Origin of the sequence: Rhodococcus sp. ACPA1 (assembly GCF_002300195.1) — a bacterium.
GTDB lineage: Bacteria > Actinomycetota > Actinomycetes > Mycobacteriales > Mycobacteriaceae > Rhodococcus_F > Rhodococcus_F opacus.
In genome coordinates, this window is the sequence record NZ_NSDX01000012.1 from 57,672 (window position 1) to 113,283 (window position 55,612).

Annotated in this window: 52 protein-coding genes, 1 tRNA gene and 3 pseudogenes (2 of these 56 only partly in view); 22 read left to right on the forward strand and 34 right to left on the reverse strand. The window is 67.7% G+C overall.

The features are described 5' to 3' along the window. Positions 1–1,094, forward strand: partial view of a sulfotransferase gene (locus CJ177_RS39310; protein ID WP_095870255.1) — the 3' portion only. 64 nt of this gene lie to the left of the window's left edge; the window shows 1,094 of its 1,158 coding nt (coding positions 65–1,158); its start codon lies off the left edge, out of view; the stop codon is at positions 1,092–1,094. Here the strand turns inward: CJ177_RS39310 and CJ177_RS39315 are convergent. Beyond that, complete coding sequence (locus CJ177_RS39315) at positions 1,078–1,752, reverse strand: low molecular weight phosphatase family protein (RefSeq protein WP_095870256.1); 675 nt, start codon at positions 1,750–1,752, stop codon at positions 1,078–1,080. The genes CJ177_RS39310 and CJ177_RS39315 overlap by 17 nt on opposite strands. A gap of 303 nt (positions 1,753–2,055) precedes the next feature. Between CJ177_RS39315 and CJ177_RS39320 the strand changes: the two genes are divergently transcribed. Continuing rightward, on the forward strand, positions 2,056–2,664 hold the full coding sequence (locus tag CJ177_RS39320; protein WP_005568279.1) for a ClpP family protease: 609 nt from the start codon (positions 2,056–2,058) through the stop codon (positions 2,662–2,664). Between the two features lie 4 nt (positions 2,665–2,668). After that, positions 2,669–3,253, forward strand: coding sequence for an ATP-dependent Clp protease proteolytic subunit (locus CJ177_RS39325; RefSeq protein WP_005252895.1), 585 nt, complete (start codon positions 2,669–2,671; stop codon positions 3,251–3,253). Between the two features lie 9 nt (positions 3,254–3,262). Here the strand turns inward: CJ177_RS39325 and CJ177_RS39330 are convergent, their stop codons facing one another. Together CJ177_RS39330 and CJ177_RS39335 are read right to left on the reverse strand one after the other, a co-directional pair. Then, positions 3,263–3,610, reverse strand: a complete 348-nt coding sequence (locus CJ177_RS39330; RefSeq protein WP_005252894.1) for a helix-turn-helix domain-containing protein — start codon at positions 3,608–3,610, stop codon at positions 3,263–3,265. Positions 3,611–3,674: 64 nt separating this feature from the next. Continuing rightward, entirely contained in the window at positions 3,675–4,928 is a 1,254-nt protein-coding gene (locus tag CJ177_RS39335) for a KasA/KasB family beta-ketoacyl-ACP synthase (protein WP_061042769.1), read from the reverse strand. A gap of 40 nt (positions 4,929–4,968) precedes the next feature. Between CJ177_RS39335 and CJ177_RS39340 the strand changes: the two genes are divergently transcribed. Beyond that, on the forward strand, positions 4,969–5,532 hold the full coding sequence (locus CJ177_RS39340) for a TetR/AcrR family transcriptional regulator (protein WP_005252892.1): 564 nt from the start codon (positions 4,969–4,971) through the stop codon (positions 5,530–5,532). Here the strand turns inward: CJ177_RS39340 and CJ177_RS39345 are convergent. Further along, entirely contained in the window at positions 5,500–6,348 is an 849-nt protein-coding gene (locus tag CJ177_RS39345; protein WP_005252891.1) for an alpha/beta fold hydrolase, read from the reverse strand. The two genes, CJ177_RS39340 and CJ177_RS39345, sit on opposite strands and share 33 nt — an antisense overlap. Continuing rightward, entirely contained in the window at positions 6,345–8,132 is a 1,788-nt protein-coding gene (locus CJ177_RS39350) for an amidohydrolase family protein (protein ID WP_095870257.1), read from the reverse strand. The genes CJ177_RS39345 and CJ177_RS39350 overlap by 4 nt, the downstream gene beginning before the upstream one ends. 99 nt (positions 8,133–8,231) lie before the next feature. Here CJ177_RS39350 and CJ177_RS39355 point away from each other — a divergent pair, with 99 nt between their 5' ends. After that, on the forward strand, positions 8,232–8,840 hold the full coding sequence (locus tag CJ177_RS39355; RefSeq protein ID WP_095870258.1) for a TetR/AcrR family transcriptional regulator: 609 nt from the start codon (positions 8,232–8,234) through the stop codon (positions 8,838–8,840). Positions 8,841–8,951: 111 nt separating this feature from the next. On the opposite strand, the gene CJ177_RS39360 is transcribed toward CJ177_RS39355, so the two are convergent. Beyond that, positions 8,952–9,470, reverse strand: coding sequence for an SRPBCC domain-containing protein (locus CJ177_RS39360; RefSeq protein WP_095870259.1), 519 nt, complete (start codon positions 9,468–9,470; stop codon positions 8,952–8,954). Next, positions 9,467–9,769 carry a helix-turn-helix transcriptional regulator gene (locus CJ177_RS39365; RefSeq protein WP_095870260.1) on the reverse strand — a complete coding sequence of 101 codons (303 nt, stop codon included), beginning with the start codon at positions 9,767–9,769 and terminating at the stop codon, positions 9,467–9,469. The genes CJ177_RS39360 and CJ177_RS39365 overlap by 4 nt, the downstream gene beginning before the upstream one ends. A gap of 195 nt (positions 9,770–9,964) precedes the next feature. Between CJ177_RS39365 and CJ177_RS39370 the strand changes: the two genes are divergently transcribed. Continuing rightward, positions 9,965–11,578, forward strand: coding sequence for a class I adenylate-forming enzyme family protein (locus CJ177_RS39370; protein ID WP_095870261.1), 1,614 nt, complete (start codon positions 9,965–9,967; stop codon positions 11,576–11,578). A gap of 49 nt (positions 11,579–11,627) precedes the next feature. Continuing rightward, complete coding sequence (locus CJ177_RS39375; RefSeq protein ID WP_095870262.1) at positions 11,628–12,932, forward strand: MFS transporter; 1,305 nt, start codon at positions 11,628–11,630, stop codon at positions 12,930–12,932. A gap of 46 nt (positions 12,933–12,978) precedes the next feature. Here CJ177_RS39375 and CJ177_RS39380 read toward each other — a convergent pair. Continuing rightward, positions 12,979–13,050: transfer RNA gene (locus tag CJ177_RS39380), tRNA-Cys, on the reverse strand. 93 nt (positions 13,051–13,143) lie between these two features. On the opposite strand from CJ177_RS39380, the pseudogene CJ177_RS39385 reads away from it, so the two are divergent. Both CJ177_RS39385 and CJ177_RS39390 read left to right on the forward strand, forming a co-directional pair. After that, positions 13,144–14,393 (forward strand): annotated as a pseudogene (locus tag CJ177_RS39385) (multidrug effflux MFS transporter). Positions 14,394–14,447: 54 nt separating this feature from the next. After that, complete coding sequence (locus CJ177_RS39390; protein WP_005252880.1) at positions 14,448–14,981, forward strand: MarR family winged helix-turn-helix transcriptional regulator; 534 nt, start codon at positions 14,448–14,450, stop codon at positions 14,979–14,981. A 56-nt stretch (positions 14,982–15,037) separates the two neighbouring features. Here the strand turns inward: CJ177_RS39390 and CJ177_RS39395 are convergent, their stop codons facing one another. Genes CJ177_RS39395 through CJ177_RS39415 form a run of 5 tightly spaced genes read right to left on the reverse strand, consistent with a single transcriptional unit; the run spans position 15,038 to position 20,486 of the window. Continuing rightward, positions 15,038–15,814: an enoyl-CoA hydratase gene (locus CJ177_RS39395; protein WP_072946032.1), complete on the reverse strand. Its 777-nt coding sequence runs from the start codon at positions 15,812–15,814 to the stop codon at positions 15,038–15,040. Next, positions 15,811–16,710: a 3-hydroxyisobutyrate dehydrogenase gene (mmsB, locus tag CJ177_RS39400; protein ID WP_005252877.1), complete on the reverse strand. Its 900-nt coding sequence runs from the start codon at positions 16,708–16,710 to the stop codon at positions 15,811–15,813. The genes CJ177_RS39395 and mmsB overlap by 4 nt, the downstream gene beginning before the upstream one ends. A gap of 32 nt (positions 16,711–16,742) precedes the next feature. Continuing rightward, positions 16,743–17,813 (reverse strand): enoyl-CoA hydratase/isomerase family protein, encoded by a 1,071-nt coding sequence (locus CJ177_RS39405; protein WP_095870263.1) that lies wholly within the window; start codon positions 17,811–17,813, stop codon positions 16,743–16,745. Continuing rightward, a complete protein-coding gene (locus CJ177_RS39410) occupies positions 17,810–18,973 on the reverse strand; it encodes an isobutyryl-CoA dehydrogenase (RefSeq protein WP_095867528.1) in 1,164 nt (387 codons plus the stop codon). Before CJ177_RS39410 ends, CJ177_RS39405 begins: the two co-directional genes overlap by 4 nt. Before the next feature lie 10 nt (positions 18,974–18,983). Next, complete coding sequence (locus CJ177_RS39415; RefSeq protein WP_005564060.1) at positions 18,984–20,486, reverse strand: CoA-acylating methylmalonate-semialdehyde dehydrogenase; 1,503 nt, start codon at positions 20,484–20,486, stop codon at positions 18,984–18,986. 125 nt (positions 20,487–20,611) lie between these two features. Here CJ177_RS39415 and CJ177_RS39420 point away from each other — a divergent pair, with 125 nt between their 5' ends. Further along, positions 20,612–21,199, forward strand: a complete 588-nt coding sequence (locus CJ177_RS39420; RefSeq protein ID WP_095870264.1) for a nucleotidyltransferase family protein — start codon at positions 20,612–20,614, stop codon at positions 21,197–21,199. A 4-nt stretch (positions 21,200–21,203) separates the two neighbouring features. Here CJ177_RS39420 and CJ177_RS39425 read toward each other — a convergent pair whose 3' ends face one another. From CJ177_RS39425 to CJ177_RS39460, 8 genes are all read right to left on the reverse strand, one after another. Further along, positions 21,204–21,695, reverse strand: a complete 492-nt coding sequence (locus tag CJ177_RS39425) for a pyridoxamine 5'-phosphate oxidase family protein (RefSeq protein ID WP_005252867.1) — start codon at positions 21,693–21,695, stop codon at positions 21,204–21,206. A gap of 36 nt (positions 21,696–21,731) precedes the next feature. Then, entirely contained in the window at positions 21,732–23,054 is a 1,323-nt protein-coding gene (locus tag CJ177_RS39430; protein WP_095870265.1) for an HNH endonuclease signature motif containing protein, read from the reverse strand. A 528-nt stretch (positions 23,055–23,582) separates the two neighbouring features. Beyond that, positions 23,583–24,296, reverse strand: a complete 714-nt coding sequence (locus tag CJ177_RS39435) for a copper homeostasis protein CutC (protein WP_061044563.1) — start codon at positions 24,294–24,296, stop codon at positions 23,583–23,585. Then, a complete protein-coding gene (nagB, locus tag CJ177_RS39440; RefSeq protein WP_061044564.1) occupies positions 24,297–25,076 on the reverse strand; it encodes a glucosamine-6-phosphate deaminase in 780 nt (259 codons plus the stop codon). It lies immediately after the preceding gene. Then, positions 25,064–26,248 (reverse strand): N-acetylglucosamine-6-phosphate deacetylase, encoded by a 1,185-nt coding sequence (locus tag CJ177_RS39445; RefSeq protein WP_061044565.1) that lies wholly within the window; start codon positions 26,246–26,248, stop codon positions 25,064–25,066. The genes nagB and CJ177_RS39445 overlap by 13 nt, the downstream gene beginning before the upstream one ends. Next, positions 26,245–27,924: a phosphoenolpyruvate--protein phosphotransferase gene (gene ptsP, locus CJ177_RS39450; protein WP_095870266.1), complete on the reverse strand. Its 1,680-nt coding sequence runs from the start codon at positions 27,922–27,924 to the stop codon at positions 26,245–26,247. The genes CJ177_RS39445 and ptsP overlap by 4 nt, the downstream gene beginning before the upstream one ends. After that, positions 27,924–28,193, reverse strand: coding sequence for an HPr family phosphocarrier protein (locus tag CJ177_RS39455; RefSeq protein WP_025432990.1), 270 nt, complete (start codon positions 28,191–28,193; stop codon positions 27,924–27,926). The genes ptsP and CJ177_RS39455 overlap by 1 nt, the downstream gene beginning before the upstream one ends. Before the next feature lie 2 nt (positions 28,194–28,195). Then, complete coding sequence (locus CJ177_RS39460) at positions 28,196–29,449, reverse strand: PTS transporter subunit EIIC (protein WP_005252854.1); 1,254 nt, start codon at positions 29,447–29,449, stop codon at positions 28,196–28,198. 247 nt (positions 29,450–29,696) lie between these two features. Here CJ177_RS39460 and CJ177_RS39465 point away from each other — a divergent pair, with 247 nt between their 5' ends. Beyond that, positions 29,697–29,927 (forward strand): glucose PTS transporter subunit EIIB, encoded by a 231-nt coding sequence (locus CJ177_RS39465; RefSeq protein WP_005563039.1) that lies wholly within the window; start codon positions 29,697–29,699, stop codon positions 29,925–29,927. After that, positions 29,924–30,388 (forward strand): PTS glucose transporter subunit IIA, encoded by a 465-nt coding sequence (locus tag CJ177_RS39470; RefSeq protein ID WP_005252852.1) that lies wholly within the window; start codon positions 29,924–29,926, stop codon positions 30,386–30,388. The genes CJ177_RS39465 and CJ177_RS39470 overlap by 4 nt, the downstream gene beginning before the upstream one ends. A gap of 19 nt (positions 30,389–30,407) precedes the next feature. On the opposite strand, the gene CJ177_RS39475 is transcribed toward CJ177_RS39470, so the two are convergent. The 7 genes from CJ177_RS39475 to CJ177_RS39505 form a co-directional block, all read right to left on the reverse strand. Then, positions 30,408–31,151, reverse strand: coding sequence for a GntR family transcriptional regulator (locus CJ177_RS39475; protein WP_005265200.1), 744 nt, complete (start codon positions 31,149–31,151; stop codon positions 30,408–30,410). 113 nt (positions 31,152–31,264) lie between these two features. Beyond that, positions 31,265–31,744: a DUF1990 family protein gene (locus tag CJ177_RS39480; protein WP_095870267.1), complete on the reverse strand. Its 480-nt coding sequence runs from the start codon at positions 31,742–31,744 to the stop codon at positions 31,265–31,267. Positions 31,745–31,813: 69 nt separating this feature from the next. After that, complete coding sequence (locus CJ177_RS39485) at positions 31,814–32,245, reverse strand: YkvA family protein (protein WP_005252847.1); 432 nt, start codon at positions 32,243–32,245, stop codon at positions 31,814–31,816. A 10-nt stretch (positions 32,246–32,255) separates the two neighbouring features. Further along, entirely contained in the window at positions 32,256–33,689 is a 1,434-nt protein-coding gene (locus CJ177_RS39490; protein WP_025432994.1) for an FAD-binding oxidoreductase, read from the reverse strand. A gap of 48 nt (positions 33,690–33,737) precedes the next feature. Further along, on the reverse strand, positions 33,738–36,761 hold the full coding sequence (locus CJ177_RS39495; protein ID WP_095870268.1) for an AAA family ATPase: 3,024 nt from the start codon (positions 36,759–36,761) through the stop codon (positions 33,738–33,740). 59 nt (positions 36,762–36,820) lie between these two features. Beyond that, positions 36,821–37,594 (reverse strand): SWIM zinc finger family protein, encoded by a 774-nt coding sequence (locus tag CJ177_RS39500; RefSeq protein WP_061044568.1) that lies wholly within the window; start codon positions 37,592–37,594, stop codon positions 36,821–36,823. Beyond that, positions 37,591–40,422 (reverse strand): DEAD/DEAH box helicase, encoded by a 2,832-nt coding sequence (locus CJ177_RS39505; RefSeq protein ID WP_095870269.1) that lies wholly within the window; start codon positions 40,420–40,422, stop codon positions 37,591–37,593. Before CJ177_RS39505 ends, CJ177_RS39500 begins: the two co-directional genes overlap by 4 nt. 370 nt (positions 40,423–40,792) lie before the next feature. Here CJ177_RS39505 and CJ177_RS39510 point away from each other — a divergent pair, with 370 nt between their 5' ends. The 3 genes and pseudogenes from CJ177_RS39510 to CJ177_RS39520 form a co-directional block, all read left to right on the forward strand. Then, positions 40,793–41,695, forward strand: a complete 903-nt coding sequence (locus CJ177_RS39510; protein WP_037182765.1) for an NADP-dependent oxidoreductase — start codon at positions 40,793–40,795, stop codon at positions 41,693–41,695. Positions 41,696–41,766: 71 nt separating this feature from the next. Next, positions 41,767–42,084 (forward strand): hypothetical protein, encoded by a 318-nt coding sequence (locus CJ177_RS39515; RefSeq protein ID WP_005252838.1) that lies wholly within the window; start codon positions 41,767–41,769, stop codon positions 42,082–42,084. Positions 42,085–42,148: 64 nt separating this feature from the next. Then, positions 42,149–42,577 (forward strand): annotated as a pseudogene (locus CJ177_RS39520) (deoxyribonuclease); the annotation flags it as partial. 143 nt (positions 42,578–42,720) lie between these two features. On the opposite strand, the gene CJ177_RS39525 reads toward CJ177_RS39520, so the two are convergent. From CJ177_RS39525 to CJ177_RS39535, 3 genes are all read right to left on the reverse strand, one after another. Further along, positions 42,721–43,122 (reverse strand): DUF6262 family protein, encoded by a 402-nt coding sequence (locus CJ177_RS39525; protein WP_061042815.1) that lies wholly within the window; start codon positions 43,120–43,122, stop codon positions 42,721–42,723. A gap of 11 nt (positions 43,123–43,133) precedes the next feature. Further along, positions 43,134–45,140 (reverse strand): site-specific integrase, encoded by a 2,007-nt coding sequence (locus tag CJ177_RS39530; protein WP_197487936.1) that lies wholly within the window; start codon positions 45,138–45,140, stop codon positions 43,134–43,136. Between the two features lie 151 nt (positions 45,141–45,291). Further along, a complete protein-coding gene (locus CJ177_RS39535; RefSeq protein ID WP_061699545.1) occupies positions 45,292–46,464 on the reverse strand; it encodes a tyrosine-type recombinase/integrase in 1,173 nt (390 codons plus the stop codon). Between the two features lie 187 nt (positions 46,465–46,651). On the opposite strand from CJ177_RS39535, the pseudogene CJ177_RS39540 reads away from it, so the two are divergent. Beyond that, positions 46,652–46,933, forward strand: a pseudogene (locus tag CJ177_RS39540) (HNH endonuclease family protein); the annotation flags it as partial. Between the two features lie 20 nt (positions 46,934–46,953). Here CJ177_RS39540 and CJ177_RS39545 read toward each other — a convergent pair. Continuing rightward, positions 46,954–48,528 carry a molybdopterin-dependent oxidoreductase gene (locus CJ177_RS39545; RefSeq protein ID WP_061040704.1) on the reverse strand — a complete coding sequence of 525 codons (1,575 nt, stop codon included), beginning with the start codon at positions 48,526–48,528 and terminating at the stop codon, positions 46,954–46,956. Positions 48,529–48,613: 85 nt separating this feature from the next. Between CJ177_RS39545 and CJ177_RS39550 the strand changes: the two genes are divergently transcribed. The 3 genes from CJ177_RS39550 to uraD all read left to right on the forward strand — a co-directional run bounded on the left by CJ177_RS39550 (position 48,614) and on the right by uraD (position 50,606). Continuing rightward, the gene (locus tag CJ177_RS39550; protein ID WP_095870270.1) at positions 48,614–49,429 is read left to right on the forward strand and encodes a shikimate 5-dehydrogenase; all 816 of its coding nucleotides are present in this window, start codon (positions 48,614–48,616) and stop codon (positions 49,427–49,429) included. Between the two features lies 1 nt (position 49,430). After that, positions 49,431–49,898 (forward strand): DUF6328 family protein, encoded by a 468-nt coding sequence (locus tag CJ177_RS39555; RefSeq protein WP_061040706.1) that lies wholly within the window; start codon positions 49,431–49,433, stop codon positions 49,896–49,898. A 198-nt stretch (positions 49,899–50,096) separates the two neighbouring features. Beyond that, positions 50,097–50,606 carry a 2-oxo-4-hydroxy-4-carboxy-5-ureidoimidazoline decarboxylase gene (uraD, locus tag CJ177_RS39560; protein ID WP_025432998.1) on the forward strand — a complete coding sequence of 170 codons (510 nt, stop codon included), beginning with the start codon at positions 50,097–50,099 and terminating at the stop codon, positions 50,604–50,606. A gap of 11 nt (positions 50,607–50,617) precedes the next feature. Here uraD and CJ177_RS39565 read toward each other — a convergent pair whose 3' ends face one another. Continuing rightward, a complete protein-coding gene (locus CJ177_RS39565) occupies positions 50,618–51,868 on the reverse strand; it encodes an IS110 family transposase (protein ID WP_095868154.1) in 1,251 nt (416 codons plus the stop codon). A gap of 254 nt (positions 51,869–52,122) precedes the next feature. On the opposite strand from CJ177_RS39565, the gene uraH reads away from it, so the two are divergent. Genes uraH through CJ177_RS39580 form a run of 3 tightly spaced genes read left to right on the forward strand, consistent with a single transcriptional unit; the run spans position 52,123 to position 54,807 of the window. Next, entirely contained in the window at positions 52,123–52,467 is a 345-nt protein-coding gene (gene uraH, locus CJ177_RS39570) for a hydroxyisourate hydrolase (RefSeq protein ID WP_054248788.1), read from the forward strand. 2 nt (positions 52,468–52,469) lie between these two features. Next, positions 52,470–53,363, forward strand: a complete 894-nt coding sequence (pucL, locus tag CJ177_RS39575) for a factor-independent urate hydroxylase (protein WP_095870271.1) — start codon at positions 52,470–52,472, stop codon at positions 53,361–53,363. Between the two features lie 10 nt (positions 53,364–53,373). Beyond that, complete coding sequence (locus CJ177_RS39580; RefSeq protein WP_095870272.1) at positions 53,374–54,807, forward strand: nucleobase:cation symporter-2 family protein; 1,434 nt, start codon at positions 53,374–53,376, stop codon at positions 54,805–54,807. 45 nt (positions 54,808–54,852) lie between these two features. Here the strand turns inward: CJ177_RS39580 and CJ177_RS39585 are convergent, their stop codons facing one another. Further along, positions 54,853–55,612 carry the 3' portion of a sodium:proton antiporter gene (locus tag CJ177_RS39585; protein ID WP_005252822.1) on the reverse strand. 518 nt of this gene lie beyond the right edge of the window, so only the last 760 of its 1,278 coding nucleotides appear in the window; the start codon falls outside the window, past its right edge — the gene reads right to left on this strand; it ends in the stop codon at positions 54,853–54,855.

Consider the following 55,612-nt stretch of genomic DNA (forward strand, 5'->3'; position numbering starts at 1 on the left):
GCCTCACCGACTTCGGCGTGGACGACTACACCGAGGCCCTCGGCGTCCTGCTGGACTCGTACCACGTCGACGAGCAGCTGACCCCGCTCGGCAGCAAGGTGTCCCGGGTGTTCCTCCGCGGCGCCCTGGTGGCGCGGCTGCTGAGCGAGGCGGCGTGGAAGCAGAACCCCGAGCACGCGGACGTGCGGATCGAGCGGCCGATCTTCGTCACCGGGCTTCCCCGCACGGGGACGACGGCGCTGCACCGGCTGCTCACCGCGGACCCGTCGCATCAGGGCCTGGAGATGTGGCTGACAGAGATGCCCCAACCCCGTCCGCCGCGCGAGACCTGGGAATCGAATCCGGTGTTTCAGAAGATCGAGGAGGGTTTCAGCCGCCACCACATCGAACGCCCCGAATTCATGGGCGTGCACTACATGTCGGCGAGCGAAGTCGAGGAGTGCTGGCAGCTGCTGCGGCAGACGTTCAAGTCGATCTCCTACGAGTGCCTGGCGTCTCTCCCGACATATTCCTGCTGGCTCGAAGGCCAGGACTGGACGAACGCCTATCAGCGGCACAAGAAGAACCTGCAGCTGATCGGGCTTCCCGATCGGGACCGCCGCTGGGTGCTGAAGAACCCCAGCCACCTGTTCGCGCTCGACGAGTTGCTCGCCGTCTATCCGGACGCCCTGATCATCCAGACCCACCGGCCGCCGCGCACGATCGTCCCGTCGGTGTGCAGCCTGGCGGAACAGGCGACGGAAGGGTGGTCGGAGAAGTTCCGGGGCAGCGTCATCGGTGAGAGCCAGCTCGAGCTGTGGGCCCGGGGGCTCGAGCAGTTCACCGCCGCGCGCACCCGGCACGATCCCGCTCAGTTCATCGACGTCGACTACCACGATTTCGTGGCCGATCCCCTCGGCACCGTCGAAGGGGTCTACACGCACTTCGGGCTCGAACTCAGCGCCTCGGCCCAGTCGGCGATGGAGGCGATGCACGCCGAAAGTCGCAGCGGCGACCGCCGCCCCTCCCACAAGTACACGCTCGAGGAATTCGGGCTCACGGCCGAGCAGGTGGACGAGAGATTCGCCAACTATCAGTTCAGCGCGACCAGCTGACGGGATAGTCGAGGATCGACGACGCCGCCCGCGCCGCGATCAGCGGCCTGGGCGACAGCGGCAGGTAGACGACCGGAGACGGCCGCGGTCCGGGCTCGGGTTCGCGCTCGGGCTCCGGCTCGGGTTCCCGTTTCGTGCCGCTGCCGAGGTCGAGTGTGTCGAGCAGCGGCATCAGTTCGCCGGCGATCCGATCTCCCACCTGCGCGAACGCCGCCTCGCCGAGGCCGACGGGGTCGCTGATGTTCGCATCGTCGATCTCGCCGTACTCCCTTCGGGCGACGGCGAGTTCGGCGACGGTGCGGGCACCGGTGTCGGTGGCGATCCGGCGAGCCTCGCGAAGCGTGAACGTGCAGTGGCTCGTCCCGAGGAGCAGTTCCATCGAACGGTCCCGGATCTGCTCGGTCATCGCGAGGACGAGGTCGGCGCGTTTGATCATCTCTGGCCGCAGGCGACGCGCTCGGAACCCGTCGGCGCTCGCGCCGAGGCCTTCGATGACGCGGGCGGCGACGGGTTCGATCGGAAAGCCCACGAGGGCTCGGACACCGGCGCTCTCCGCGGTGAGGCGCGGCAGACCGTGGGCAAGCGCGTACGCGTGCGTCAGCCGCTCTGCGATCGGCGAGCGGCAGACGTTCCCGCTACAGACGAACAGAACGTGCATGAGGGCACCCTAACCAGCGAGTTCGCCTTCGCGCGCGGGCAATTCCACTGGCCGAGCGGTCTGTTTCCGACATTCACCTGCCCGTGGTGAGTCGTTCACCCACTGGATTCCTCGTGGCCACCTCGAATCACGAACGCCCAGTTCACGGCGATCGACGCCGGAGTGTCGCCACGTACGCGATCTACGTCACATTTCCGGGTGGGTGCGGCACCGTCGCCGGGTTTCCGAACCTCCCGGCGCAGGTCGTCTGCCCACAGCAGACAATTGCCGGTCCGGCACCGGCGCGGCGGTAGTAATGGAGGCATGACCACAGCCGCACTACCCGACCTGAATTACCGCGACCTGTTGGCGGACAGACTGTTTCGCCAGCGCACGATCCTCCTCACCGGCGAGGTGGACGACGCCATGGCCGAGCGGGCCTGCTCCGAACTGGTGCTGCTCGCGGCCGCCGACCCCAAACGCGACATCGTGCTGTACATCAATTCCCCGGGCGGCTCCGTCTTCGCCGGCCTGGCCATCTACGACACGATGAAGCTCGTTCCCAACGACGTGGTGACCGTCGCCATGGGTTTCGCCGCGAGCATGGGCCAGGTACTGCTGTGCTCGGGCACCCACGGCAAACGGATCAGTCTGGCGCACAGCCGCATCATGATGCACCAGCCCTCGGCGGGCATCGGCGGCACCGCCGTCGACATCGCCATCCAGGCCGAGAGCCTCGAACGGATGAAACGACAGTCGCAGGAGATCCTCGCCGCCGAGACGGGGCATCCGGTCGAGCAGATCGCCGAGGACAGCGACCGGGACCGGTGGTTCACCGCCGACGAGGCCCGCGACTACGGGATCGTCGACCGTGTCGTGTCCTCGTTCGCCGAGATCGCCCCGCACACCACCGCCCCGAGAATTGGATTGTGAAGCCATGTCCCAATACACCATTCCCCACGTCATCGAGCGCACCCCGGCAGGCGAGCGGTCGTTCGACATCTTCAGCCGACTGCTGAACGAGCGGATCGTCTTCCTGGGCACCGAGATCGACGACGGAGTCGCCAATGTCGTGATGGCACAGCTGCTCCACCTCCAGGCGGACAGTTCCGATCAGGAGATCGGGCTGTACATCAATTCGCCCGGCGGCTCCACGACGGCGATGCTCGCAATCTACGACACGATGCAGTTCCTCCGACCGACCATCGCCACGTACTGCATGGGTCAGGCCGCATCCGCCGCCGCCGTGCTCCTGGCGGCGGGAACCAAGGGACACCGCCACGTCCTGGCCCACTCCCGGACGCTGCTGCACCAACCGTCGACACAGGGCAACGGCACGATCTCCGACCTGGCGCTTCAGGCCGCGGAAATCATGCGGGTCCGTTCGCAGACCGAGGCGATCCTGAGCAAACACACCGGTCAGACCGTCGAGCGCCTGCGGCGGGACACCGACCGGGACCGCATCTTCACAGCCGAGGAAGCGATCGACTACGGCCTGGCCGATACGCTCGTCGCGGCCTGACGGAAGGCGCTAGGCGGCGAGCAGTGTGGGCACCTGCCGGTTCGGGCTCCTGGTCGCCGGGTTCCGGTTCGTCGCGCCGAGCCGGCGCCCGGACCGGAACAGCAGGTGTTCCACCGGCAGACCGAGCGCGCCACACACTGCGCGCAGCATTTCCGACGACGGCTCCTTCTTCCCGCGTTCGATCTCGGAGAGGTACTGCTTCGACATGCCAACGGCGGCGGCGACGTCCTCGAGGCTCCGATCCTGGTCCCGGCGGGCTTCGCGGAGCACTCGCCCGTACAGCTCACGCACCAGCGGCTCCTCCCGTGATTGCTCGGGAGCGGCTGTCACCAGCGTCAGTCTGCGCTGAGCTTCCATACCTTCGGAGTCTTCCAGACGACGCACCCGGACGGAGTGGCGTTCACCGACAGCGGACAGCCGATCAGTACCGCCCGACGGCGAGCGCGACGTTGTGCCCGCCGAAACCGATCGAATTGCTCAGTGCATAGTCGATGCGCTGACGTCGGGGCGACCCGGCGACGACGTCCAGGTCGATGGCGGGGTCCTGGTTGTCGAGGTTGAGGGTCGGCGGGACGATCTGTTCGCGCACCGTCAGGACGGTGAGGATCGCCTCGAGGGCTCCGACCGCGCCGATGGAGTGCCCGAGTGCCGATTTCGGTGCGTACACCGATGCCTGCCCGGCGACGGCGGCGATCGCGGTGGCCTCGGAGGCGTCGCCGACGGACGTCGAGGTGGCGTGGGCATTGACGTGATCGACGTCCGCGCCGCTCAGTCCCGCCGTGTCGAGCGCCTTCCGCATGGCGCGCGCAATTCCGGCGCCCTGCGGATCGGGTGCGACGATATGGTGAGCGTCCGAGGTGATTCCGGCTCCGAGGATCCTGCCGTGGATCTCCGCGCCGCGAGACCTCGCGTGTTCCTCGGATTCGAGCACGAGCACCGCGCCGGCCTCACCGAACACGAATCCGTCCCGGTCCCGGTCGAACGGCCGCGATGCCCGTGCGGGTTCATCGTTGCGGGTGCTCATCGCGCGCATCATCGCGAAACTCGCGATGGGCACCGCATCGATCTGCCCCTCGACCCCGCCGGCCACCACCACGTCCGCCTCGCCGGTGGCGATCAGCCGCCAGGCGTGCGCGATCGCCTCCGATCCGGACGAACACGCGGACACGGGCGCGAACACCCCAGCCTTCGCGCCGATCTCCAACCCGACGGTGGCGGCGGGACCGTTCGGCATGACCATGGGAACGGACATCGGCGAGACCTTGCGGTACCCGTTCGCGCGCATCGCGTCGACGGCGCCGACCAGGGCGTCCCCGCCGCCCAGTCCGGTGCCGATCGCGACGGCGAGCCGCTCGCCGTCGACGTCGGGTGAGCCCGCGCTCGCCCAGGCGCGCCGGCCGAGGACGAGGGCGCTCTGCTCGACGAACGACAGGCGGCGCTGCTCCACGCGTGACAGGTGCTCGGCCGGGTGCGCCGTGAGCTTGCCACCGATCCGGACGGGAAGGTCGTAATGGTCGACGAACGGCTCGTCGAGCACACCGATTCCGGACCGGTTGCGCAACAACCCTTCCCACGTGCCGTCGACGTCGTCGGCGATCGACGTGATGGCGGCGAACGCCGTGACCACCACCGGGCGTCCGGTATCCCGCATTTCTGAAGCAGTCGTTACAGTCATGCCGTCATGAATACCTGTACCGTCCGCTACAGTCAACCGCATGGCCCGCCCCCTCGACCACGCCAAGCGCGCGCAGCTCCTCGCCGACGTCGTCGGCTACATCGCCGAACACGGACTCGCGGACCTGTCGCTCCGGCCGCTCGCCGCCGCACTGGGCACGAGCTCACGCATGCTCATCTACTACTTCGGCACCAAGGAGGAGCTGCTGGTCCAGGCTCTGGCGACGCAGCATCCCGGCTTCTCGTCCCTGTTCTCCGAAGTCTCGGACCGGGACGGGCTGCGTGCGGGTCTCGCGGAGCTGTGGACGTCGACCACCCAGGGCGAGTCGTCGGTCAGCACGAAGATTCTGTTGCAGGTGATGGGGGTGGCGAGCGTGCAGCGGGGCCCGTTCGCCGAGTTCGCCACCTCGGCCATCCATACGCTGATCGACGCCGTCGCCGACGCGATGATCCGGTGCGGGATCTCCGCTCCGGATGCCCGCGAGAATGCGACGGTCGCGGTGTCCGGGCTGCGGGGAATCCTCCTCGACCGCTTGGTCACCGGCGACGTGGCGCGGACGGATCGATCGGCGTCACGACTGATCGAGCAGGTGGTTGCCGAGTAGTTCGTCGACGCGCTCGGCCGCCTCGTCCGGGATCCAGTGGCTCACGCCGCGGAACACCTCGTAGGTGTACGGGCCGTCGACGAAGCGTGCGGTCAGCTCGGGACCTACCGGCCCGATCGCCGTGTCGCCGTCGCTCCACACGAAGAGCGTGGGCACCCGGACCTTCCGGGACGCCGATCGTGGTGCGATGAACGGCATGGCCCGATACCAGTTCAGGGCGCCCCGGGCTCGCGTCCGGTCGCGCATGGGCTCGAGGTCGCGCTTCGCCCCGTCCGCAGACTGACCGCTGGCGCGCAGCGCCCGGTAGCCGTAACCGTCCGAGGCGATCACCCGCTCCGGAATCCACGGCAGCTGGAACGCGAACATGTACCAGGACTTCAGGATCTGGCGACTGGTGAGCATCGCCCGCACGAACGCCGCCGGGTGCGGCACCGACAGCGCCGTGAGCGTGCGGACCCGGTCGGGCCGTTCCGCCGCGAGACCCCAGGCCACCGCCGCGCCCCAGTCGTGCCCGACGACATGCGCCGGACCGAGGCCCGCCTGGTCGATGAGCGCGACGACGTCCGCGACCAGTTCCGAGGCGCGGTACGCCCAGCGGGCGCGGGGCCGGGCCCCGGCCGAATAGCCGCGCTGGTCGGGCGCGAGAGTGCGGAATCCCCGCCGGTGCAGCAGCGGCGCCAGTTCGTCCCACGAGCGCGAGTCCTGCGGAAATCCGTGCAACAGCACCACCGGCGTGCCGTCGATCGGGCCCTCGTCGCGGACGTCGAACACGAGCCCGTCCCGGGTGAACGTGCCGATCCGTTCCGTGCCGCTCATCGGACGGCCGTCTCATGCTCGCTGCGGTCGGCGGCCGACGCACCGGCGCGGAGGAACCGTCCCGTCTTGGTGACGCCGAACCCGCCGGTGAACTCCCCGTCGCGGTAGACGAGCCTGCCGTTGATCACCGTCGCGACCGCCGCGCCGTCGCTGCGGTTGACCATCCGGCGCAGACCGCCGTACTCGGGGACCTCAGCCTCGAACAATCCGTCCACGGTGGCGTCCAGACCCGCCGGATCGATGACGACCAGATCGGCGCGGTCCCCTTCACGCAGGTGGCCGGCGTCGATGCCGTACCAGTCGGCCAGTTCACCCGTCAGCCGGTGGACGGCACGCTCGACGGACAGGAACGGCGTGCGGTCGGATTGCGCGTCCTTGACCTTCTTCAGCAACCGGATCGGATAGTTGTAGAACGCCATGTTGCGCAGGTGCGCACCCGCGTCGCCGAATCCCATCTGCACCCCGGAGCTGGCCGCGAGCTTCTTCGCGAACTTGGGACGATGGTTGGCGATGGTGGTCCGCCACCGCAGGTCGGTGCCGTACTGCACGACGAGATCGAGGTACGCGTCGACCGGGTGCACGCCACGCAGGTCACCCACCGCGCCGAACGTCTTGCCGATCAGCGTCTCGTCGGGACACCCGACGATCATCGCGTCGTAGAAGTTGCGGTGCCAGATGCGGGGGCTGAACTTGTTGTCGTAATCCTTGCGGAACCGGCGTCGGTAGGACTCGTCCTGCAGCAGGGCGTTTCGCTCCACCTCGTCCTTCAGATGCAGTGCCGCCGCGCCGGCACCGAACTCCTCGAACACCACGAGGTCGATGCCGTCCGCGTAGACGGTGAACGGCACCGGGAGGTGCTGCCACTTGAAATCGGTCTTGGCGAAGCGGTTCAGCAGCGGTGCCGCGGCGAGCATGAAGTACACGATCGGCGGGTAGGCCTTCGAATCCGCGGCCGACAACAGCGACGTCTTGAGAGGCTTGCGTCGTCCCAGACCCGAACTCTCCGCGAAGAATCCCGCGATGTTGGGGTGCAGGTTGATCGTCGGCGCGCTCTGCAGGATCTTGCCGCGCTCGCGCAGGATGCGGTTGAGGAAGCGGAACTCCTTCCATCGCGCATACGTGGACGGCAATGAGCGCGAACGGTATTCGTCGCCGTCGATCTTGTCGAGCGCATTGGTCATCGAGGACAGGCCGAGGAAGCCGGCGTCCACGGCCTCGGTGAGCATCGCGCCCATCCGCTCGAGTTCGCGAGCACTCGGCTTGGTCCGCTTGTCGGTGCCCCGGCCGAGGCCGAGCACGTGGGTGCGGATGTCGGAGTGCCCGATGAAACCGGCGACGTTGGGGCCGAGCGGCAGCGATTCGAGTGCCTCGACGTACTCCGCCGGGCTCTGCCAGATCTTGTTCTCGTCCAGGATCCTGAGCACGGAGTCGTGTGGCACGGCCTCGACCCGGCTGAACAGGTCGGCGCACTCGCGCGGCGTCGAGTACACGGTGGACAGGGAGCAGTTTCCGAGGACGACGGTGGTCACGCCGTGTCGCACCGACTCCGGCAGTCCGGGGCTGACGAGCACCTCGGCGTCGTAGTGGGTGTGCACGTCCACGAACCCGGGGACCACCCATTTGCCTGCCGCATCGATGATCTCGGTGTCGGGCCCGACGGGCAGCGGACGGATCGATGCGCGGACGACGACACCGTCGCGGATGCCGAGATTGCGGCGCCGGGGCGCGGATCCGGTTCCGTCGAACCACAGCCCACCATTGACGACGACATCGAAATCCGACATTGTTGCGCTCCTCACACTCGGTATGTGTTACCCGAGGTTACGTATCCCGTTGAGTAAAAGTCAATGGACGCCTCGAGGGTTCCTCAATAGAGTGCAGGGGTGGCCGCCGCACCCCGCTCTCCCGAAGATCGGCGCGCGCAGATCCTCGACGTGGCCGTCCGGCTTCTCGAGACGGTGCCGTTCGACGATCTGTCGATGGACCAGGTGGCGGCCGAGGCGGGCGTCTCCCCACCCCTGCTGTTCCACTACTTCAAGAACAAGCAGGGTTTTCGCAACGCCGTCCTCGAGGCCTCGGCCTCCGAACTGCAACGCCGGATGACCCCCGACGCGACGCTCCCCGTGTCCGGGCAGCTCCGAGCCGGCGTCGAAACGTTCGCGGACGCGGTGATCGAGCACCCCACCATCTACCTGGCGGTCATGCGGATGGCCGGTAGCGGTGACGAGCGGATGCGGCAGATCTACCGCGGCATGCGGCGCACGTTCACCCGCTGGATAGGCGCGTCGCTGGCCGAGTTCGGGGTGCCGACGACACCCGCGCTCGAGGCCGCGATCTCGGGCTGGCAGGCGTTCATGGAAGAGATCGTGCTGTCGTGGCTCGACGAACCGACCATGGACCGCACGGACATGATCGATCTGTGCGAACGCGCGTTCTACCACCTGCTTCCCGCAGCAGGCGTCGACGTCGACGCACTCGACGTGACACGCTGATCCGGACCAGCCGACACGAGGGGGTTCGCGGTGGGCGAGCTGATCTACTCGACGATCATGTCGCTCGACGGCTACATCGCCGACGAGGACGGCAATTTGCCCTACCGGATGTCATTGGCCGGCACGCTGAGCCGCCAGGAATTGCCGTCCCGGTGTCGGGTCGACGCCGAAGCGCTCGGCGTAGCGTTCGTGAACTTCCTCCCACTGATCCCATGACCCGTGCGCCTCCGCCTCGGAGAGGTACCCACCGGCGAGATGCGGCTCGAGCCGCGACAGGTAGGTCTCCCAGCCGGCTGCGGTCTGCGCTGCGATCGCACGGTCGCCGAAGACATGGATGAAGATCAACCGGCAGCCGTCTCCCTCGGCGGTCAGATCGAAGCTGTACTTCTCGCAACCGAAGGTCCACGCCAGCCGATGGGGTGCATCGACCTCGGTCACCTCGCCGGTCGCGCCGTAGGCCTCGAAGGTCTCCCCCGTCGCCGGTGTCCACTCGGCGGCCGCGGGAAACCAGCGCTCGAGTTCTGCCGGCACGCTGACCGCCCGCCACACGCGCTCGACCGAGTGGGCGAGCGTGCGCTCGAAGCGCAGCGCCGGGCGACCGTCGATCGTCTCCAGGGTTCCGTCGGTCATGGGTTCTCCTCCAGGTGTCGTTCGAGGGCGTCGAGGCGCCTCGACCAGAACCCGCGGTACGGCTCCAGCCACTGGTCGACCTCGGCGAGGGGTTCTGGGCGCAGCGCGTACAGACGTTGCTTGCCGTCCACGCGCACCACGACGAGCCCGGCCTCGCGCAGCACCTTCAGGTGCTTGGACACGCCGGGCTGGCTGAGCGCGATGTGCTCCACCAGCTCTCCGGCGGGCCGCTCACCATCACGCAGCAGGTCGAGAATCTGCCTGCGGTGAGGCTCGGCCAGGGCGGCGTAGGCGCTCATACCATCATATTGCCAGACGGAAATATGAGGCGCAACCGTCGCTGCGGCCGCGTCGGAACCGGCGGTCCTGCGGGCACGGACTTGACACACCTCCTGTGACACACAACACTTGCCCACACCGACCGAGCGAGTGATCGGTCGGCCGCTCGAATTCGGACATCCCGTTCGGACCGGAGCCGGAGAAAGGGGACAGCGGTGTCGTCGACGTTCACCAACGACGGAATCCAGGAGCCACCCGTAGCGACCGCTCTCGACGCGTGGCGGTCGCGCGTCGAGGCGCATCCCGATCACCCCGCCGTGGCCTATTTCGATGGCGCCCTCACGGCGCGCGAGGTCGACGACCTGTCGGACGCCCTCGCCGTCGCGCTGGACGAGTGGGGTGTCGGGCGCGGCGACCGGGTGGGCATCTACCTGCAGAATGTGCCGCAGTACGCCCTCGCCCTGCTGGCGCTGTGGAAGGTCGGCGCAGCGGCGCTGGTGCTCAATCCGATGTATCGCGGAAACGAACTCCGTCGCCTCGTCGACGATGCCGAACCGATCGGCATCATCTGCGAAGACGTGAGCGCCGCGGCCACGGCCGAGACCCTGCGCGGCAGCAGCGTGCGATTCTCGATCAGCACCAGTGCCCTCGATTTCCAGACCCGCAACGATCCGCGGGTGTTCGAGTCCACCACGCGCGCCACGCCGGCGGCCGACGGCGACCTCGTCGCACTCCTCGCGCGCTTTCGCGGCAGTCGGCCTCCCCTGATCGAACTCGGCGGCGACGACCTCGCGCTGCTCACCTACACCTCCGGGACCACCGGCCCGCCGAAGGGCGCGCTCAACTCCCACGCGAACGTGCTGGCCACCGCACCCGACTTCGATCACTGCGCCGGCGTCGTCGACGGGGACGTCGTGTTCGCTGTCGCTCCCCTGTTCCACATCACCGGTGCCGTGCTCAATGCCGGTGTGGCCCTCGTCCGGGACTGTGTGCTCGTCTTCGCGAATCGGTTCAACGCGGCCGTCGCACTGGAGACGTTCGTGGAGCACCGGGTGACCTACACGATCGGCTCGATCACCGTGTTCAACGCACTCTCCGAGGTGCCGGGTGCGAGCGCGGACCACTTCGCCTCGGTCAAGACCCTCTACTCGGGCGGCGCGCCCATCCCGCCCGCGACCGTGGAGAAGTTCGAAGCCAGATTCGGCAAGTACATCCACAACGCGTACGGGATGACCGAGACCACGGCCGGAGTGATCGCGGTGCCACCCGGCCTGCGGGCGCCGGTCGACCCGTCGAGTGGCTCACTGTCCATCGGTCTCCCGCTGCCCCGGGTGGACATCCGGGCGGTCGACCCGAATGGCGACCCCGTTCCGCCCCACACCGCAGGCGAACTGGAAATCGCCGGACCGCAGGTTGTTTCGGGCTACTGGCGCAACCCGGACGCCTCCCGGGACACGCTGCCCGGCGGACGGCTGCGCACCGGGGACGTCGCGATCATCGACGAGGCGGGGTGGGTGTACCTCGTCGACCGGCTCAAGGATCAGATCAACGTCTCCGGCTACAAGGTGTGGCCCCGTGAGGTCGAGGACACCCTCTACGAACACCCGGCCGTGCACGAGGCCGCCGTCGTCGGGCAGCCCGACAACTATCAGGGCGAATCGGTGGTGGCCTACGTCTCGCTGCGCAAGGGCGCGACCGCCACCGAGGACGAACTCGTCGCGTTCGCCCGCGACCGCCTCGCCGCGTACAAGCGGCCCCGGCTGGTGCACATCATCACCGACCTCCCGAAGACCCAGACAGGCAAGATCCGTCGCAGCGACCTGCGCTGAATCTCCTCTCGACCTTTCGACTCCGCGACCCCGACGAAAGTGACTGCACGTGAACGTCGACCTCACTCGCCAGGCGCAGCCTGACACCCATTCCGGCCCCACCCTCGCCTCCCGCAAGAAATCGCTCCTCGCCAGCTCCGTCGGCAACGTCCTCGAGTGGTACGAGTGGAGCGCCTACGCGGTGTTCGCCCCGTTCATCGCGGCGGCGATGTTCAGCAATTCGGACCCGGTCTCCGCCCTGATGTCCACGCTCGCCGTCTTCGCGGTCGGCTTCCTGATGCGCCCGCTCGGCGGGATCATCTTCGGCCGGATCGCCGACAAGCGCGGACGCAAATTCGTCCTCGTCACGACCATGCTGATGATGGCCACCGGCAGCCTGATCATCGGTGTGATGCCCACCTACTCGACCATCGGCGCGTGGGCGTCCCTGATCCTGCTCGCGGCGCGCGTGATGCAGGGCTTCGCGCACGGCGGCGAGTCCGCGACCGCATACTCCTACGTCGGCGAGATCGCGCCTCCAGACCGGCGCGGCATGTGGGGCAGCGTCGCGTTCATCGCGATCTTCGGCGGTTCGGTGCTGGCCTACACGGTCGGCGGCGTCGTCACCTCCTCCCTGTCCGACACCGCGGTCGGTCAATGGGGTTGGCGTATCCCGTTCCTCATCGGCGCGCTTCTGGCACTGTTCGCCCTGTACCTGCGCCGCAGCATGGAAGAGAGCGACGTCTTCGACGCTGCGCAGAACAACGACGATCAGCCGAGCATCCCCCGCCGCACCGTCGTCCGGGCGATCCTCCTCATGATCGGGATGACCTCGGGCATCACGGCCGCGCACTACACCTGGACGTCGTACATCTCCACGTACGCGATCACGCAGCAGGGCATGAACCCCGACACCGCGTACTGGATGCTGGTGATCGCTCAGCTGATCGCACTGGTCTCGCTGCCGTTCCTCGGGTTGCTCTCCGACAAGATCGGCCGGCGGCCCATGCTGGGCGCCTTCGCGGTTCTGATGTTCGCCCTGCAGTTGCCGCTGACGATGATGATCACATCCGACGGGTGGACGCTGCTTGTCGCCACCACCGCGGCCCTGCTGATCGTCGCGGTCCCGGCGTCGATTCTGTCCTCCACGCTCTCGGAGAGCTTCCCGACGCGACTGCGCACCCAGGCGATCGGATTCGCGTACTCGTTCTCCGTCGCGGTGTTCGGTGGCACCGCCCCGTACCTGAACCAGCTTCTCCTCGGCCTCGACCTCGGCTGGGTGTTCGGCGTCTACATCATGGCGCTGGCCGTCCTCACCGGCGTCGCGTGCCTGTTCATGAAGGAGACCAAGGGCATTCGCCTCGAAGACGTGTGAACACGCACAGAGAACCGGCAGGTGCATCACCTGCCGGTTCTCGTCGAGCGAGTGACGGGATTCGAACCCGTGTGAACGGCTTTGCAGGCCGGTACCTCAACCACTCAGTCACACCCGCATCGATGATTACTGTGCCCGGCCGGTGCCCCGGGCGCGAGGGTTGCGCTCACGGTGATTCTGAAACCGACACGCCGGGGCGGGAACAAACCATGTGCCCTCGTTGCTGTGTTGCTTCGTGACCGATACCGAAGAACGCGCCGTTCCGACCGCCGACCGGACAACCACCCGTCCCAGCCTTCGGGTGATCCTGGTACTCGGCGCGATGGTGGCCCTCGGCCCCTTCACCATCGACATGTACCTGCCTGCGCTTCCGGACATCGGAACCGACCTCGGCGCATCGTCGTCCGCGGTACAGCTGACCATCACCGGCACGCTGCTCGGCCTCGCGCTGGGGCAGTTGATCGTCGGACCGCTCGCGGACAGCCTCGGGCGTAGGCGTCCCCTCATCGCCGGTATCGGTGTCCACGTGGTCGCGTCCGTGCTCGCGGTCTTCGCGCCGACCGTCGCCGTGCTGGGTGTGCTTCGCGTCTTCCAGGGCATCGGGGCCGCCGCCGCCGCGGTGGTCGCGCTCGCCGTCGTCCGCGACCTGTTCTCGGGGAACACCGTCGCCGTCGTGATGTCGCGGCTGATGCTCGTGCTCGGCGTCGCACCCGTTCTCGCTCCGAGTATCGGCGGGGCACTCCTCATCGCCGTCGACTGGCGTGGGATCTTCGTCGTCCTCGCCGTGATCGGCACCCTGACGGCGTTGATCGGCGTGTGGGTCTGACGGAGACGTTGCCGCCGGAGCGGCGGCGCAAGAGCACTCTGCGCGCCGTGCTGGGCACCTACAAGAGCCTGCTGGGCGACCGCGCGTTCATGGTGCTCGCCCTCGTGTCGAGTGTGGCGATGGGATCGTTGTTCTCGTACGTCTCCGGTGCGTCGTTCGTGTTCCAGGACCAGTACGGCCTGGACGAGCAGCAGTTCGCGCTGCTGTTCAGCTCCGGCGCGATCGCTCTGATCGGCGCCTCGCAACTCAACGTCCGCGCCCTCGCACGCTGGTCACCGCTGCAGATCACGGTGTCGGCCCTCGCCTTCGCGACGGTGGCCGGGCTGGCACTGGTCACCACCGCCCACTTCGAGTTCGGCGGGCTCGTCGGGTTCGTCGTTCCACTGTGGTTCCTCCTCGCCGGTGTCGGCTTCGTCCTGCCCAACGCCCCCGCGCTGGCTCTCGGCCGCCACGGCGAGGCGGCAGGCACGGCGGCCGCGCTGCTCGGCGCCCTGCAGTTCGGTGTCGGCGCGCTGATCGCTCCCCTGGTCGGCGTGCTCGGCAACACCGGCGTCGCTCTCGCGGTCACGATGACGGCGTGCGCGGGACTCGGGCTGGTGGCGTTGGCGGCCGCCGCGAAGGCGGAAGAGCACTGACGACACGTTCGGCAGATTTTCGCGGCCCATCACCCGCCATGGGATGATCGACGCATGCCACCACCGTCACCACTTCATCTCGACCCCATCGAAGAGGCCCACCGGCAGTGGACGAAGCACGGCTGGGGTGATGTTGCCGACGGCATGGCCGCGGTGACCTCGGTGATGCGGGCACAGCAGATCATGATGGCCCGGGTGGAAGAGGTGCTCAAGCCGTCGGGGCTCACATTCGCCCGGTACGAATTGCTGACACTGCTGACGTTCACGCGCACGGGTGCGCTCCCGATGGCGAAGGCCAGCGCGCGCCTTCAGGTTCACCCCACGAGCGTGACGAACGCCGTCGACCGGCTCGAGACGGCGAATCTCGTGCGGCGTGTCCCGCATCCGAGCGATCGCCGCGCGACCCTGATCGAAATCACCGACGCGGGAAGGAAACTGGCCGTCGAGTCCACCGAGCGACTCAACGCCCAGGTGTTCTCGAGTCCCGGGGTGTCCGGCGACAAGCTGGAGCAACTGGTCACGATCCTCGCCGAACTGCGCCGAGAGGCAGGCGATTTCGACACCGGAGACGCCCCCACCAAGTGGTGAGACGGCTGTCGCCCCGCACCGGGATCCGGTGCGGGGCGACAGCCGTTTCAGGGTTTCTAGCGGTGCTTGAACACCGGCGAACGCTTCTCTACGAACGCCGCCATGCCTTCCTTCTGATCTTCGGTGGCGAACGTCGAATGGAAGACCCGGCGCTCGAACCGGACGCCCTCGGTGAGCGTGGTCTCGAACGAGCGGTTGACGGCTTCCTTCGCCATCATCGCGACCGGAAGGGACATCTCGGCGATGGTGGTCGCCGTCTGCAGCGCCTCGTCCAGCAGATCGGCGGCGGGCACGATCCGGGACACCAGCCCGGCGCGTTCGGCCTCCTCGGCGTCCATGTTCCGGCCGGTCAGGCACAGTTCCATGGCCTTGGCCTTACCCACCGCGCGCGTCAGCCGCTGCGAACCGCCGATGCCCGGGATGACACCGAGCTTGATCTCCGGCTGACCGAACTTCGCGGTGTCGGCGGCGATCAGGATGTCGCAGAGCATCGCCAGCTCGCATCCGCCACCGAGTGCGTAACCGGCGACGGCGGCGATCGTCGGCTTGCGGGCCGCGGCGAGCCGATCCCATGCTGCGAAGAAGTCGTCCAGGTAGACGTCCATGTACGACTTGGGCTGCATCTCCTTGATGTCGGCGCCCGCCGCGAACGCCCGATCGGAACCGGTGATGAGAATGGCACCGATCTCCGAATCCTTCTCCAACTCCTCCACCGCCGACACGACCTCGCGCATCAGCTCGGAGTTCAGTGCGTTGAGTGCTTTCGGACGGTTGAGGGTGATGATCCCCACCCGGCCCTTGCGTTCGAGCAGGATGGTCTCGAAGTCGGTCACTGGTCTCCCTTGGTAGAACGGTCGCGGATGTCGTTGATGATGGCCGAGAAGTCCTGGCCCCCACCGCCGGCGGCGTGGAACCGGCTGTACAGCTCGGCGGCGCGCAGCCCGAGGTCGGCCTCGACGCCGTTGGTCTTCAGCGCGTTCGCGGCGAGACCGAGATCCTTGTCCATCAGCGCCGCCGCGAAACCCGGCTGGTAGTCGTTGTTGGCCGGACTCGTCGGAACCGGTCCGGGCACAGGACAGTTGGTGGTGAGCGCCCAGCACTGACCCGACGCGTTGGACGCGACGTCGAACAGGGCCTGGTTGCTCAGACCCAGCTTCTCGCCGAGGACGAACGCCTCGCTGATGGCGATCATCGACACGCCCAGGATCATGTTGTTGCAGATCTTCGCGGCCTGACCGTTGCCCGGGTCTCCGCAGTGGACGACCTTCTTGCCCATCACGTCGAGCAGCGGCTTCGCGGACTCGAAGTCGTCCGCCGTGCCGCCCACCATGAACGCGAGCGTTCCCGCGGTGGCGCCGACGACGCCACCGGAGACGGGTGCGTCCACCGAACGGTGGCCCGCCTCGACGGCCTCGTCGTGCGCCGCGCGGGCGTCCGCGACGTCGATGGTGGACGAATCGATGAACAGGGTTCCCGGCTTCGCGGCTGGCAGGATCTCCGCGTAGAGCCCGAGGACGTGCTTGCCGCTCGGCAGCATCGTGATCACGACGTCCACCTCACGCACGGCCTCGACGGCCGAATCAGCGACGGTGACACCGTCTTTCACTGCCTGTTCGAGTGCGGCCGACGCGAGGTCGAATCCGACCACCGTGTGCCCCGCCTTGACGAGGTTGGCCGCCATGGGACCACCCATGTGGCCGAGTCCCAGAAATCCGACGGTAGTGCTCATAGCAGTCCCTCCTGGACGCGTGTAGCTGGTGGTCAATGCTGCGGCTGCGGGGCCGTCAGGCCGAGTTCGAGGTCGCCGAGTGGTGCGAAGAACGCGTCGACCCGCGCTGGGTCGACCTCGTCGATCGTGGCGGGCGACCAGTGCGGGTTGCGGTCCTTGTCCACGACCTGCGCCCGGATGCCCTCGACGAGGTCGGGTGAGCGCAGGCAGGCGACGGACACCCGGAACTCGTCGTCGAGGACTTCCTCGAGACTGCAGGCCTGCCGGGCGCGGCGCAGCGATTTCAGGGTGACCGCGCACGCGGTCGGCGACTTCGAGCGCACCTGCTCGGCCGCCTTCTCCGCCTCGGGCACCCCACTGCCGCGCAACCGGGCGACGATGTCGGCGACACTGTCGGCCGAGTACGCGGCGTCGATCCAGTCCTGCTGCGCCAGCAACTCCGATGCCGGTGCCGGTTCGGTGAACGCGCCGAGCGCCTCCTGAACGGACGTCGTCGACAACGCGTCGATGAACTGCTCGATCTTCCCCGAGGGGATGAAGTGGTCGGCGAACCCGCACGCGATCGCGTCGCCGGCGCTGAGCCGGGCGGTGGTCAGGGCGATGTGGGTGCCCAGCTCGCCCGGGGTGCGGGCCAGCAGGTAGGTGCCGCCGACGTCGGGGACGAAACCGATCCCGGTCTCGGGCATCCCGATCATCGACCGTTCGGTGACGATCCGCACGCTGCCGTGCGCCGACACCCCGACCCCGCCGCCCATCACGATGCCGTCCATGATCGCCACGTACGGCTTGCCGTAGTTCGCGATGGCCGCGTTGAGGATGTACTCCTCGCGCCAGAACTCCCGCGAACCGGTGCCCCCGTCCTTCGCGTCGTGGTAGATCGACACGATGTCGCCGCCCGCGCACAGGCCCCGCTCCCCGGCACCGGTGATCACCACCGCCCGGACCGCGTCGTCGCCGGACCACCCGGCCAAAGCCGCCGCGATCTGCCGGACCATCGCATGATTGAGGGCGTTGATCGCCCGGGGCCGATTGAGCACGATCCGGCCCAGACCGCCGCTCGTGGTGATCAGAACTTCCGGTTCCGCCGGTACCGCCTCGCTCATGCCGCTCCCTGCTTTCCGTGTCCGGCCCCCGCGACGACGCTGCGGGCGATGACCACCCGCATGATCTCGTTGCTGCCCTCGAGGATCTGGTGCACCCGCAGGTCCCGGACGATCTTCTCGATTCCGTACTCGGCAAGATAGCCGTACCCCCCGTGCAGTTGCAGCGCCCGGTTCGCGACCTCGAACCCGGTGTCGGTGGCGAACCGCTTCGCCATCGCACACAGCTCGACGACGTCGGGGGCGCCGTCCTCGAGCGCCGCCGCCGCCCGCCACAGCAGGGTGCGGGCCGCCTCCAGTTCGGTGCGCATGTCGGCGAGCTGGAACTGCAGTGCCTGCGAGTCGATCAGCGGCGACCCGAACGCCTTCCGGTCCCTCAGATAGGCGACGGCCTTGTCCAACGCGGTCTGCGCGCCGCCCACCGAACACGCCGCGATGTTGAGCCGGCCACCGTTCAGGCCGGCCATCGCGATCCGGAAACCACCGCCCTCGGACCCGAGCAGATTCGCCGCCGGCACCCGCACGTCCTCGAAGATCACCTGCCGGGTCGGCTGGGCGTTCCAGCCCATCTTCACCTCGTTCGGCCCGAACGACAGACCCGGCGACCCCTTCGGGACGATGAACGCCGAAATCCCCCGCGGCCCGCCCTCCCCGGTGCGGGCCATCACCACGTACACATCCGAGGTGCCCGCCCCGGAGATGAACTGCTTGACCCCGGTCAGGACGTAGTCGTCGCCGTCGCGGACCGCCCTCGTGCTCAGCGCCGCCGCATCCGACCCGGCCCCCGGCTCGGTCAGGCAGTAACTGCCGAGCTGATCCATCGAACACAGCCCCGGCACCCACGCGCGGCGCTGCTCGTCGGTGCCGAACCGGTCGATCATCCAGGTGACCATGTTGTGGATCGAAATGTACGCGGCGATCGACGGGCACCCCTTCGCGAGCTGCTCGAAGATGCGGGCCGCGTCGACACGAGTCAACTCGGACCCACCCACATCCTCACGGATATAGATCCCACCCATCCCCAAAGACGCCGCCTTCCGCAGGACATCCACAGGGAAATGCTTGGCCTGATCCCACTCCACGGCGTGCGGCGCGAGATGCTCGGCCGCGAAGTCACGGGCGGTGTCGCTGATCGCCCGCTCGTCATCGGTCAAGGTGAACATGGAGGTCCGTTCAGTTCATGGTCGGGATGACGAAGTGGTTGGTCTCTTCCTTCTTGCCCGAGGGCCAACGCTGCGTCACGGTCTTGGTCTTGGTGTAGAAGCGGAACGAATCGGGACCGTGCTGGTTCAGGTCGCCGAAGCCGGAGCGCTTCCAGCCGCCGAACGTGTGGTACGCGATCGGCACGGGGATCGGCACGTTGACGCCGACCATGCCGACGTTCACGCGGTTCGTGAAGTCGCGGGCGGTGTCGCCGTCGCGGGTGAAGATCGCGACGCCGTTGCCGTACTCGTGCTCGGTCGGCAGGCGGAGTGCCTCCTCGTAGTCCGCGGCACGGGCGACGAGCAGGACGGGTCCGAAGATCTCTTCCTTGTAGACGCGCATGTCGGTGGTGACCTTGTCGAATAGGGTCGCACCGGCGAAGAAGCCGTTCTCGTGGCCCTCGAGGGTGAAGCCGCGGCCGTCGATCACGGCCTCCGCACCCTCGTCGATGCCGATCTGGATGTAGTTGTTCACCCGCTCGAGGGCGTCCTTGCTGACCAGCGGGCCGAAGTCGGCGGACTCGTCGTCGCTGCGGCCGATCGTGAGCTTGCCGACCCGTTCGGTCAGCTTGGCAACGAGCGCATCGGCCGTCTCCTCGCCTACCGGGACCGCGACGGAAATGGCCATGCACCGCTCACCCGCGGAGCCGTAACCTGCGCCGATAAGGGCATCGGCCACCTCGTCGAGGTCGGCGTCAGGCATGATGATCGCGTGGTTCTTCGCGCCACCGAAGCACTGCGCACGCTTGCCGTGGGCCGCGGCGGTCTCGTAGATGTACTGCGCGATGGGCGTGGAGCCGACGAACCCGACAGCCTTGACGCGGTCGTCGGTGAGCAGGACGTCCACCACTTCCTTGTCACCGTTGACCACGTTGAACACGCCTGCGGGCAGACCGGCCTCGAGGAACAGCTCGGCCAGACGCAGCGGCACCGACGGGTCTCGCTCGGACGGCTTGAGGATGAACGCGTTGCCGGCGGCCAGCGCGGGACCGGCCTTCCACAGCGGGATCATGGCCGGGAAGTTGAAGGGGGTGATGCCGGCGACGACGCCGAGCGGCTGACGCATCGAGTACACGTCGATGCCGGTCCCGGCGGATTCCGTGTACTCGCCCTTGAGGAGGTGCGGGGCGCCGAGGGCGAACTCGATGACCTCGAGGCCGCGCTGGATGTCGCCCTTCGCGTCGGGGATCGTCTTGCCGTGCTCGGACGACAGGAGGCGCGCCAGCGAATCCATCTCCTCCTGCACGAGCTGGAGGAACTTCATCAGGACGCGGGCCCGCTTCTGCGGGTTGAACAGCGCCCATTCCCGCTGAGCATCCACCGCGTTCGCGATGATCGCCTCGGTCTCGGCCTTGTCGGCGAGAGGCACACGCGCCTGCACCTCACCGGTGTTGGGGTCGTAGACGTCGCCGAACTTGTTGGAGGCACCGGGGACGCGCTTGCCGCCGACGAAGTGGGATAGCTCTTGAACCATTGTGCGAACCCGTTTCTTGCTCGATGATGAGGGAGTTCCGAATATGTAGCCCATCCTATAGTTGGATGTCCATGTATGTCCAGACGTAGACAGTTCGGTCGTGCTCACCACCCTACGATCGGGTCATGCAGATTCACTCTCCCGAGGAGCTGAATTTCCTCCGCGTCCTCCGGACCAACCCGTGCATCACCACGATCTTGGACCGTGCACCCCAGCTCGGCCTCTCGGACTGGTACCGCACCGCAGGCGCCGTGTTCCAAACGGTCTGGAACCACCTCGACGGCCGCGACCCACAGTCGGGGATCAACGATTACGACCTCTTCTACTTCGACGACAGCGACATCGGCTACGAGGCCGAAGACGACGTCATCCGCAGAGCCGACGCACTGTTCGACGACCTCGACGTGCGCGTCGAGGTCAGAAACGAAGCGCGTGTACATCTTTGGTACGAACACCATTTCGGCGCGCCCGCGACACCCTTCACCGACTGCAACGACGCCATCGACCACTTCGCCTCCACCACCTGCTGCTACGGCATCCGGAGCAACCCCACCGGAGACGACGAGATCTACGCTCCCCACGGATTCACCGACCTCTTCGACATGGTTCTGCGCCCGAACCCCGTACTCGCCCCGCGCGACGTGTACGAGGCCAAAGCCGCCCGGTGGCAGAAGGAATGGCCCCGATTGACAGTGGTGCCGTGGCCGGAGTGAGAAGTCAATGCTTTCGCACGACGTGCTCGGGCTCGCCCGGTTTCCAGATGGTGATGTCCATGTGGCCGTCGCCGACCTCCACTGCCGAGCCGCCGGTCAGGTCGGCTCGGTAGCAGTGATCGAACTCCTGCCCCCTGATGTCGAACCCGGTCTCGTCGAACAGCGCCTGCGCGAAACGCTGATGCAGGGCCTTGTCCTGGACGTCGTCTACGACACCCCACAGTTTCGCATCGCCCTCCTTCACCTCGGTGTCGACGGTCGCGGTGTGCAGGCAGAAGCGCGGATCACGAGCCAGGTCCCGGAACTTCGTGGTGTTCGGCATTCCGGCGATCCACAATTGATTCTCGAAGAACCTCGGCTCGACCGGGCTGATCCGCGGAAATCCATCAGAGCGAAGCGTGCCGAGCATGCATAGGTTTCCGGTCGCCGCGTGCCTGCGGGAGAAGATAGCGGCAATCCGCGGAGCAGCTTCGGCGAACTCATTCCAGCTGGCCATGCACACGACCCTACGACGATTCCCATGGCCGCCGGGTCAAGACGCACGCAATTGTGCGATCAGTACCGCCTCGACTTCCGACTGTCGTGCGGCTGCCGGGAGCGGCGGGGCCGCAGATCGGTAGTGGTGTCCGGTCGGGGTGCCGAGGTCGATGAGGTGGGTGCGGGCGGGGTTGTGTACGGGGCGGGCCGTCCAGCCCGGTGCTTCCTTCGCGTAGTTGCAGGCCTCGCAGAGTCCGGACCCGTTTCGCGCGGTGGTCTTACCCAATGTCCTGCGTGAGCGGATGTGATCGTGATGCCGGATCGGCGCATCGCACCACGGAGTCCTGCACGTCCGATCCCGCAGATCGATCAGCTGTCGCAGGCTCTTTGGGAACGTGCGCGCCTGGGATTCCATCGCCGTCAGCGCCCCCGACTGCGGGCACGAATACACCCGCCGCAGCGACGTCTCGGTGTCATTGTCGACGGCGTCGGCGACCAGCTGCCGGGCGATCGCGGCCGGCACCGGCCCGAGCCCCTGCATATGCGCGGCCTCGTGCCCGCCGGCCAGCAAGGTCTCGTCCGAGAGCACCAGGTTCACCGCCACCGGAACACCACCAGCAGCGGCCCGCCCGGTGCCGCGGTCGAACAGTAGGTCCACCATCAGCTGATTGCGGGTGCGGCCACCACTGTTGCCGGTGGCGATCAGACTGTCCGCGTCCCGACCGAGCGTGGCCCGCAGGCAGACGGCCTGCTCCACCGGCATCAGCACGCTCAGATATGCCATCGAGTCCGGCGCGGGGCGTGTCGTGACCCGTCGTTCGGACACTGCCTTTCGGTGCCGGGCCACGACCGCTGCGGCGTCGAGTTCGACCGCCAGCGCCTTGGCCCGTGCGATCAGTCCGCGGTCGCCGACGCCGTCGAGAATGGCCGGGTCCGAACACAACCGGCAGTCCACGCTGCCCCGATCGGCCGCCGACAGGCACGCCGCTTCCCGCACGAGCAGCGTGGCTCGCCATTCGTTCAACCGCCCGGTCTGCAGCAAGGCCAGGGTGTGCGACATTTCGTGCACCAGAGCCCGTGCGAACCCCAGGTGCCGCCCGCCGCGGTTCGGGGACTCCCTGCGCGCCAACGCAATCTGCGACGCGATGCCCCGGTCCCAGTCCGCCCGCGGCAACCCGGCGGCCTTGCGGTCCGCGCGGATCTGGGTGGCGACGTCGTCGGTGATCACCGCCTGCACCGCACACCCGACCGACTTCAACGCCTCGATCGCATCGAGCAGGTCGATTCCCAAGCCCGCATCCCCGTCGGCGGAAACCCCCCGCAGCCGCGCCGCGAACGCACGCAACTCCGCCAGATCCGGCGCCACCAATTCCCCCACAACCAACCTCCCCCAAGGTCGTTCGAATGCATGTTCGACTCTAGCACCAGCCCTTACCCAGTGGCAATAGCCCGCGTTGACTCATCAGAAACGCCCGCGTAGTCCATTGTCCGCCTCACCTGAAAATGCCGGCGTAGCGACATAGCTTCGGGCGGGACGGCACTCGAGGCCGATCACATACCACGCCAGTTCCCTGTTCGAGTCCGAGATCCCGATCCGCACCTGGGCGCAGTGGGAGGATGCGGCGCCGGGGAACGCCCGAATCGAGCTGGTCGGCTACGAGGGCGAAACCACCATCGGTGAGTACGCATCACCACGACCTGCCCGACTGGTGCGACAAACAACAGATCACCCGCTTTCGTCCCGGAAACCCAACGACGGCGCTCGTGTGGAACAGAAGAACTGGACCGTAGTACGCACCATCGTCGGCTATCTCGAAGAAAGCCGCTGCCACGCGGGCATTTCTGGATGAGTCGACGAATCAGACTTCGCGGGCATCGTGACATGAGGCAACAGGGATCGAAGGAATCAGAGCCCCAGAGCCTCCGCCGCTGCCCGGGCGAGGGTTTCGTCGACGGCGTCGTAGCCGCCGGACCCGCCGCCCGGACCGCCGCTGTCGGCGACGGTGCGGCGGGCGGAGAGATGCACGGCGTCGATGCCGGTGTCCGCGACCGCGGCGATGTCCTCGACGCGGATCCCGCCACCTGCCATCACTTGGATCCGGCCGTGCGCGTGGGCGACCATGCCGGACAGGGCGTCGAGGCCGTCGATGCACCGTGGCGCTCCGCCCGAGGTGAGGACCCGGATGATGCCCGACCGCGCGAGCGTATCGACGGCGGTCGCCCGGTCGTCGACGACGTCCATCGCACGATGGAACGTCACCTCGACCGCGTACGGGTCGATGCCGTCGAGCAGGCGGCGCAGAGCGTCGCGGTCGACGGACATGTCGGGGGTGAGCGCACCGAGCACGACCCCGGACGCGCCGGCGTTCACCGCGGCCCGAACGTCGCGAGCCATCACTGCGATCTCGTCGGCGTCGTAGACGAATCCGCCGGGCCGGCAACGGATCAGCGGGTGCACCGCGATCCCCTGGGCCGCAACCGCTTCGATCGTGCCGATGCTCGGCGTCAACCCGCCGGTCGCGCCGAGTGCGGTGCACAACTCGACGCGCACCGCTCCGGCACGTCGGGCGATCCGGGCGCCCGCGACGTCCTGGACCGCCAATTCGAGTACGGGTGTCATCTAGAACGACTGCCAGGAAGGCTTGTGTTCCAGCGCATACCGGTAGTAGTCGGCGAGTTGCAGCTTGCTCGCTGCGGCTTCGTCGATCACGACGGTGACGTGCCGGTGCAGCTGCATTACCGATGCCGGGCAGAATGCGGAGAGCGGTCCCTCCGCGGCGGCAGCGATCGCCTCGGCCTTGCCCTTGCCGAACGCGATCATCACCAGGTGCCGAGCCTCGCTGATGGTGCCCAACCCCTGCGTGAGGACGTGGTGCGGGACGTCGTCGACGCTGTCGAAGAACCGCGCGTTGTCGAGGCGGGTCTGCTCGGTGAGGGTCTTGACGCGGGTGCGTGAGGTCAGCGCGGAGCCCGGCTCGTTGAATCCGATGTGGCCGTCGGTCCCGATGCCGAGAAGCTGCACGTCGACGCCGCCCGCGTCGGCGATGACCGCGTCGTACCGCGCGCCTTCCTCGGCGATGTCGGGCGATTCGCCGTTCGGGCTGAGCACGCGGTCGGTGTCGAGGTTGACGTGGTCGACGAACTCCGAGCGAATCACCGAGAAGTACGACTGGTCATGGGTTTTCGGAAGTCCGACGTACTCGTCCAGCAGGAAGGCGCGTGCGCCCGAGAAGTCCAGTCCGGACTCACGGTGCCTGTGGGCGAGTTCCCGGTAGCTTCCGAGCGGGGACGAGCCGGTCGCGAGGCCCAGCGTCGTCGGACCGCGTCGCACGTACCCCTCGACGATGTCCGCGACGGTCGAGCTGACGTCCGACGGCGTCTGCCGGATTACGATTTCCATGCGAGTCCTTCCGTTTCGGCGGGTATTCCGCCGACGAACACGCCGCGGGGGCGCAGTTGGTGATCGGTCACGACGATATCGGCGCGGCGGCCCGGGGCGAGGCTGCCGCGTTCGGACTCCAGGCCGAGCAGCCGGGCCGGAGTCCTGGTGGCGGAAGCGACGGCGTCGACGAGCCGGATGCCGCTGTCCACGACGGCGGTGCGGACCACGTCCAGCAGCCGTGCGGTGCCGCCTGCGATGGCCCCCTCGGACCCGTCGGTGGTCGCGAGCCGGGCGACACCGCGCGAGACGCGCACGTCCAGGGGCCCGAGCTGGTAGTCGCCGTCCGTGACACCGGCGGCGGCCATGGCGTCACTGACGAGGACGATCTGGTCGGGCCCGACGGTGTCGAACACCATCGACACGGTCTCGGGCGCGAGATGCACTCCGTCCGCGATCAATTCGACGACGATGTCTCCGCGACCGGCCGCGGCCAGGAATGCCGCCACCGGTCCCGGCGCGCGATGGTGCAGTGGTGGCATCGCGTTGAACAGGTGTGTGGCGGTCAGTGGGCCGCCGGCGGCGTCGGCGATCCTCGCGGACGTGGTCGCCGCGTCGGTGTCGGTGTGACCGAAGCTCGGTAGCACGTCGAGCCGGCGCATCGCGGCGAGCAGTTCGCCGAAGTGCGCGGTCTCCGGCGCGAGCGTCATCGACCTGACGGTGCCGCGCGCGGCACCGCAGATCCTCTCGAACAGGCCGGGATCGCCGGGGATCACGGATGCGGGATCCTGCGCACCGCACCGTGCACCGGAAATGAACGGACCCTCCAGGTGGATCCCGAGGAGCTCACCGCGTTCCACCAGATCGGCGAGGATTCCGGCCTGCCGGAGCAGGTCCTGCTCCCCTGCCGAGACGAGGCTGCCGAGCAGTCCGGTGGTGCCGTGCTCGCGGTGATGGTCCGCGGCCCGCCGGGCACCGTCGGCGTCGGCGTTGGGAAATCCCGCGCCGGCGCCGCCGTGGCAGTGCAGGTCGATCAGGCCCGGCAGCAGTATCGACGAACTCGGTTCCGGTAGCGGCACTTCTCCGCGGTACTGCACCGCGGACCCGACCCAGGAGATTCGGTCGCCGTCGGTGATCACCACACCGTCGGCGATGACGCCGTCCTCCACGACCACCTTGCCCCGCAGGATCATCGAGGCGCTCCGGATGTGAGAGCGGCGACCGCCGATCGTGCGGCCTGCGGGGACCGTGCGCCGCGTGCGGCGACCGCCATCTCCCGGCACAGGCCGAGGTCGGCGGCTGCCAGACGGGCACGCACGGCACCCAGCGACAGGGCGACCATGGACAGGCTGGTGACGCCCAGCCCGACCAGCACCGGGGCCAGCGCGGGATCGGACGCGGCCTCCCCGCAGACACCGACGGGTGCGCCTGCCTCCGCTCCTGCCGCGCCGACCAGGCCGATGAGGTCCAGGACCGCGGGCTGCCACGGGTCGAGCAGTGGGGCGAGACTGCCTGCCATCCGGTCCACGGCACACGTGTACTGGCTCAGGTCGTTGGTCCCGATACTGACGAAATCGAGGTGCTCGAGCAGGTCGCGCGCACGCAGTGCTGCCGAGGGGATTTCGATCATCGCCCCGACCTTGGCGATACCGGCGGAGCGGGCGAGCGCGGCGAAGCCCTCCGCCTCCTCGGCCGTCGCGACCATCGGCGCCATCACCCACAGGTCCGCGCCGGTGGCGGCCGCCGCGGCGCCGAGCGCCTCCAATTGGGTGGCCAGGACGTCCGGGTAGACGGTGCCGACCCGCAGTCCGCGCACGCCGAGTGCCGGGTTCTCCTCCGCGCCGAGGTCGAGGAACGGCAGTGGTTTGTCGGAGCCGCTGTCGAGTGTCCGGACCACCACCTTGCGTCCCGCGAACTGTTCCAGCACCGACGTGTAGGTCGCGATCTGCTCGTCGAGGGTGGGTGCGATCTGCCTGCCGAGGTACAGGAATTCTGTGCGGAACAGCCCGACGCCCTCCGAATCCGCGGTGGCGGCACGCGCGGCGTCGTCGACGGTGCCGATGTTGACGAGCAGGCCGACGGGTGCGCCGTCCCGGGTGCGGCCCGGTCCGCTCGTCGCGGCGACTCGCGCTCGCGCCTCCGCGATCTGCTCGGCCGCCTCTGCCTGACGACGATCGCTGGGGTCCACGATGATCTCGCCGGTCGTCCCGTCGAGCAGCACCGGCCTTCCCTCGGCCAACCGGTCGAGGTCGGCGCAGTTCACGATCGCGGGCAGGCCGAGCGATTTCGCCAGGATCGCAGTGTGACTCGTCGGCCCGCCCTCCGCGGTGAGCAGGCCGACCACGTCGCTGCCGCCGAGCATCGCGGTGTCCGCGGGCGACAGGTCACGGGCGACGAGAACGAATGGGTACCCGGGATCGGGGATGCCGGGCATCGGGACTCCCAGCAGCACCGCGACCGCGCGATGCCCGAGGTCACGCAGGTCCGCGACGCGCTCGGCCAGGTACCCACCGAGGACCTCGAGTGTGGCGCAGTAGCCGTCGAACGCGACGCTCACGGCGTGTGCCGTCGGCATGCCGGCGAGAAGGTTCTCCTCGGCGGCGGACACGATTCCCGGGTCGCGGGCCATGGCCGCCGACACGAGCAGGATCTCGGACGCGACGCCGTCCACCTGGGCGGCGCGGGCTTCGAGGTCGCCGGACACGGTCGCGAGGGCGTCCCGCACCCGGGCGACCTCGGCGGTGACCGATTCGCCGACAGGGTCTTCGGCCGAGGTCGCGACCGGTGTCCCGAACGCGAGCCAGGGTGCGCAGACCAGCCCCGGACTCACCCCGAGGCCGTGCACGAGAACTTCCGTAGCCGTCGACATCAGGCGGCGTCGAGGTCGGAGGCGAGCAGGTCGGCGAGGCGGTCGAGAGCTTCCTCGCTGCCCTCCCCTTCCGCGGTGATCGTCACCTCGGTACCGAATCCGGCGCCGAGCGTCATCACCGCGAGCATGCTGCCTGCGTCCACCGGCGCGGACTCGCCGACCGCGATCTGCACTGCGACCGGTACCGCCGCGGCGGCCTGGGTGAACTTCGCAGCGGGACGGGCGTGCAGTCCGACCTTCGAACCGATGAGGACCGTTCGTGTAGCCATGCTCACTGACCTGCCTTTTCCGTGTCGGCGTTCGTGTCGGCGTTCGCTTCCGCGTCGTCCTCCCGACCGGGAGTGCGCAGGTTCCACTTCTTGATGACGAAGCTGAACAGGACGTAATAGATCACCGCGTACCCGAGCCCGATGGGGATCAGCATCCACGCGTTGGTGGCCTTGCCGAAGTTGAGCACGTAGTCGAAGAAGCCTGCGGAGAACGTGAATCCGTCGTGGATGCCGAGCGCGTTGACGAGCGCCATCGAGGTGCCGGTGAGGAACGCGTGGATCAGGTACAGCGGCCAGGCGACGAACATGAACGCGAATTCGAGGGGCTCGGTGATGCCAGTGAGGAACGCCGTCAGCGCGGTGGAGAGCATGATGCCACCCACGAGCTTCTTCTGCGACGGCCGGGCGTTGCGCCAGATCGCCAGTGCGGCAGCAGGAAGGGCGAACATCATGATCGGGAAGAAGCCGGTCATGAAGATGCCGGCGCTCGGGTCGCCGGCGAAGAACCGGTTGAGGTCGCCGCGGACGAGTTCCCCGCTCGCGTTCTGGTAGTCGCCGACGAGAAACCACACGGTGGAGTTCAGGATGTGGTGCAGTCCGGTCGGGATGAGCAGGCGGTTGGCCATGCCGTAGACGCCGCCACCGATCACCGAGTTCTCGGCGACGGTCTCGCCGACCCACGTGAGGGCGGAGTTGAATGCCGGGTACAGGAAGGCCATCAGGACGCCGACGACGAGACCGGTGAGGGCGGTGAGAATGGGAACGAGCCTGCGCCCGTTGAAGAATCCGAGGTAGTCGGGCAGTTTGGTGCGGTAGAACCGCTGCCACAGAATGGCGGACAGCAGACCCATCACGATGCCCGCGAGCACACCGTAGTTGATCAGCGCCTGGTCGCCGTTCGGGTCGGTCTTGCCTTCGAGGACGACCGGCGACATGGCCTCGAACACGCCGTTGATGACCATGTATCCGACCACTGCGGCCAGGGCGGTGGAACCGTCTGCCTTCTTGGCCCAGCCGATGGCGATGCCCACCGCGAAGATGAGGGGCAGCCAGGTGAACACGGCCTGGCCGGCTGCGGAGATGACGGACGCGGCGGTGTGCATCGAGTCGAACCGGCCGAGGAGGTCGTCCTGGCCGAGCCGCAGCAAGATGCCGGCCGCGGGAAGTACCGCGATCGGCAGCATCAGGCTGCGCCCGAGGCGCTGTAACCCGGCAAACACCGCTGATTCCTTTTTCGGGCTGTCTACGACAGTCATATCGGCCTTCTCTGTGCGCTTCGGTCGCCGAATCGGCGTCTGGTGAGTCCCGAAACCGGCGGCGGCGAGCGCGTCGTCCGGCTTCGGGAAAACTATTGTGGACCAGCACCCCCAACGGGTACTGTCCGGTCATAACCAGTTGCTAGTTTGACCAGGTGAGCACAGGATGTCAACAGGCAAATGTGATCCAGCTAACCCATCCGGCACCATCACCTGCAGCTCGAACACGAACTACGAGGGAGAACCGATGTCCAAAGCGGACGCAATCATCAGCGGCCTCGGCGGTGCCGACAACATCGTCGAGATCGAAGCCTGCATCACCCGCCTGCGCACCGAGGTCAAGGACGGCGCCAAGGTCGACGAGGCCGCGCTCAAGGCAGCAGGCGCCCACGGCGTCCTGAAGGCGGGCAGCGTCGTGCAGGTCATCGTCGGCCCCGAGGCGGACACGCTGGCCGAGGACATCGAGGACATCCTGTGAGCCTGTCCGTGCAGGCTCCACTGCCCGGCCGCGTGCTTGCCCTGGCCGACGTGCCCGACCCCGTATTCGCCGGCCAGATGGTGGGTTCCGGAGTCGCGATCGAACCGGCGCGCGACCGTGGCGCCCTCGACGTGCTCGCGCCGATCTCGGGCAAGATCCTCAAACTGCACCCGCACGCGTTCGTCATCCTGGGCTCGGCGGGCGGCGGTGTGCTGGTACACCTGGGAATCGACACCGTGAAGCTGAAGGGCGACGGGTTCACCCTGCTGGCAGCGGAAGGCGACGACGTCGACGCGGGTGATCCCGTGGTGCGATTCGATCCGACCGAGATCGACGGCACCGGATACTCCGCCATCTGCCCGATCGTCGTGATGGACTCCAAGCCGGATTCGGTGTCGACCGACACCATCGGATCCGACGTGACCACCGGCGACGCCCTGTTCGACTGGACGGCGCCGTAGAACGGAAGGGCGGCCGGGCTCAGACGCTGCGCTGAGCCCGCTCCCCCTGAACTTCCATCTGCAGCTGGTAGCGATCGGACCGGTACCAGCTGCGGGTGTGCTCGACCGGTGTGGGACCGCTGAAGGACACCCGGTCGAAGTACATCACCGGGGCGCCCTTCTTGATGCCGAGCAGGGTCGCGATCTCCTGGCTCGCCCCGTCGGCGCTCACGGTCTGCTCCGCCCGGTCGATCGGCATGCCGTACTTGTCGGCGGTCGCCCGGTAGATCGAGCCGGTGAGGTCGAGGTCCAGCAGGCCGGGAAGCAGCGCGGCGTTGAACCAGCCGTCGTCGACGCTGACCGGTTCGCCGTCCGCCAGCCGCAGCCGTTTGACGTGATAGGCGCTGGTGTCCGGCGCAATGCGCAGCGCCTTCGCGGTGGCCTCCGGCGCCGCGTCCTCCTCGCTCTGGAGCACCACCGTCGTCGGCTTGTGCCCCTGCGCCCGCATCTCCTCTGTGAACGAGGCCAGGTGGAGTTTCGACTGCACCGGACGATGCGCGACGAACGTGCCCTTGCCACGCACCCGCACCAGGTGACCCTCGTTGACGAGCTGCCCGATCGCCTCACGAACCGTGATGCGACTGACGCCGTAGTCCTGCATCAGTTTTCGTTCACTCGTCATCAGGTCGCCGGGCTGAAGTTCCTTGGTGCACTTGTGCAGCAGGATGGCACGGAGTTGCTCGTGCTTCGGAATCACGCTGTCGCGTAGATGTACGGGCATCATTCCGGCGGCTCCAGCTCTGTCAGGGGTCGGACACATCGGATCAGGCAGTCGGACTGCAAAGGTCCCGTCCGGTCCGGTCCAACCACGAGAATACGTGATCCGGACGCTCCGGCCTACCGTGCGGCCTCGGCCAACGCTTCGAGATATTTGCGCGTCATCACCCTCTGCACGACCCGGCCGGCGGGCCCGCCGAGCCGGGTGAACCACCGGCCCGGTTTCGAGAACGCCGAGATGGTCGCGAGGACGGTGCCGTCCGGCCGCTGTTCGACGACGAAGCTCTCCTCGCCGCGCTCGGGGTGACCCGGCAGCGTCCCGTACGCGAATCCCTTGCGACGCGGTTCGTCGAGCACGTACACGACGCGGCAGGAGAACGTCAGCCGGACCGGACCGATGCCCCATCGCAGTTCGACCGACGTGCCGGGCGAGGCCGTCGGAGCGTCGGCCCGCACGTCCAGCCCGGCGTCGCAGTGCATGCCCCAGGCACACAGGTGGGTGGCGGCCGCGTCGAATGCGTCTGCCCCGTAGCCGATCACCTTCTGCTCGATCAGATGGTGATATCCCGCCGGGAAGGGAACATCGCGGCTCGCACCCACCTCGGGGTACGTGAACGCGGGCAGGTCGTCTCGGGAGGTACTGATGGCGGGATCCTCTCGGTCCGGACGTCACGAGCAGGTGGGAAGGCACGTTACCCGGCGCACGGCCTCGAGTCCTTCAGGTGTGCCCGGCCAGTGCCGATCCACGACCTGCGGACCTGCGCGGCGAATCACCGAGCGAAGCGTGAGGCCGATGATGATCACGTCGTCGGCGTATCCGATGACGGGGACGAAATCGGGTATCAGGTCGATCGGAACCGCGAGATAGACCAGCAGCAGGACGAGCCGGACGCGCAGACCCCGGGGCAGGTCCGGGTCGGCTGCGAGCCGGCGCAGGAGACGGAGCAGGTCCGGCAGCACCCGGATCGTCTCCCCGATCCGGGTGCTGTCGAGTCTCGATCGCCACAGCACGAGCGCCAGCACCACCCAGACGGCCAGCAGGCCCGCTGCCGCGCCGATCAGAACGGGCCGTGCCGCCGCCCACACCTGCCCCGGATCCATACGGCTGCGCCTATTGCTCCGACCGGACCGCGGGACGGATGTTCTGGTTCACATGGAAGAGGTTGTCCGGATCGTACTTCGCCTTCACCTGCGCGAGCCGGTCGTAGTTGCCGAGGTAGGAGGCACGCACGCGGTCCTCGCCCTCGGACATCATGAAGTTGACGTACGCCCCGCCCGCGGTCGTCGGGTGGAGGGCCTCCCAGTACCGCTTGGCCCAGTCCGTGATGACCTCGGCGTTGGCCGGATCCGGGTCGACACCGACGATCACCCCGGCCCAGCCGCCGTCCCGGTACGCGAACGCCGTGGCATCCTCGGCCACCCGCGTCGCCGCGCCGTCGATGGGATACATGTGCATCGTCGAATGCCCGGTGGGCAGCTGACGGCCGAACTCCAGATGAATGTCGATGGCGTCGTCGGAGATCTCCCGGACGAAGTCCGCGCGCCAGTACCACTGCAATCCGGCCGGGTACAGTCCGTCGAAGGCGGATTGCAATGCGGTGAAGGGCATTTCGTGGAGTCCGACCAGCAGCGGGTTTCCGAAGTCGCGGATCGGTTCGAGTACCGCGTCGGCCTTGTCCGGGTCACCCGTGTAGCACCAGACGACGCCGCACGCCTTGCGTCCCCACAGTTCCTCCGGGAACGGCGGCGCAGGCGGAATGGTCAGCAGCCCGATCCAGCCGTTGAGTTCCTCGGGCAGCGACGGCAGGAGTTCGCGGTACCACCGCATCACGTCCGGCGTGTCTTCCAGGTCGTACAGCACCGGCCCGCCGACGACGGTGCCGTGGTCACCGATGTCGTGACACGCGAACTGGAACGACGTGACCACACCGAAGTTTCCGCCGCCTCCCCGCAGCGCCCAGAACAGGTCCGGATGGGATCGTTCGCTCGCCGTCACCAGTGTGCCGTCGGCGAGGACGACGTCGGCGCTGAGCAGGTTGTCCACGGTGAGACCGAAACGGCGCGTCAGGTAGCCGATTCCGCCGCCGAGCGTCAGCCCGCCGACACCGGTGGACGCGATGAACCCGGACGGGGTGGCCATGCCGAACGGCACGGTGGCATGGTCGACGTCGCTCCAGGTGCACCCGCCGTCCACCCGGACGGTCCGGTCGGCGGGCGAGACGGTGGTTCCGCGCATCCCCGACAGATCGATCACGAGGGCGCCGTCCCACACGCCGAGACCTCCCGCGTTGTGTCCTCCGCCGCGAACCGCGAGTTCGACGTGATGTTCCCGCGCGAACTTCACGCACGCGACGACATCCGCGGCGTTGGCGCACCGCGCGACGGCCGCGGGTCGACGGTCGATCATCGCGTTGTACACCGCGCGCGCGTCGTCGTAGCCGGCGTCGTCGGGGGTGATCAACTCTCCGCGCAGCGAGGCGGCCAGTTCCGCGTAGGGCGGCGGTGTCGTCGTCGACGGTGTCGAATTCGTGGTGGTGGTACTCATGGCCTTCTCCTCGGATCGGCAGGCCCCGGAACGGCCGTACCTGGTAATTCACACCGTAGGAATCCGGCGTTCGCGCACCGTTCGCGCCGGCGCCCCGCCCGCGAACGGTCCGGCGTCCGCACGCAGTCGCAACACCTGCGGCAACCACCAGCGGTCGTCGTGTTGCTCGGCGGCGATCTTGGCGGCATCGAGCGTGGCGCGGGCCGCGTCCCTCCACCCGACGTCGATCTGGACCTCCGCCAGCAGTGAGAGCCAGTACGGCATACGCGCGAACGCCCGCTGCCGGCGCAACTCGGCGAGCCCCTCGCGGATCTTCGCGATTCCCGGTTCGCCGCCGAGGAGCCGGCCTTCGAGGATCTGGGACCACTGGCTGTAGTAGGCGAAATGGTAGCGCTCGCAGAGCTCCCGCAACTCGGTGAGCGAGGCGAGGAGCGCGGCGTCGTCGCCGCGGATCTGATACAGCACCGACGCGTATCCCAACGCCACCGCGAGACTGTAGGGGTGGCCGCAGGTCCTGCCCAGTGCGAGGGCATCCGCACACGACCGCGCCGCCTTCTGCTCGTCACCGATCATCCAGTACGCGTGCGACTCCCAGGCGTGGGCATGCACTTCGAGCCTGGTCCCGAGGATGAAGGAATAGTCGTCGGAGAACGATCCCAGCGCGACGTCGAAATGTTCGATCGCATCCCTCGGCCGGCCGAGACCCAGGGCAGCCCCCGCCACGGCGAACTGCGCCTGACCCTCGAATTCCGGATCGGCCGCGGACAGTTCGAGGGCACGCACGCCGATGCCGTGAGCCTGCGCGGTGTGCCCCTGCACGAAGTGTGTCGCGAACAATCCGATCAGGGCACCGAGCACGACTTTCGGCCGGCGCAGACGCTGCCCCAGCTCCACCGTGCGGTCCAGCGTCTGCTCGAGCTCGGCGGAGGAGTACCCGTACAGGGTGGTCAGCGGCGCCGACATGCCCTGCCGCACATCCACCTCGTGAGCGTCCCGGTTGCGGCCCACCGGCATCGCCTCGAGGAGGTCGAGGCAGTCCCGGAAATGCCGCAGCGCCTCCGCGTTCGCGAACACGCTGGCTGCCACCTCGGCGGCGCGCTGCAGATAGTGGAGCGCGCGGTCGGGGCGGCCGCCGCGCCGATACTGCTCGGCGAGTTGCGCTGCCACGTCGTCGGTGCGGCCGGCGTGGAGAAGTTCGAGTCCCTGCGCCAGCCGCCGATGCAGGAGCCAGCGTCGCGGCGGGCTGACCGAGCGGTACGCGGCCTCCCGGACCAGGTCGTGCACGAAATCGTAGCCGGTGCCCGCCGGCCGGACGATCCTCCGCCGCCACAGCTCGTCCACCGCCTGGACGAGAGAATCCGCGTCCAGGTCGCTCGCCTCGCTGAGCAGGTCCAGATCGAAATCCGTGCCGAGCGCACCGGCGAGGCCTGCGACGTCCCGCGCGGGTTCCGAGCACTGTTCGAGCCGCCGCTGCAGCACCTCGCCGAGGTCGTCGGCGGCCCCGCCGCGCCCGGTCGCATCCATGCCCGGCACCATCCTGGCGGCCTCCACGACGTACAGCGGGTAGCCCCCGGTCGCGGCGTACAGGACCGCCTCCTCCGACGAGTCCAGCGCCCGGCCGCCGAGGGAGCGCGCCAGTTCCGCGGTCCCGTCCGCGGACAACGGGTCCACCTCGACGTCCGTGACCAGCCGTGCCGCCCGGAGCGCCCGCAGCGCGTCCCGCACATCGTGACGCGACCGCGCCTCATCCGTGCGGGCGGTCGCAGCCACCAGCACCCGCATGTGGGTGTCGAGTGAGAGCAGGAAGGCCAGCCAGGCCGTCGTCTCCGCGTCGCACCACTGCAGATCGTCGAGGACGAGCAGGACCGGCCGGCCCGACGACAGCACCGCACGCGTCGTTCCCTCGAAGAAGCGGTGACGCTGCCAGGCGTCGACCATCGCCCGGGACGTCGACGGTCGCGGCCCGGGCTCGGCGCTCGGGACCAGCCGTTCGACCTCGGCCCGCCACAACGGATTCAGAGACCCGATCGCGGACCGAAATTCCGGGCTGCGCAGCCACTCGGCGACGGGCGCCAGCGCGACGCGGCCCGGCAGTCCGAAACACCGCGTGGTCGCCACCACCGCCCCGTCGGCGCGGGCGATGTCCGCGAGTTCGGTGGTCAACCGGGTCTTGCCGACACCCGCGTCCCCCGAGACGAGCAGCAGTCCCTGCCTGCCGTCGAGGGACTGCTGCCACCGCCGCTGCAGTTCCCCGCGTTCACGCTCCCGCCCGATCAGAGCGGGTGCCGCGGTCCGGACGCGTTCGGACCGGCGAGCCGCGCCGGCACCGACCCTCGGGTGCTCCCCCAGCAGGTGGTCGAACAGCCTGCTGGTCGCCGCGCTCGGCGTGACCCCGAGTTCGGTCTCGAGAACGGCCGCGCATCGGTGGTAGGTGGTCATCGCCGCCGCCCGGTCACCCGACGCGGCCTGCAGTTCCATGAGAATCCGGTACCCGACCTCCTCCAGGGGATCGAGCTGAATACGCCGGCGCGCGCACGCCGTGGCGGTCTCCACGTCACCCGACTCCCGCAACACCCGCACCGTCGCCTCGCAGAGTTCGACGCACTGCCTGCGCAGCACCTCGCGGTGCTCGAGGACCCAGTCTTCGTACGTTCCGGGCATGAGCTCGCCGCGATAGGTGTCGATCGCTCGGTCCGCGTGGTCGAGAAATGCCCGTGGGTCGGAATCGGCGAGGGCCGCGACGGCGGCCGACCGCTCGTTGCGGAAGGTGTCGACGTCCACCCGGCACGACGACGAGTCCGTCCACGTGAGCGTCGGCCCGTCTGCCGCGAGCGCACCGTCCGATCCCAGGAGGGCCCGGAGATTGTGCAGTTCCCGCCGGAGGTTGGTGCGGGCCTGCTGCTCGCTCGACTCGGGCCAGAACAGCCCCGCGAGGCGGGTCCTGGACTGTGCGAGACCGGCGTGCAGCACGAGGTAGGCCAGCAACGCGATCGCCCGTGACGAGATGGGGCCGACCCTGACATCCTCCGGGTTCGATACGCGCTGTTCGCCGAGCAGGTAGACCGTCAACATGACTGACCAGCTCCCGGTCGCGGAACGAGGCGAGCTTCCGCGTCCTCATCATCGCACGGTCAGCGGAAGTGCTGGTACAGCGCTTTCAGCTCTCGGATCGCGGCGTCCACCGCACGCTCGTCCTCACTGACCGATCGGATCGCCTTCCGCAGCAGCAGCGGGTCGAGATCGTCGATCGCCGCCCGGAAGTCGGCGTCGGGCAGGTCGGGCAACTGGGACTCGTCGCCGAACCAGTCGTCGACGTCCACGTCGGAGGAGTCGCCGCCGACACCGTCGATCAGCATGTCCAGGTCGACGCCGCGCAGCGTCAGGATCTCGAGCGGGTTCTCGTCGATGCGTTCAGTGGTGAGGTACGCGACCGCCGCCGCATGTTTGCACGGCCAGCCGTCGTCCGGGCAGGTGCAGTCGTAGTTCAGCGCGGACGCCCCGGCGGGCAGCAGCAGGGGTCCGAGAACCTCCGGAACTCCGCCACCCGCCAACGTCGCGAGACTGCCGGGTTGCCGACGCACCAGCGCGACGAGTTCCGCGACCTCCGCCTCGTCGAGGCGATCGATCGAGACGGTGGCGACGAACGGCTGGAGCTGACTGCCCTGGACCTCCCCCGTGACCATCCCACCGGCGATCTCGAGCGAGATGACCTGTCCGCTGCGCGCGTAGCTTCGCCCGCGGCTCATCCGGCCCTTGTCGGCGACGAACTCGATGATGTCGACGAATTCGCGGCCCCACCACGTGCGCCCGAACGATCCACGCTGGGATCGTGCCTCCAGCCCGCCCGTCACCGGTCGACGCTTGCCGTACTGGCCGAAGTACGGCGCGGGTCGCCGATTCGTCATTCGCCCACCGCCTCGTCGCCGAGCCGGAGCAGTTCACCGAGTTGCTCGGTGCTCATCTCCGTCACCCAGTTCTCGCCCGTCCCGACGGCGAGATCCGCCAACTCCTGCTTGGTGGCGATCATCGCGTCGATCCGCTCTTCCAGGGTGCCGACGCACACGAGCTTGCGCACCTGCACGTCCCGCCGCTGACCGATCCGGAACGCCCGGTCCGTGGCCTGGTTCTCGACCGCCGGGTTCCACCACCGGTCGAGGTGAACGACGTGATTGGCCGCGGTGAGGTTCAGGCCCGTCCCGCCCGCCTTCAGCGAGAGCATCATGATCGGCGGCCCGTCGTCACCCTGGAACGAGGCCACCATGTCGTCGCGTTTCTGCTTGGAGACGCCCCCGTGCAGAAACGGCACGGGAGTACCGAAACGCTCCGCGAGGTACGGGGTCACGAGGTCGCCGAATTCCCGGAACTGGGTGAACAGCAACGCCTTCTCGCCGTCCGCGACCACCGAGTCCAGAATGTCTTCGACGAGCCCCAGCTTGCCGGAGCGGTGCTGTCCACGCCGCATCACCGCCGACCCGTCGCGCAGGAAGTGCGCCGGGTGGTTGCACACCTGCTTGAGTTTCGTCAGGGCGGCGAGGACGGCCCCCTTGCGCTTCATCCCCTTCTTGTCCTTGATCTGCGCCATCATGTCGTCGACCACCGCCCGGTACAGCGCGGCCTGCTCGGCGGTGAGGTTGGTACGGACCGTCATCTCGAACTTGTCCGGGAGGTCGGCGATGACCGCGGGATCGGTCTTGACGCGGCGCAGCACGAACGGCGACGTGACCGCGCGGAGCCGGGCGACGGCCGTCTGGTCCTGCTCCCGCTCGATCGGCACCACGAAGCGCTTGCGGAACATTGCCTCCGAACCCAGGATGCCCGAGTTCGCGAAGTCGAGGATCGAGCGCAGTTCGTCGAGGCGGTTCTCGACCGGAGTGCCCGTCAAAGCGACGCGGTGCGCCGCCGGAATGCTCCGCGCCGCCCGCGCCTGGGACGTCTTCGCGTTCTTGATGTGCTGCGCCTCGTCCAGCACGACACGCCGCCAGTCCTGCTCCTTCAGGTGCGCGACGTCGCGAGCCAGCAGCGCGTACGTGGTGATCACCAGATCGCTCTGCGTCACGGCGGCGGTGAACTCCTCACCGCTCAGCCGCTGCGGACCGTGGTGGACGAGCACCCGCAGCGAGGGAACGAAGCGTGCCGCCTCGCGCTGCCAGTTGCCGACCACCGACATCGGGCACACCAGCAAGGTGGGTGTCGCGGCGTTCTCGTGTGCCAGCAGTGCGAGCAACTGCAGCGTCTTGCCGAGACCCATGTCGTCGGCGAGGACGGCGCCGAGGCCGAGGCGGCTCATGAAGACCAGCCAGTCGAGCCCCCGCTTCTGATACGGGCGCAGCGTCGCGTCCAAGCCGTCCGGGGTCGGCACGTCCTGCGGCTTCGTGTCGCCGTCCAGCAACGCGGCCGCCCAGCCGGTGGCCGTGACCTCCTCGACGGGAAGGTCGGACAGATCGTCCGCGATCAGGTCCTTCAGCAGGTCCACGATGGCCCGGTCGCCGCTGGCGTGCCGCTCCGTCACGTAACGCGCGGCGCGGGAGAGCACTTCCTGATCCGCCCGGACCCACTCACCGCGCAGTCGCACGAGATCACTCTTCGAGTTGACCAGTCGATTCATCTCCGCGGCGGTGAGGACCGTGTCGCCGAGTGCCAGTTCCCAGTTGTACTGCACCAGCTGGTCTTTGCCGACGGCCCGGTTCTCCGCGCTCGCCGGAGTGCTCGGCGAGCTCACCCTCAGCCGCATCGACGGCGACGCCACACTCCACGCCCGCGGCAGCAGCAGGCTGATGCCCTTCTCCTTCAACGCCACCGCCCCGTGTCCGACGAGGTCGATGACCACGGCGGTGGGCAACATCAGGTCCAGGCTGTCGGGATCACTGGGGACGTCCTGCAGTCGCGGGTAGGCGGCCACGGCCTCCGTCAGCTTGCGCACCCCGATCTGCAGGCGGCTCGCCTCCGTGCGGTGCAACGGAATCGGCACCGGCGCTTCGCCTTCCGGACGAAGACAGACCTCCAGTCGCCACAGCACCGTGTCCGGATCCCAGTCCGCCTCCACGTCAACGTCTTCCGGCTCGAGGAGCCGCAGCACCAGTTCGGGTTCGTCCACTTTGAGGCTGTCGCGCCACCCGTCCAGCGAACCCGACAGCTGGGCGGTGCCCTCGTCGAACTGGTCCCCGCGCACGAGCGCCGCGATCAGCAGATGGTCCGCGTCGCTGCCGGAATCGTCCGGATGCCTGCGTTCGAGGACACGGCGGGCGACGGGGTCGGTCAGCTCGGTGACCATGTCGTCGAGCACGGCCCGGGGGGTCGTGCCGTGACGCTGGACCGGCGGCATCGCGACGGCCAGCTCCGTGAGCCACGCACGCTGCCGTTCACCGCCGAGCAGCCGCCAGCGCGGCCACCAGCCGCCCTCCGCCCGGTGCACCTCGGGCACCACCCGGCCGGCGCGTGCCCACCGCTCGACACCGCGGGCGACGTGGGCGAGGTAGCGCAGATCCCCGGCGACCCGGGGGTCGCGGCCCGAGACCGACAGCAGGAACTCCGTCGCATCCGGCGGTGCGAGCGCGACCGCGGCCCACTCGAGCATCTCCGGCCCCGACGGCGTCGGCATCGGCACCTTCACGTGATGCCGGAACTTCCGTGCCAGCACCCGCCCGACCGCATCCGTCGGCTCCGAGGCGGCCGGATTCCGGTCCTCCACCCACAGCATGAGACCCGAACCCGGTGTCCAGAGGCCGTGCAGCATGCACCCATCCAAGCAGGTGCGACCGACAGCGCGTGAAATCCCTGCTCGTGACATGTAACCCTCGACCATATTCCACCGATGAACGAGTTGGCGGCTGTCCACGCCGGTAACTCACCGGGATCGCTGCCGTACGTGATCGCAGTGATCGGAGGAAGACAAAATGGACATGGAACAGATCTTGGAAGTCCTCGTTCAGCTCATCCAGGTCCTCGGACCGTTGATGGGTGGCGGCGGTGGCGGCGGAGGCACAGGTTCCCTGGGTTCCCTGGGCGGCTGAGTTCTCACGAGAAGGCCCGCCGACTCCACTTCGGCGGGCCTTCGTCGTGCCCGAATCCCGGCCCCGGTTCGTGATAGGACTGTGGGCGTGAGCATGGCATACGGCTTCAGCGAGTACGGCGGCCCCGAGACGCAGCAGTTCTTCGACGTCCCCGTCCCTTCCCCCGGGCCCGGACAATTGCTGGTCGCCGTCCACGCGGCCGGCGTGAATCCCGCCGATTGGAAGGTGCGGGCGGGAACGCGCAAGGACACCGTCCCCGTCACCCTTCCCGCCGTTCTCGGCCGGGAGGTCGCCGGTGTGGTCGCGGACGTCGGCCCCCGGGTGACCGGCTTCGCGGTCGGCGATGCCGTGTTCGGCGCAACCTCCACCGGGTTCGGCGGATACACCGAGTACACCCTGGTCAACACGGCCTCAGCGGCGCACAAGCCCGACCCGGTCTCGTTCGCGGATGCGGCCACGCTCCCCGTCGCGGCGGGAACCGCGTACGACGCGCTGACCGCCCTGGATCTGGCGCCCGGCAATCGGTTGCTCGTCGTCGGCGCGGGCGGCGGCGTGGGGGTGGCGGCGCTGCAGTTGGCCACGGCGTGGGACGTCACCGTGATCGGAGTCGCGAGCGAGAGCAAGCGGGAGGTAGTCGAATCGCTCGGCGCCATCTGGGTGGCGTCCGGAGCGGGACTGGCCGCACGCATACCCGGCCCGGTCGACGCCGTCTTCGACCTCGTCGGCGGTGACGCGCTCGCCGAGGCGGCGCGGTCGGTCGCGGATCCGGCGGCGATCATCAGCACCGGCGACCCGCTCGCCGCGCGGGATCTCGGCGGCTCGGGGGTGGAACGGCGCCGAACGTCCGCGGTGTTCGCGGAGCTGGCCGCGCTGGTGGCCGACGGGACCCTCGATCCGCGGGTCGCTCACCGATTCCCGTTCGCGCACGCCGGTGACGCTCTCGCGATGGTCGAATCCGGTCACACGAGCGGCAAGGTCGTGATCGAGTTCGGTTAGCAGGTCTGGCTTTCACCCGTCCCGAGGTAGATGCTGGAGAGACGTAGCTGCCGGACACTCGGGAGTCGGCCATGAGCATCCTGATCCAGGTTCTCGAACAGGGGTACGCGCTCACCACTCCGTGGGAGCAACGGAAGTACGCCTTCGTCGATGCCACGCACATCGTCACGATTCGACTGGACGGACAGTCGGGTGTGTGGCTCGACGGGATGAAACACGGTGAGGCACACAGGCTTGCGGTCACCCCCACCCCCAGCGAGGCGATCTTCTTCCTCCTCCGCACCCTCGATCTACTCGCGGAATGCCGGCAGAGCGGCGGTTCCTGGGTGATCGGCCACGACGGCACGCACCTGTCGTCGATCGCCGCGGTGCGCCTCCCCTTCACTTGACCTGTCGGGGGCCCGGTGCATACTCCCGGTGGTAGGGGGAGATGGGTCGAGCGCCGGGGGACGCATGAGACTTCTGTACGTGGCCGCGTGGGTGGCGGCGATCCTGACGGTCTGCGGTTGCGGGGTGTCGCTTCTCGACCTCAGCGGCCCCGGCCCCGCTCCGGGCAGTCCGCCCCGCGCACACATCGAGGAGTTGCTCGGCCGGGTCGCGACGGTCGAGTCCCGTCCGCACCCCGGCGGATACCAGCGCGGGTGTTCCGGCAAGGAGTTGTGCGTCTTCGGCCCGGCCTGGACCGACGACCAGGACGCCGCGGCCGGCCACGACGGGTGCGACACCCGCAACAACGTTCTCGCGCTCGATCTCCGCTCGGTGGCCTTCCGCGACGGCACCCGCGACTGCGTGGTGCTGAGCGGGGTCCTCGCCGATCCGTATTCCGGCGAGGTGCTCCAATTCGACCGAGCCGACGCCAAAGCCGTTCAGATCGACCACGTCGTATCCGTCACTTCGACGATATATCCCCGAATAAGCCCAGGTCATAGTGTCATCGACATGCCGATGACGCCGGAACCGGTCGTAGGTAAGCGCGGCATCGAGGCATTGCCCTGGCCGATGGGGGCCGTATGACCGCCGTGTAGTTAGAGCGGTCTGAGCTGGGCTATTTCGCGGCGGAGTGTGAGATTCTCGCCGTGGGCGGCGGCGAGGGCTTGGCGGAGCGCCAGCACTTCTGCGTGGTGGCGGCTGCGGATTTCCTTCAGCTGGGTGGCCAGTGCGCGGACTGCGGAGGATGTGGTCGGTTGCTCGTCGGGTGCTGCGTCGGGGCCCGTGCTGCGGTGACCGGTCGAGGTGCGAAGGTCTTCGATCTTTCGGCGGAGGTCGCTGTGCTTGTAGAGGAAGTCGGTCGAGAGATGGGCCCTGCGGGCGACACTCACGAAGGTGATTTGCTGGCCCGCGGCGGAGAGCTCGCGGAGTGCGTCGGTGGCGCGTGCCATGGCCTGGTCGTGTCGGAGGCGCGCAGCTCGCTGGAGGTGTTCGGACATGTCGACTCCTATCAGGCGGTCTGGTCTCGGACTCCGGCGCCGCGGATTCCGTGTTGGTCGGCGGTGTCGGTGATCGCGAGCAGGATCTGGTTGAGTGAGGTGACCTCGTCGGTGCGGCCTTGTAGCCAGACGTTGTCCTCGCTCATCTGCGTTCCGTAGCGGGCCGCAAATGTCTCCTTGCGGATCTCGATGAGCCGCTGGGTTTCCTCGAGTTGCCGGGAGAGTTCGGCGGCGTGGGTGGCATCAGTGACGAACTTCGGGCAGGTCAAGCACGCGTTTCCCTTGTCGCAGGATTGCCTCGGTGGGAGGGTGCACCAACCGTTCGGCAGAACGCGATCGGCCCGGCTGTCGAGCTTGAGGAAGTCGTAGAGATCCGAGGTGTCGATCCCCGGGGTTCGGCCGTCGCTGGTGACCTTCTTGTAGCGCAGGAATTCACGCTCCTGGGTTTCCGACAGCGTCACCGCATAATGCATGGTCATTTCCGGGCTGACGTGTCCGAAGTATCTCATCACCACGTGCAATGGAACGCCCGCGTTGAGCAGGTTGGTGGCGGCCGTGTGTCGGAAGCGGTGTGTCTTACTGATCATTACCGGGTGTCCGGCACTGTCGGTGATCGCCAAGCGATCCGCGAGTGCGGCCAGGTGCGTATGCAACGTGGGCATCGGGTAGGACGCGGTGCCGTTGCGGTTCTGAATACGTCTCAGGAAAAGGTATCTGGGGGTCTGATCTGGTCTGCCGACTCGCGCCATGTGCTCTCGCGCGACCTGTTGTTGAGCCCTGATGACGGTGACGATTTCGGCGTCGACCGGGATCGAGGCGGGGTGTGCGGATTCGATCTTCGTCTGTTGGTAGCGCAGGCGGGCCACGAAGTCTGCGCTGTCGACCGTGTCGGGAGGCGACTTCGATGTCCTCTGGAGTGGGATCAAGGGGTCAAAGTCCATCATGAGGATCTCGTTGACTCGGCGTCCGGTGCGAATGAGGAGCATCAATATGTGAAAGGCCTGAATGTCACCGAGGCCACCCTCGGTGCGTGGCTTCGCGAGCAGTTCGGCGCCGGCGGCGATTCTGGTGACCACCGCGTCTTCGAGGACCATGTCATCGTCGTGTCGCTTGTTGGTCAGGCGTGGTTTGTCTTCGGGCCGGAACAACACGCAGTGCTCGGGGCGCAGCAGCCGCCATTCGGGTTGGCCCAGCGTGTGGGACGCTTCGTCGCGATGGTCAAACATCCATTGGTAGAACTGCTCGATTGCGGTCATGATGTTTCGGCGCGGATTCTTGCCCAGGAGCTGGTTCTTGTTCTTTCCGGTGGTGACGGTGTGCGTGCGTAGCATCTCGCAGAATCCCCGCACGAACGGCCGGAAAGCGGAGGGGTCGCTGGTCAGGGTGGGGCCGGCGTCGCCGACCGTGTCGAGATGGCGTTGAAGCCATTTGAGTGCGTCGAGACGCGATTTGATCGTGCTCCAGCTGTAGCGGCCGTTCTCGAGGTTCTCCGAGAGCCATAGTTTGGCTCCCTCACGGAGCCAGTCACTGCTCAGTCGACTGAAGTTGGCGCTGTGGTGGCTCATCGGTTCGTGTTCACGCTGGGGAACGCGGGGGTCGAGTTGTGGATTCCACAGGTTCAGCTGCCACCACGGGCCCTGATGGTAGGGGTAGACGAGAATGTCCTGCAGGCGACGCAAACGGTGGAGAGCCTTGCTGTCGTTGCTGGTCCCGCGCTGCAGGCCGCGCAACTGCGCCCGCTGCGCCTCTCTCAGCCACTGTTCGGGGGTGAGGTGCAGCAATGACTCCGCTGACCGGGCAGTCTTCCCGCCATAGCCAGTAGCGGCGCGCAGGATTCCTGTGGTGGCGTTGAAGTGCGTCGGGTGGATAATTCTGCCCAATTCCACCTCCCGGTGGATCAGCCAGGCCAGCTCCCAGGTCATCGGTTCCGGCAGCGAGCGAAAGTTCAGGGCTACCGACGTCCATGGTCCTCCTCCCACACTGCGCTCGGCGACCGCGGGGGCGTAGATGTCGGGCATGTTCTTCTTGTCGAAATGATCGCTGCGGCATGGCTCGGGCAGTGAATCCCACAGCTGCCGTGCCCGAAGGGGGTCGAACATCTCCGAGACAGGCAGCCGCAGGTCGCGGCCTTCGAGACGTTTAGGTTCTGGCCTGGGCTCGCGTCTTGGGCTACGGGACATCGGTTTTCGTCTCCCATCCCGATACGACGTCGCGCCAGTTCGCCAGCGCTTCCAGCTCAGCGTCCTCGGTGACGTGCCCATACCTGTTGATCGTGGTTTGCACGTCTCGGTGCCCAAGGCGCCTGCTGACCACATGCAGAGGTGTTCCCGCGAGCAGCAGTGCGGTGGCGTGGGAATGACGGAACCAATGCGGCGTCATCGCCTCCGGTAGCTGCGGCACCTTCCGCTTCATCGCCCGCAGGTGCGCATACACACTTTCGCCGCGCAGCGGTGCGTAGAGCGGTTCGCGTCGGGTGTTGCAAAAGATGTATCCACTGTCCCAGTCGTCGATTACACCGTCTGCGCCGTGCTCGCAGAGCCACCACACGAAATCGCCGTAGAGGCGGTCGAGGCGGCTGCCGACGAAGACCTTGCGGTAGCCGGATTTCGGTATCAGTCCGTGGGGGTGTGGTCGTGGCACGATGGCAACCGATGCCGTGTCTCCACGGCTGGTGTTCCAGTCTCGATGCTGAAGTGAGAGTGCTTCACCGATTCGCATGCCGGTCTCGGCCAGCAAGGTCCAGAGAAATCGGTACCGCAGATCTCCTGACCAGTCGCCGGTCGGCGCGCAAGATGCCTCGGCTGCGATCAGGGCATCGATGGAGTCCGGCTCCAGCAGTGGAGTCTGCCGGTTTCGGAGTCTCACGCGGATAGCTGTCCGTCGCTGAGCATTTCGACGAGCAATATGTTCGAGAATCGGCATATACCTAGCCGGTCGTGATCGCACGTGCTCGTAGAGGAACGATGCGGCATCGACGCCGAACGCGGCATGGTATCGGTAGAAGCTCATCACCGGTCGTATGCGGATCGCCACGGTCGCTTCTGTGACAGTCGCTTCCGGATGAAGTTGCCGGACGAACGGGTCGAACTGGCCGGTGCGCACGGCCATCAGGAAATGGCCGAAGTCGCTGAGCTGGACCGTATCCCACTGCCGATCGGACTTCTCCAGGTAGGACCACCAGAGCGCTAGACCACGCGCGTACGTTTTGATGGTGTTTGGAGAGAACTCCGATTGACGAGCGAATTCCAGATACTGCTCGATCGGTTCGACGAGTGTGTGGGAATCGGACACCACCGTCCACGTCGTCTCTCCACCGGTCATCACACGTTGAGTGGACGCCATCTGGTCTCCTTCGACGTGACCACGCTAACGCGCTCAACGCCTCGGTCTCGGGATTGCCGTCCGGTGTGTCAGCGATGTCGTCGGCATCGCATGCCAATGTCCGATACGCGTACCAGTGACGAGGATGGCCAACGAACTACACCCATGTCGATGATGTGAACGGCACAACACTCCTAGTACCGGATACCACGTCTACCCCTTGGCGGCGGCGTGGGACATGGGTGCATCGACGTGGTCGCCCGAGCGCCGGCTCCGGTTCGCCAACGACGTCACGTTCAACCTGCTGGCCGTCAACGGTGCAGACAATCAGGACAAGGGCGACCGGACCCCGCAGGACTGGCTTCCGCCGAATCCGGCGTACCACTGCTTCTACGCCGGCAAGTATCTCTCCGTGGCGGTGGAGTACGGGCTACCGGTGACGCTGGCGGACCGCGACGCGCTCGCCGAGGTGGCGGAGAAGTGTCCGTGAGCGCCTCGGAAGACGGTGCCTCAGGACACGGTGAAGGAACGCGTGTGCCAGCCGGTCGCGCCACCCGGAATCGGCGGCGTCCGCTCCTCCACCTGAACGTTGCCGCCAAGATCCGTGGCCCGCACCTGGAGGGTGTGCAGGCCCGACGTGGCCTGCCACTCCCAGGTCCATTGCCGCCAGGTGTCGATGGTGTACTGCGGCGCGAGGGTCGCGGTCTGCCATTCGCCGTTGTCGACCCGCACCTCCACCTTCTCGATGCCGCGGTGCTGCGCCCAGGCGGTTCCGGCGACGAGAACCGGTCCCGGCGCGGTGGGCGCGAACGATGCGGGCACGTCGATCCGGGACGCGGTCTTGATCGGACCTTTCGCGGACCATCCGCGCTTCGTCCAGTAGGCCTCCGCCTTGTCGAATCGCGTGAGTTCCCAATCCACCACCCATTTGGTGGCCGACACGTAGCCGTAGAGACCGGGGACGACCTGCCGCACCGGATAACCGTGTTCGAACGGCAACGGCTGACCGTTCATCGCCACCGCGAGGATCGCGTCGCGTCCGTCCCGCAGGACCTCGACCGGGGTACCCGCCGTGAAGTCGTCGCTACTCGTGGACAGCAGCATGTCGGCGTCGGGGTGCACCCCGGCCTCGTCGAGGAGGTCTTTGATCGGGTAGCCGATCCACGTGGCGTTGCCGGCGAGGTTTCCGCCGACCTCGTTGGACACGCACGTCAGCGTGACCACCCGTTCCACGGGCGTCCTCGCGACCAGCTCGTCCCACGTCAGCGTGACCTCGCGGTCGACCATGCCATGGATGCGCAGTCGCCAGTCGTCCGTCGTCAACCGCGGGACCCGCAGTGCGGTGTCGATCCGGTAGAACTCCTCGTTCGACGTGACGAACGGGGTGGCGCCCGGCACGTCGATGTCGGTGCCCGGAGCGATCGGGGCCGCCCGGTCCGTCACCTCGGGAACGGCGAAGGCGCGGCGGTTGTCCAGAGCTCCCGCGGCTTGCTGCCCGAGGTACCGGCCGGCGGCTCCCGCGGCCGCGGCCGTCGCCGCGGCAGCGGCGGCCAGCAGAAGAAAAGTCCGGCGCGGCAACCACGAATCCTCGGCGTCCGAGTCCTCGGGTGCCCGCGCGGCGGCCGTCAGCACCCGCAGAACCGCAATACCGGCGACGACCCCCACCACGGTCGGCAGCGCAAACATCCACGTGGCACTGGGGCGCTGGGTCGAGGCGTAGATTCCCACCAGCCCGAGAGCCGCCAGGATCACGCTGCCGAACGGCGCCCGGGGGCGCTCGACGATGCCCGCGATCGCGGCAAGGAGCACGATGAGGATCGTCATTCCGACGAACAGCGCGGGTTTGTCGTTGGTTCCGAACGTGTCGATCGCGAACTCGCGAGCCCAGGTGGGACTGCGGTCCACCGTCGTCGATCCGACCGCATAGAACGGCGACGAGTTCGGGTCGATCAGCACCGACAGCAGTTCGCCCACCCCGAGCACGATGCCGGCGGCGATCACTCCGGCGAGCGCTCGGGAGAACAGGTGCCGCCGCCTCCGGGGCGTCCGCGCCGCCTCGTGCCGGTCACCGATCGTCGTAGTCATCGCAGCCCTGCTCCTTTGCCGTCGTCACCGTGTATTCGGAGCTGAGAACGCGCACGGATGGGAGCCCACTACTAGTATTTACCGGATGAACCAGCTCGACAAAGACACTCTTCTCTGCATCTCGCTCTCCGGCCGACCGAGCAACATCGGCACCCGGTTTCACAATTATCTGTACGGCGAGCTGGGCCTCAATTTCGTCTACAAAGCCTTCACCACCAACGACCTGCAGGCTGCGGTCGGCGGCATCCGCGCGCTGGGGATCCGCGGTGCCGGCGTCTCCATGCCGTTCAAGGAGCAGATCATCGAGTACGTCGACGTGATGCACGAATCGGCGTCGGTCATCGAATCCGTCAACACGGTGGTCAACGAGGACGGTGTGTTGCACGCCTACAACACCGACTATCAGGCCATCGCGAACCTGTTGCGCGACAACGTATTGCACCGCTCGCTGTCCGTGGCGGTGGCCGGGAGCGGCGGAATGGCCAAAGCTGTGGTCGCCGCCGTGCGCGACTACGGCTTCACCGACGTCACCGTGGTCGCCCGCAACGAGACGACGGGCGGCGCCGTCGCGAAGCAGTACGGATTCGACTGGCGACCCGAACTCGGCGCGGCACGGCCGGGGCTCCTGATCAATGCCACCCCCGTCGGCATGGCGGGCGGTCCCGAGGCCGAAGATCTGGCGTTCGAACTCGATGCGATCGACGCGGCGGAGGCCGTGTTCGACGTGGTTGCCATGCCCGCCGCGACGCCGCTGATCCGTGCCGCGGCCGAACGCCACAAGACCGTCATCACCGGCGCCGAGGTGATCGCGCTGCAAGCCGCGGAGCAGTTCGTCCTCTACACCGGCGTGCGCCCGTCCCCCGAAGAGATCCGCAGGGCCTCCGAGTACTCACGGTCGTGAGGTGAGCACCGCCGAGACACCCGCGCAACGGCTCGCACGCAACTTCAGCGAGCTGCTGCAGGAACTCCGTGTCGCGCAGGCAGGCGTGCAGATCCTGTTCGCCTTCCTCCTCGCGGTCGCCTTCACCGAGGCGTACGAGGAGCAGCCGTTCGGCCTGCGCATGCTCCATCTCGTCACGGTGCTCCTGGCAACGGTGTCCTCGGCCCTGCTCATCGCCCCGGCGGTCTGGCACCGGGTGCTGTTCCGTCAGGGCCGCCGTGTCGACATCCTGCGCAGGGCCAACCTGTTCGCACTGTGGGGTGTCGGATTTCTCGCCGCAGCCATGACCGGAACCGTGCTCCTGATTGCCGAAGTGGCAGTGGGCGGTCCGGTCGCGATCGTGATCGGGGTGGTGGCCGCGCTGATGTTCGCGACACTGTGGTTCGTGTTTCCCCGCCTGTTCGATCCCGATAGGGGCGGCGCGGACTAGAGACCCGCAATTCGGCGCGACCGTGTTTCGTACACTGTTGTTCTACAACAGCTTTCACATGTCATGGCTCCAGCACGCCACGGATCGCACTCCCATCCGAATCTGGATCAATTCAATTTTGGGTCTTGACATGAATTGTGACCCCTGTCACGCTTCTCTATACGGAATCATTATTTCGCATTGTGGAAGAAGGGTCGCATGGATCTCGATGCAGGACTCCAACGATTCAACGAGGCTTCACAGTCCGAGGCAACGGAACTGGCGCGGATCTGCCTGGACATTCCCCGGTGGGCAGACGAACTGGTGTCCGCCCGGCCGTACACCGATCGCGCCTCACTTCTCACCGCGGCCAGGACGGGAGCCGGCCCGCTCTCCGCGGACGAGATCGAGCAGGCCCTCGCGCGCCATCCCCGAATCGGTGAACCCCCGGGCGGCGACGACGCCGAGGCGCACCTGGCACGCTCGGAGCAGTCGAACGTCGATTCGTCCGACTCGGCGGCGCAGAAACGGCTCACCGACGGCAATCGTGCCTACGAAGACAAGTTCGGACGGGTCTTCCTCGTCCGCGCCGCCGGCCGCAGCACGTCCGACATCCTCACCGCACTCGACCGTCGGCTACTCAACGACGAGGCCAGCGAATTAGCCGTTGTCGCAGAGGAACTGCGCGACATCGCCGCACGTCGTCTCGCCGGGATGCTGGACGCATGAGTTGCCCTGTGTCAAGCCGCCGGTTGTTGGTGGACGATCAGTCGTTGGAGGGCGCCGTGTTTGTCCGGTTCGTAGGCGAGGTTGTCCTGCCAGCAGTGCCAGATGACGAACAGCCAGGCGCGGGCGAGGATGCGGACGGCATGGGGGTGGTCGTGTCCGCGGGCGACGGCCCGGTTGTAGAGGTCGGCGGCCCAGAGGTTCGAGTGGCGGGAGTCGCCCGCGAAGTCGGTGACGGCATCGCGGAGTTGTTTGTCTGCGGCCCAACGGAATCCGACAATTCTGGCCTTGCCGGACTGGCGTGTGGAGGGGGCGACGCCGGCGAGGCAGGCCAGCGACTCGGGGGTTGGGAATCGTGCCCGGCAGTCGCCGATCTCGGCGAGCAGCCGGGCGGCGCGGACGGTGCCGGAGCGGGGCAGGCTGGTGAAGATGTGGGCGTCGGCGTGCCCGGCGAGTTGCTCGCCGATCTGTTCGGTGAGCAACTTGATCTGTTCGCCGAGGGTGCGCAGGGCGGCGAGGAAGGCGCGGGTGATGTGGGCGTGCGCGGATCCGTCGTCACCGACGGCGCCGCGGGGTGCGGCGGTCAGGCGGGCGTGCAGGACCGCGGGGTCGGTGCGGCCGCTGTAGCTGACGCCGGACAGCCACGTGGCCAGGCGCTTGGGGGTGAGCCAGTCGGCCCGGTCCTGGCAGTCGAAGCGGGTCAGGAACATCAGGCTGATCGGGGAGTCGAGATCGGCGAACAGGCCGACCGCGCCGGGGAAGACGTTGCGCAGGTGCGCCCGCAGTTGGTTGGCGAGGGCGACGCGGTGGGCGACGAGGTCCTTGCGGGCCCGGCAGAGTCGGCGCAGCGCGACGGTGGCCGGGTGGTCGGGGGTCAGCGGCGCCAGTCGGGTGCGGTCGGTGCGCAGGGTGTCGGCGAGGACGAAGGCGTCGAAGCGGTCGTCCTTGTTGCCGGCCGATCCGTAGCGGCCGCGCAGGTTCTTGACCTGGTTGGGGCTGATTACCACGATGGTGATCCCGGCGCCGAGCAGGGTGTCGATCACCGGTCCGTCGGGGCGTTCGATCGCGACCTCGCAGACGCCGGTGCGGGCGAGGACTGTGAGCAGCTCGCGCAGCCCGGCGGCGCTGTGTTCGACGGTGCAGCGGTGGACCTCGCGGCCGCGGGCATCGACGACGGACACGGCGTGATCGTCGCGGGCCCAGTCGATGCCGCAGGTCAGGGCGTTGGGTGGTTCATCGGGCAGGGTGTTTCTGGCAGACTTCATGTCAGCCTCCTCGCTGCTAGACCCAGTGGGGAGGCACCCTCGTGCGGTGCCGGGACGCGGCAGCCGGTTCGCTCACTGTTCGGCGCTCGGTGGCGCTCAGCCCTGTCGACGGTCGGCGCGGCCCGGGCGACCGCCGGGTCCTGCAGAACTCATGCCGGACATCGATCGTGTCAAGCGAGCAGGGCAGTGACCCGGCGGCACCTCGGGTGCATCGGCAGTCCATCTGAAACCACCGACACAAGGATGGTGCACCAGTGAGCGACGTCAGCCAGGTCACCACCCACGTGCTGGATGCGGCCGAAGGCATGCCCGCGCGGGAGGTGCCGGTGTCGCTGACGGTCCAGCGCGACTCCGCCTGGATCACCGTTGCCGACGCCGTCACCGACGACGACGGACGCGTCACAACCCTGGGCCCCGCCCGACTCGAGCCGGGCACCTACCGGATCGTCTTCGACACCGGACGCTACTTCGCCGCGAAGGGACGTCCGGCGTTCTACCCCGACATCACCATCACGTTCGCCCTGACCGACAGCGAACAGCACTACCACGTACCAGTCCTTCTCAGCCCGTTCGCATACTCGACCTACCGAGGGAGCTAATCATGAGCAAGATCGTGCTCGGCCAGAACCAGTACGGCAAGGCAGAAGTCCGGTTGGTCAAGATCACCCGGGACACGAAGCGACACGAGATCGAAGACGTCACCGTGACGTCGCAACTGCGCGGCGACCTCGACGCGGTGCACACCGAAGGCGACAACGCGCACGTCGTGGCCACGGACACCCAGAAGAACACGGTGTACGCGTTCGCCCGCGACGGCGTCGGCTCGATCGAGACGTTCGCCATGCGACTCGGAGAGCACTTCACCGGGGAATTCGAGTGGATCACCGGCGGCCGATGGGAGATCGAGCAGTACTCGTGGGCGCGGATCCCGGTCGACGGCGAGGGCCACGACCATTCCTTCGTCCGATCGAGCGACGAACGGCGAAACACCGTGGTCACCATCGACGGCGACCGGACATGGATCGTGTCCGGGCTCAGCAACATGGTGGTGCTGAAGTCGACGGGCTCGGAGTTCCGGGGCTACCCGAAGGACAAGTACACCACCCTGCAGGAAACGTCCGACCGGATCCTCGCGACGTCGGTGAGCGCCAGGTGGCGGTACCTCACCACCGACGTCGACTTCGACAAGACCTTCGAGAACGTGCGGTCAGTCATGCTGGAGGCGTTCGCCACGACGCATTCGCTCGCGCTGCAGCAGTCCCTGTTCCAGATGGGTTCGGCGGTACTCGAGGCGCACCCCGAGATCGCCGAGGTGAAGTTCTCGATGCCGAACAAACACCACTTCCTCGTCGACCTGGAACCGTTCGGACTCGACAACCCCGGCGAGGTGTTCTTCGCCGCCGACCGCCCCTACGGGTTGATCGAGGCGACCGTCGAGCGCGAGGACGCTCCCGACGCCGGCCGCGCCTGGGATTCCGTTCCCGGATTCTGCTAGGAGCGCGGCGATGAAGCGGATCGGACACCGGGTTGCCGGAACTCCCGGACCCGAGGACGAGCGGTTGCCGCTCGGAAAGTCGTACGTCTACGGGTTGCAGCACATCCTGACGATGTACGGCGGCGTGATCGCGCCTCCACTGATCGTCGGCGGCGCCGCCGGACTGACCGGCGTCGAGATCGGGCTGCTCGTGTCGGCGGCGTTGTTCGTCAGCGGCGCGGCCACACTGCTGCAGACCCTCGGCATCCCCTATTTCGGGGCAAAACTTCCCCTGGTGCAGGGCATTTCCTTCGCCTCGGTGTCTACCATGGTGGCGGTGGCCAGCGGTCCGGGCGGACTGCGCTCGGTGTTCGGAGCCATCATGGTCGCCGGCGCGATCGGATTGTTGATCAGCCCGTTCTTCTGCCGGATCGTGCGCTACTTCCCGCCCGTCGTCACCGGGTCGATCATCACCGTCATCGGCATCTCCCTCCTGCCGGTCGCGGTGCGCTGGGCGATGGGCGGCAACGCCAAGGCCCCGGACTGGGGGTCGATGTCCAACATCGGGCTCGCCGGGTTCAGCCTGTTCGTCGTGTTGCTGGTGAGCCGGCTGGTCCAGGGAACCCTGTCGCGGCTGTCCATCCTGATCGGCATCGTCGTGGGAACCCTGTTCGCCGCACTGATCGGCAAGGCCGACTTCGGCGCCGTCGGGAAAGGCGCGATCTTCGAACTGCCGCAGGTGTTCTCGTTCGGCACTCCCCTGTTCCAGATCGGCGCGATCATCTCGATGACCGTGGTGATCCTCGTGATCATGACCGAGACGACGGCGGACATCCTCGCGGTCGGCGAGATCGTGGAAACGAAGGTCGATGCTCGCCGGGTCGGCGACGGTCTCCGCGCCGACATGCTCGCCACCACCGTGGCACCGGTGTTCGGCACGTTCCCGGCCAGCGCGTTCGCTCAGAACGTCGGGCTCGTCGCGATCACCGGAATCAAGAGCAGATACGTTGTCGCGGCCGGAGGTTCGGTTCTGTTCGCTCTCGGACTGTTCCCCGTCCTGGGCCGGCTGGTGGCCTCCGTGCCGCTGCCCGTCCTCGGCGGTGCGGGGATCGTCCTCTTCGGTTCGGTGGCCGCGAGCGGAATCCGGACCCTGTCCAAGGTGGCGTACGACGGCAACCTCAACCTGGTGATCGTCGCGGTGGCCCTCGGATTCGGTGTGATACCGATCGCGGTGCCCGAGTTCTACTCGGCCTTCCCGGAATGGGTGCACATCGTCTTCGACTCGGGAATCAGTGCGGCCAGCATCGTCGCGGTGCTGCTCAACATCCTGTTCAACGAGATCAAGGCCGGCAACCGGCCCACTCCCTCGGTGGTCTCGGCGGCGCCGCCCGTCCTCGTCCACCCAGCCGAGGACTCGGAGCACCCGGCAGACACGGCGCGCACCTCCGCCGTGCGCAATGAGTAAACAGCCGAAACGGGCAACCCCTGGTCGGGCGGTGCAGTCGCGACGCTATCGGTCCGCGATTGCACCGCCTTCCCTGCGAAGATCGAGCAGGCGCATCACGCGCGTCGCACTCACCCCGTGGACGAGGACGGAGAGGACGACGGTGAAGGCCACCGTCGACCACAACCATTTCTCGTCGTCCACGCCGGCTTCCGCAGCGGCGTAGGCGAGATAGTAGATCGACCCGATTCCGCGAACCCCGAAGAATGCGGTGACCCGGCGCTCGGGACCGGACATCTCCTCGCAGCCCAGCAGCGAAAGCCATCCCACCACCGGCCGGATGACGAACACGAGGGCTGCCGCGACGAGAACCCCGCCCCACGTCAGTCCGGTCAGCAGACCGGAAGTGAGTGCCACCCCCAGCAGGAGCAGGACGGCAAGGGTGAGCACGTGTTCGAGTTGCTCGATCAGGCTGTGCATCTCGGCGTGGTAGTCGTGGGCCCGCTCCGTCCGACGGATGGCGACGGCGCAGGCGAAGACGGCGAGAAAGCCGTATCCCCCGGCCAGTTCGGTGAGTCCGTAGACGGCGAACGTGGCAGCGAGCGCGAAGATGGGTTCGCTGCGTTCGGCCAGGCGCATGTGTGTGATCGGGAAGCGGAAGACCGCGCGGCCGAACAGATCACCGGCAATCCACCCCAGGGCCGCGCCGATGACGACCTTGCCGATCAGCTCCCAGGCCGCCCACTGCACGATCCACTGCTCGATCGGCCCCTTGCCGATCATGAACAGCGCCAGGTACACGAACGGGAAGGCGAGAGCGTCGTTG

What these genes read in the sequence shown, in the direction of transcription:
- ptsP (WP_095870266.1), bottom strand. Translation starts at nt 27,924, where the DNA reads ATGTCGACGGCTACGGAAGTTCTCGTGCACGGCCTCGGGGTGAGTCCG.
- CJ177_RS39330 (WP_005252894.1), bottom strand. Translation starts at nt 3,610, where the DNA reads ATGGAAGCTCAGCGCAGACTGACGCTGGTGACAGCCGCTCCCGAGCAA.
- CJ177_RS39455 (WP_025432990.1), bottom strand. Translation starts at nt 28,193, where the DNA reads ATGGCTACACGAACGGTCCTCATCGGTTCGAAGGTCGGACTGCACGCC.
- CJ177_RS39515 (WP_005252838.1), top strand. Translation starts at nt 41,767, where the DNA reads ATGAGCATCCTGATCCAGGTTCTCGAACAGGGGTACGCGCTCACCACT.
- CJ177_RS39420 (WP_095870264.1), top strand. Translation starts at nt 20,612, where the DNA reads ATGCAGATTCACTCTCCCGAGGAGCTGAATTTCCTCCGCGTCCTCCGG.
- CJ177_RS39335 (WP_061042769.1), bottom strand. Translation starts at nt 4,928, where the DNA reads ATGACTGTAACGACTGCTTCAGAAATGCGGGATACCGGACGCCCGGTG.
- CJ177_RS39325 (WP_005252895.1), top strand. Translation starts at nt 2,669, where the DNA reads ATGTCCCAATACACCATTCCCCACGTCATCGAGCGCACCCCGGCAGGC.
- CJ177_RS39390 (WP_005252880.1), top strand. Translation starts at nt 14,448, where the DNA reads ATGCCACCACCGTCACCACTTCATCTCGACCCCATCGAAGAGGCCCAC.
- CJ177_RS39495 (WP_095870268.1), bottom strand. Translation starts at nt 36,761, where the DNA reads ATGTTGACGGTCTACCTGCTCGGCGAACAGCGCGTATCGAACCCGGAG.
- CJ177_RS39530 (WP_197487936.1), bottom strand. Translation starts at nt 45,140, where the DNA reads ATGCCCGACATCTACGCCCCCGCGGTCGCCGAGCGCAGTGTGGGAGGA.
- CJ177_RS39340 (WP_005252892.1), top strand. Translation starts at nt 4,969, where the DNA reads ATGGCCCGCCCCCTCGACCACGCCAAGCGCGCGCAGCTCCTCGCCGAC.
- CJ177_RS39320 (WP_005568279.1), top strand. Translation starts at nt 2,056, where the DNA reads ATGACCACAGCCGCACTACCCGACCTGAATTACCGCGACCTGTTGGCG.
- CJ177_RS39410 (WP_095867528.1), bottom strand. Translation starts at nt 18,973, where the DNA reads ATGTTCACCTTGACCGATGACGAGCGGGCGATCAGCGACACCGCCCGT.
- CJ177_RS39475 (WP_005265200.1), bottom strand. Translation starts at nt 31,151, where the DNA reads ATGATGCCCGTACATCTACGCGACAGCGTGATTCCGAAGCACGAGCAA.
- CJ177_RS39435 (WP_061044563.1), bottom strand. Translation starts at nt 24,296, where the DNA reads ATGACACCCGTACTCGAATTGGCGGTCCAGGACGTCGCGGGCGCCCGG.
- CJ177_RS39425 (WP_005252867.1), bottom strand. Translation starts at nt 21,695, where the DNA reads ATGGCCAGCTGGAATGAGTTCGCCGAAGCTGCTCCGCGGATTGCCGCT.
- CJ177_RS39525 (WP_061042815.1), bottom strand. Translation starts at nt 43,122, where the DNA reads ATGTCCGAACACCTCCAGCGAGCTGCGCGCCTCCGACACGACCAGGCC.
- CJ177_RS39580 (WP_095870272.1), top strand. Translation starts at nt 53,374, where the DNA reads ATGAAGCGGATCGGACACCGGGTTGCCGGAACTCCCGGACCCGAGGAC.
- CJ177_RS39415 (WP_005564060.1), bottom strand. Translation starts at nt 20,486, where the DNA reads ATGGTTCAAGAGCTATCCCACTTCGTCGGCGGCAAGCGCGTCCCCGGT.
- CJ177_RS39465 (WP_005563039.1), top strand. Translation starts at nt 29,697, where the DNA reads ATGTCCAAAGCGGACGCAATCATCAGCGGCCTCGGCGGTGCCGACAAC.
- pucL (WP_095870271.1), top strand. Translation starts at nt 52,470, where the DNA reads ATGAGCAAGATCGTGCTCGGCCAGAACCAGTACGGCAAGGCAGAAGTC.
- CJ177_RS39345 (WP_005252891.1), bottom strand. Translation starts at nt 6,348, where the DNA reads ATGAGCGGCACGGAACGGATCGGCACGTTCACCCGGGACGGGCTCGTG.
- CJ177_RS39405 (WP_095870263.1), bottom strand. Translation starts at nt 17,813, where the DNA reads ATGAGCGAGGCGGTACCGGCGGAACCGGAAGTTCTGATCACCACGAGC.
- CJ177_RS39485 (WP_005252847.1), bottom strand. Translation starts at nt 32,245, where the DNA reads ATGGATCCGGGGCAGGTGTGGGCGGCGGCACGGCCCGTTCTGATCGGC.
- CJ177_RS39505 (WP_095870269.1), bottom strand. Translation starts at nt 40,422, where the DNA reads ATGCTGCACGGCCTCTGGACACCGGGTTCGGGTCTCATGCTGTGGGTG.
- CJ177_RS39565 (WP_095868154.1), bottom strand. Translation starts at nt 51,868, where the DNA reads ATGAAGTCTGCCAGAAACACCCTGCCCGATGAACCACCCAACGCCCTG.
- CJ177_RS39545 (WP_061040704.1), bottom strand. Translation starts at nt 48,528, where the DNA reads ATGACTACGACGATCGGTGACCGGCACGAGGCGGCGCGGACGCCCCGG.
- CJ177_RS39535 (WP_061699545.1), bottom strand. Translation starts at nt 46,464, where the DNA reads ATGGCGTCCACTCAACGTGTGATGACCGGTGGAGAGACGACGTGGACG.
- CJ177_RS39460 (WP_005252854.1), bottom strand. Translation starts at nt 29,449, where the DNA reads ATGACTGTCGTAGACAGCCCGAAAAAGGAATCAGCGGTGTTTGCCGGG.
- CJ177_RS39550 (WP_095870270.1), top strand. Translation starts at nt 48,614, where the DNA reads ATGAACCAGCTCGACAAAGACACTCTTCTCTGCATCTCGCTCTCCGGC.
- CJ177_RS39365 (WP_095870260.1), bottom strand. Translation starts at nt 9,769, where the DNA reads ATGAGCGCCTACGCCGCCCTGGCCGAGCCTCACCGCAGGCAGATTCTC.
- CJ177_RS39500 (WP_061044568.1), bottom strand. Translation starts at nt 37,594, where the DNA reads ATGACGAATCGGCGACCCGCGCCGTACTTCGGCCAGTACGGCAAGCGT.
- CJ177_RS39445 (WP_061044565.1), bottom strand. Translation starts at nt 26,248, where the DNA reads ATGATCCTGCGGGGCAAGGTGGTCGTGGAGGACGGCGTCATCGCCGAC.
- CJ177_RS39360 (WP_095870259.1), bottom strand. Translation starts at nt 9,470, where the DNA reads ATGACCGACGGAACCCTGGAGACGATCGACGGTCGCCCGGCGCTGCGC.
- mmsB (WP_005252877.1), bottom strand. Translation starts at nt 16,710, where the DNA reads ATGAGCACTACCGTCGGATTTCTGGGACTCGGCCACATGGGTGGTCCC.
- nagB (WP_061044564.1), bottom strand. Translation starts at nt 25,076, where the DNA reads ATGGAAATCGTAATCCGGCAGACGCCGTCGGACGTCAGCTCGACCGTC.
- CJ177_RS39490 (WP_025432994.1), bottom strand. Translation starts at nt 33,689, where the DNA reads ATGAGTACCACCACCACGAATTCGACACCGTCGACGACGACACCGCCG.
- CJ177_RS39510 (WP_037182765.1), top strand. Translation starts at nt 40,793, where the DNA reads ATGGCATACGGCTTCAGCGAGTACGGCGGCCCCGAGACGCAGCAGTTC.
- CJ177_RS39315 (WP_095870256.1), bottom strand. Translation starts at nt 1,752, where the DNA reads ATGCACGTTCTGTTCGTCTGTAGCGGGAACGTCTGCCGCTCGCCGATC.
- CJ177_RS39350 (WP_095870257.1), bottom strand. Translation starts at nt 8,132, where the DNA reads ATGTCGGATTTCGATGTCGTCGTCAATGGTGGGCTGTGGTTCGACGGA.
- uraD (WP_025432998.1), top strand. Translation starts at nt 50,097, where the DNA reads ATGGATCTCGATGCAGGACTCCAACGATTCAACGAGGCTTCACAGTCC.